The sequence below is a fragment of the Tsukamurella hominis genome, from assembly GCF_965137015.1.
Lineage (GTDB): Bacteria > Actinomycetota > Actinomycetes > Mycobacteriales > Mycobacteriaceae > Tsukamurella > Tsukamurella hominis.
This window is the reverse complement of sequence record NZ_CBCRZG010000001.1, coordinates 1-55626: the sequence shown is the minus strand read 5'-3', so window position 1 is coordinate 55626 and position 55626 is coordinate 1. Positions and strand designations below refer to the sequence as shown.

The window sequence follows — 55626 nt, the reverse complement described above, 5'->3', positions numbered from 1 at the left end:
CAGGCCGTCGCCGACGGTGCGCGGCTGTTCAAGATGCACGTCCAGGTGGGCGTCTTCGCCCCCGACGATCCGCTCCTCGATCCGGCCTGGGAGGTCCTGTCGGCCGCGAGGATCCCCGTGGTGATCCACGCCGGTTCCGGCCCCGTGGAGGGGCCGTACACCGGCCCCGACCGGGTCGCCGAGGTGCTGCGCCGGCACCCCGAACTGACGCTGGTCATCGCGCACCTGGGCATGCCCGAGTACGACCGGTTCGCCGATCTCGCCGAACGCTTCCCCCACGTGTACCTCGACACCACGATGGCCGCGACCGACTTCACCGAGCGCACCGCGCCGATGCCGCCCGGCTACGTCGACCGGCTGGGCGCGCTCGCCGACAAGGTGGTGCTGGGCAGCGACTTCCCCAACATCCCGTACGACTACGCGCACCAGCTCTTCGGACTCGCCCGGCTCGGCCTCGGCGACGAGTGGATGCGCAAGGTGCTGTGGCACAACGGCCGCGCCCTGCTGGAGCGCGCGGGCGCCTGAGCGCGGGCCGTACGATGGCCCTCATGCAGATCCGGCGCGCCGCGGTGGCGCTGTTCGTCGCGGGGACCCTCGCGGCGTGCGGCGGCGCACCGTCGGCGCCGCAGGCTCTCTCGCTCGAACGGTCCAAGACCGCGTTCGAGCAGGTGGGGATCGACGAGACGCGCGGCGACGTGACCGCGCTGGTCTCCACCGCCACCCGCCTCGGCGCGCGGCTCGCGGCCGGCGACCCCCGCGCCGGGAGCACCGCCGTCTCGCCCTGGTCCGTCCTGAGCCTGCTCGGGATGCTCCGGGCCGGCGCGCAGGGCGAGACCGCCGCGCAGCTCGACGGTGCCGGGCTCGGCGCCGCGAAGGACGTGCCGCGGGCGATGGCGGCGCTCACCGGCCAGACCGCGCAATGGGCGGGCGATCCCGGCACCGTGCCCGCGGATACGCCGCCCGCGACGCCGCTGTTCCAGTCGCAGGTCGCGCTCCTGACCGCGAAGCAGCCCGAGGACCGCCGGGTGCGGGCCGAATACCTGGACACGCTGTCGGCCTCCTACGACACCGGCGTCTACCCCGTCGATTTCGGCGCCGGCGTGGGCGAACCCCTGGGCGAGTGGGTGGCGGTGAACACCGGCAGCAGCTTCACCTCCGCGCCGCTGCGCACCGACGCCGGCACCCGGCTCGCCGCCGCGACCACGGCCTACCTCGCGGCCGCGTGGCGCTTCCCGTTCGACGCCGCCCGCACCCGGCCCGCGCCGTTCACCGCCGCCGACGGTGCGGTGCTCGACCCGCTCACCATGCGCGGCACGGTGCCCGCGCGCGTGGCCGCGGGCGAGGGCTTCACGGCGCTGCAGCTCGACTACGGCACCACGCTCGCGCTGCAGATCGTGCTGCCCGCGCCCGGGACTCCGCTCGCCGACGCGGCGAGCGAGGGCCGGTTCACCGCGGCCAGGATCGCGCTGGCGGGGGCACCGTCGGCCCCGCACGAGGTGAGCCTGCCGAAGTGGCGCACCACCACCTGGACCGGGCTCGCGGACCCGCTCCGGGACGCCGGCCTGACGGGGCTGTTCGCCGGCCCGGGCCTCGACGGCGTGGCCCCGGGAGCACCGTTCCTCGCCGACGCCCGCGCCGCCGCCGTGCTCACCGTGGGCGAGAAGGGCACCGCCGCCGGCACCGCGACGGCGGCGCCGGCCCCCGAGCCCACACCGGGCCCCGCGCCCTTCGTGGTGGACCGGGCCTTCGCATACTCGGTGGTCGACACGGCGACGGGGATGCCCCTGATGATGGGGACGGTCAACCGCCCGGGCGCATAGTCCTCACCCACCCACCTTGACATTGCAAATTCAAACTTCTTCCGGCGGTTATCTTTTCACCAAAGTCTCGACTTCACGTTAAGGTTGAGGCATGACCATGAAGCTGACCCGCCCGCTCCGCGCGGCGGCCCGCTCGGCGTGGGCCCTCACGGGCACCGCGCTGCTCGCCGTGCTGATCGCGCTCGTCGCGGGCGGCGCCACCTTCCTCATCGCCGCGGGGACCACTCCGCCCGCGCCGGCCCAGGAACGGGAGAACGCCGAGAACACGCGCGTCGCCCTCAAGGCCGCGGACGAGTCGCGCGCGCTCTTCGGCCTGCTGTCCAACGCCGTGGTCTCGGCGGGGAACGGGCTGAACACCTCGGCGAGCTCGGTTCCGCAGATCTTCGACAGCGTCGACACGGCCAAAACCGGTGCCGAGCAGCTGGTCTCGGGCCTCGACGAGGCCTCCTCCCTCTCCGCCGCCCTGAACCAGGTGAACCGGGCGACCGCCACGCTCGGCGGCGCGCTCGAGCGCACGCAGGGCCTGCAGCAGGTGGCGGCCGGTACCCGTGCCGCCCTCGTGGCGCTGCGGGGGCGGCTGATCGAGCACCCGTCGCCCGGCTCCGCCGAGGCCGTCGCGCAGCTCGACCGCGCGCTCGCCGGATCGAAGGGCGTGGGCGCGCTCGACGACGTGGCCGGCATGCGCAGCACGCTCTCGACCATGACGAGCAGCCTGAGCAGCGCCTCCGCCAACGCCGACGCCTCCCTGACCTCCGCGCGCAGCGCCGCCCGGCAGCTGCGGGACGGGCTGACCAAGCTGGCCTCGGCGCGCAAGGACGTCAACGCCTCCGTCACCAACCTGACCACCGGTGTGGGACAGCTGAAGACGGCGCTCGGCGCCATCGACGGCCAGCTCGCCCTCACGCAGACCCGGCTGCGGTCCGTGACCAGCGCACCCGCGCCGGCGCCGGACCCCGGCATCGCGCGGCCGCTCGCCTGGGCGCTCGTGGTGGGCGGCGCGGCCGGCACCGTCACCTACCTGGCCGCGCTCGCCGTCGCCCATCGCCTGCGCCGCCGGGAGGCGATCGCCCTGGTCCCGAACCAGGCGCCGGACGCCGCGGAGGCGAGCTCCGAGGCCGCGACCGAGGAAGCCGCCGAGGACACCGTCGCAGTCCCCGTGGACGAGCCCGCCCCCGTCGAGGACGTTCCCGCCACGGGTCACCACCGGGTTCTGCCGCCGGCCGACGAGACCCCCGACGAGGCGGACGACACCGTCGTGGACCCCGGTGACGAGCCCGGCCCCGAGGATTCCGAGGGCACGGCGCTCACGCCCGGGAAGCGGGCGAAGCACCGGCGCAACCGGTTCCGGGCCGCCCCGGCGCCGGACACCAACCCGTACCTCTCGGTAGCCTTCTCGGGCAGCGCGGGCTGACTCCGCGGGCGGCGCCCGCCTACTCGTACACGCCCTCCACCTCCCAGCTCCCGGCGTACTGCAGCAGCAGGGCCCGCCCGTCGTCGCGGCCGGGCGCGGGCTCGAGCAGCACCTGGGCGCGGGCCCTCGGCTCGGCGGCACCGTCGGACGCCCACCAGCGCTCGTCGACCAGCCACGGCCCCGCCCACCAGCTGAGCGACCAGTCGCGCGAGCCCCACACCAGGTGCGTGGGCTCGCCCGTGAAGACGCCGCGCTCGGTGACCCGCACAGCGGCGCCCGCGGCGTCGGTGATCGTGACCGCGGCGCCCGTGACCAGCACCGACGGCGCGGGCTCCGGCATCCGCCCCGGCCACGGCGCCGCCGGATCGCGCTCCGGGACCACCTCGTCGCCCAGCGGGACCCAGGTGACCCGCTCGGCCGGGCCGCGGCCGCCGCTGCGCACGCCCATCCGCACCGCCTCCCCGCCGAGCAGGCCCTGCACCCGGACCAGGGCGCGACGGAACCGGGCGGCACCGTCGGCATCGTCGCCCCACATGCCCGCCTGCAGCGCGCCGGCGTCGACCACCTCGACGGGCTCGAGCCGCAGCAGGGAGATCGGGGCGCCCGGGCCGCCCTCCCCGCCCCGCTTCGCGGACCGGCCTCCGGTGAGCCAGCCGTCGATCTGCCAGCGCACCCGGTCGGCGGTGCCGTCCGGGGTGAGCGGCTCGGCGCAGCGCCAGATGCGGCTGTGCCGCTCGCCGTTCTCCGCGATCGCGGAGACCTCCAGGCGCAGGCACGCCACGCCCGCCGCGGACAGCTTGCCGTGCAGCTCCGCGGCCAGGGCGCGGCCCGCGAAGGCCGCCGCGTCGACCCGGTCGATGGGCGGGTCGGGCAGCAGCTCCACCTCCAGCCCGGGCGGCAGGGCTGCGGTGGACGGCGGCCGGTCCGGCACCGCGCGGGCCTGCCGGTGCGCGGCGATCGCGTCCGCCCCGAAACGGGTGGCCACGTCGGTCGCGGAGAGCGCCGCGAAGGCGCCGACGGTGCGCAGCCCCAGCCGGCGCAGCAGGTCCAGCAGCTCGGTGCGGTCGCCGCCCGCGAGCGCCGGCTCCGCCCCCAGCTGGGCGATGGGCAGCGGGGCGAGGAAGGCCGCCGACTCCCCCGGCGGCACGACGACGCCGCGGCGCGCGGCCAGGGCCGCGGTGAAGACCTCGTCGGCGATGCCGGCGAGCGACTCCGCGCCCACCGAGGACGCCGCGTCCACCAGGCGCTCGGCCGCCTGCTCCTCGCCGCCGAAGAAGCGCGCCGCGCCCCGCGCCGGGATCACCACGAGCCCCGGGCGCAGCACCTCGATGAGCGGGATCAACGCCGCCACGGCGCCCGCCACGGGCTCGAAGAGCCGCGCGTCCCGACCCTCGTCGGCCTGGGCGATGTGCAGCCCCGGGCAGCGGGCCTGGGATTCGCGGCGCTTCATGCCGCGGCGCACCCCGTCGGCCCGGGCCGGCGCGTTGCAGGCGACGACCCGGTTGCCGTGCAGGACGGCGACGGGGCGGTCGGGCGGCAGGTCCGCGTCCGCCGCCGCGGCGGCCGCGGGCCAGTCCGGGCACCACAGGGCGAGGATGCGCTGCTCCTTCGCGGCGGGCACGGTCATCGGGCCACCGCCAGGCCTGCGGGCTCGCCCTGCGCCGCGCCCCGGTAGGGGTTGACGCAGCCGCGGCCGCGGGCGGAGAAGACCAGGTCGATCCCGCGGATCCGGCCGCGTCCGGGCCGGGCGCCGAGGCCGGTGTAGCCCCGCACGCGCGCGCCGAGGTGCAGCGCGGCGCCCTCCCACCGTCCGCCGGTGACCAGCAGGATCGAGCCCCTGGAACGGGCCCGGGCGGCGATGGCGCGGCCGCGGCTGGGCGGCACCGCGATGCCCCCGAGCTCGCACAGCACCACGTCGGCGCCGTCGAGCAGGATCGAGGCGACGGCCACCGGGTCCGCGAGCGGGCCGGCGATGAGCGCGATGCGCTCCGGATCGGCCCCCTGTTCGAGTGCGGCGGCCATGCCGAAGCCGGAGACGCCGCACAACGCGACGCTCGATCCCGCCCGCGAGACGCCGGCCACCAGCGAGACCGCGAGCGAGCCCGCGCCCGAGAGCTCCGCGACCGTGCCGCGGGGCAACCCGCCGCCCGGCAGCAGCCGGGCCAGCTCCTCGTGCACCGGCAGCACACCCATGCCGAACTGCGCTGATTCGTCCTGCAGCGGCGCCTCCACGGGCGCCTGCGCCTTCGCCGGACGATGCCTCTCCGGCAGCGCCGCGAGCCGCTTGCGCAGCTCCGCCAGCTTCTCCTCGCGATTGCCTGCCAACGCCTGAACACGTGCGGACATGTGTCACACCCCTCCCCTACCTTCGGATCCCGCGTCACCGATCAGTGCGGAAGCCGAGCCACGGGGAAGACATGACTAGAACTTCTGTTCGATCTGATCTCAGCGTAGATCCGCGATCCGAACGGCGTCAAGCGCCGAGGTAGGAGAGGTTCCAGCAGGGTGATGCACCCGGCGCATCGCGCGATCGTCGCAGTTCACGGCCGTTTTCCGTGGTGAGGCGATGCGTCGCGCGCATCACGTCACCGGCCGGCCGCACCGCGCCCGGACGAACGAAGGCGGACCGCCCCGTCGGGGCGATCCGCCTTCCTCGAGCGATCGGACTATCAGCCCACGCGGTTCGGATCGTGGTGCGCGGAGGCCGCGGCGACGGGCGACAGGTCCGCGGTCTTCGGGTCGACGGTGGGCGCCTTGGTGATGAGCTTGTGTCCCCACCACAGCCCGAGGAACAGGATCAGCGCGGCGTAGGTGGTGAGCAGCAGACTGACGCTGCCTCCCGTGTCGGAATCGTTGACCGCGACGTAGTACTGCCCCGCGACGACCGCGATGCACATGAGGAGCGCCACGATCGGCCCCGCGGGGTACAGCCACGCCTTGTAGGGCAGCTCGTCGAGCGAGCGCCCCTGCGCGTTCCACGCCTGCCGGAACTTGTAGTGCGCCCACGCGATCCCGATCCAGGTCACGAACCCGGCCACCGACGAGGCGGCGACCAGCACCGTGTACGCGGCACCATCGCCCTTCGGGCCGGCGAGGAAGCACAGGCAGCCGACCGCGGTGGTCGCCGCCGTGGCTGCGATGGGAACGCCCGCCTTGGTCACCTTGGCGAAGATCTTCGGTGCATTGCCCTCCACACCCAGGCCGTACAGCGCGCGGGTGGCGGCGAACAGGCTGGCGTTGCCGGCGGAGAGGATGGCGATGAGGATGACCGCGTTCATGATCGAGGCCGCGGCGTCGATGCCCGCGAGCTTGAAGACCAGCGTGAACGGCGCCACCGAGACGTTCTCCGCGGAGGCGTCCAGCAGTTCGGGACTGGTGTACGGGATGAGGAAGGCGATGATCGTCAGCGTGCCGATGTAGAAGACCAGGATCCGGAAGAAGACCGTGCGCACGGCCTTCGGGATGGCGCTCTTCGGCTCGATCGCCTCGCCCGCCGCGACCGCGATCATCTCCGTGCCCTGGAAGGCGAAGCCCGCGATGAGGAACACCGAGAGCATGCCCAGCGGCCAGTCCACGAAGGGCGCGTCGCCGATGGTCCAGTTGGAGAAGCCGGGGGCCGGGCCGTCGCCGACCACACCCAGCACCATGAGCACGCCGACGATCAGGAAGATCACCACGGCGATCACCTTGATCGAGGCGAACCAGAACTCGGCCTCGCCGAAGGCCTTCACCGCGAACAGGTTCAGAGCCAACAGGCCGGCGAGGAAGATCACCGACCAGATCCAGGTGGGCACGTCGGGCAGCCAGAACTTCATGATCAGGCCGGCCGCCACCACCTCCGCGGCCAGCGTGATCGACCAGTTGAACCAGTAGTTCCACCCGGCCGCGAAGCCGAAGGACTTGCTGACGAATCGGCTGCCGTACTCCTCGAACGGATTACTGCACGGCAGGTACGCCGACATCTCGCCGAGGCTCTGCATGAGGAAGAAGACCATGACGCCCATGAGCGCGTAGGCCAGGAGGGCGCCACCGGGGCCGGCCTGGCTGATCGTGGCACCGGACGCCACGAACAGGCCGGTGCCGATGGCACCGCCGAGCGCGAGCATGCTGATGTGGCGGCTCTGCAGTCCTTGGCGGAGGGAGTCGTCGGGGGTGATTCCAAGAGGGCTGGACACCCGATGAGAGTAGCGACCGCAACGCCCATCCGGTTAGCATTCGCAGCGTCATGTTCTCCTACGACACCCGATCCGCCCTCGCGAGCGCCGCCGATCTGGTGAACACCGCCCCCGACGCGCGCACCGAGCGCCCCGAGCGCCTGCCCGACGTCGCCGCGCTCCGCGCCTTCGTGGAGCGTTGGGGCTGGACCGGGCCCATCCCCCTGCGCGAGGACGAGCTGGACCGCGTCCACGCCGTGCGCCGCATCCTGCGCGGACTGTGGGACCTCGCGGGCGACGAGGCCGGCACCGTCGACCTGGTGAACCGGATGCTGCGCGACGCGGCGGTCCTCCCCCAGCTCGTCCGGCACGACGACTGGCCGTACCACCTGCACGGCTGGAACGACGCGACGCCGATCGCGGAGCGCTTCCTCGCCGAGCCCGCGATGGGCATGGTCGACGTGGTCCGCGCCGACGCCCTCGACCGGCTGCGGCGCTGCGCCGCGCCGGACTGCGCCGGGGTGCTCGTGGACTTCAGCCGCAACAGCTCCCGCCGCTTCTGCGACGACGGCTGCAACAACCGCTTGAACGTGGCCGCGTACCGCGCGCGCCGGGCCTGACCCTTAGGATCAACGACGTGGCGGAAACGACGGGTGCGAGCGGCGCGATCAGGGGCGTTCCCGGGCCCGATCACCTGGTCGCCGGGCGCTACCGCCTGACCTCCAAGATCGGCGGCGGCGGCATGGGCGCCGTGTGGCTGGCCCGCGACGAGCGCCTCGAGCGCGACGTCGCCGCCAAGCAGGTCATCTCCACCGAGGGACTCACCCAGGAGGAGGCCGACGAGCTGCGCCGGCGCGCCCTGCACGAGGGCCGGCTCGCGGCCCGGCTGCAGCACCGCAACGCCGTCGCCATGTACGACGTGGCCCTCGACCGCGGCGAGCCCTGGCTGGTGATGGAGTACCTGCCCTCGCGCTCGCTGGCCCAGGTGCTGCACATGACCGGCTCGATGCCCGAGCGGCAGGTGGCGCAGATCGGCGCGCAGATGGCCGACGCCCTCGTCGAGGCGCACGAGGCCGGGATCATCCACCGGGACATCAAGCCGGGCAACATCCTCATCGCGAACCGGGGCCGCGCGTCCGGCACCGTCAAGCTCTCCGACTTCGGCATCGCGCGGGCCAAGGGCGACGATGCCGGCCCCGCCGGGATCATCACCGGCACGCCCGCCTACTTCGCCCCCGAGGTGGCCCGCGGCACCGAGCCCTCCGAGGCCTCCGACCTGTACTCGCTGGGCGCGACGCTGTACACCGCGCTCGAGGGCGCGCCGCCCTTCGGCGTCGACGAGGACTCGATCGCCCTGCTGCACAAAGTCGCGTTGGGACAGATCAATCCGCCCAAGAACGACGGGCCGCTGGTCCGCGTCATCCTGGACATGCTGCAGCCGAGCCCGAAGCGGCGGCCCTCGCTGATCGAGGCGCGGGACCGGCTCGCCGCGGTCGCGGCCGGCGGCGGCAACCCCGCCGCGATCCTCGCCGCCCCGCTGCAGGCGACCGAGGGCGCGCCCGCGGTGTGGCTCCGGCGCACCGCCGGTGAGCGCACCCCCGGCGACCGGACCTCGTCGGCGCGCACGGCGGCGTCGGGCCCGATCGAGCGGAAGCGGCCGATCCCGCCCGCCCCGCGGCCCAGCACCTACGTGCCGCCGCCGGTGGCACCGCCGTCGAAGATGTCGAACGCCGTTCTCGCGGCGTGGATCATCGGCGGCTTCATCGTGCTCGCCGCGATCATCGCGGGCGTCATCATCGCGCTGGGCTGAGTCCCGGCGCGGTCAGTCCGCGAGGTGGCGGGTGTGCGCCCACCGGGTGAGGGCGTTGCGGTTGCTCTGCTGGGTCTTGCGGAGCACGTTCGAGGCGTGCGTCTCGACGGTCTTGACCGAGATGAACAGGTCCTCGGCGATCTCCCGGTAGGTGTAGCCGCGCGCCAGCAGGCGCAGCACCTCCAGCTCGCGCGGGGTGAGGGAATCCAGCTCCGGGTCCAGCGCGGGCTCCGGCACGGGCGAGCGGCCGGTGAAGGAGTCGAGCACGAAGCCGGCGAGCCGCGGCGAGAAGACCGCGTCGCCCTCGGCGACGCGGCGCACCGCATCCGCCAGCTCCTCCCCCGAGATCGTCTTGGTGACGTAGCCGCGCGCGCCGGCGCGGATCGTGGCGATCACGTCCTCCGCCGCGTCGGAGACGCTGAGCGCGAGGAAGACCGGCGCCTTCTCCAGCTTCGCGCGCGGGGCGCCGTCGGTCACGCCGCGCAGCACGGCGACGCCGCCGCCGTCGGGCATGTGCACGTCCAGCAGCACCACGTCGGGGCCGGCGGCGAGGATCCCCGCCACCGCCTCGCCGACGGTGCCGGCCTCACCCACCACCTCGATGGAATCCTCACGGGCCAGTTCGGCGCGCACGCCGGACCGGAACACGCCGTGATCGTCGACCAGGAACACCCGGTAGCTCACGCACTCTCCTCCGCTGTCTCCGGCGCGACCGTCTCGTCGCCCTCGGCGAGCCTCGCCATCGACAGCCGCACCTCGGTACCCCGGCCCGGGGCGGTGCGGACCGCGACGCTGCCGCCGCGGCGCTCCATCCGGGACCGGATCGACTTGGCCAGGCCCTGCCGGTCCGACGGTACCCCGTCGAGGTCGAATCCGACGCCGCGGTCGCGCACGAAGACGGACACCGACGCCTCGTCGACCTCCGCGTAGGTGTCGATGCTCTCGCAGCCGGAGTGCTTGGCGGCGTTCACCATCGCCTCCTTGGCGGCGCCGAGCAGGGCCGTGAACCGGTCGTCGACGCCGAGCTCGGCGCCCTCGACGTCGCCGACGGTGATGACGTCGACCGCGACCGAGTGCGCGTCCTCGACGTCGGCCGCGGCGGCCTTGAGCGCCGCGGCCAGGGACTGCGCCGGCGCCTCGGAGCCGCCGAACAGCCACTCCCGGAGCTCGCGCTCCTGGCTGCGGGCGAGCCGCTTGACGGCGGCACCGTCGGCGGACTGCTTCTGGATGAGGGCGAGCGTCTGCAGCACGGAATCGTGCAGGTGCGAGGCGATCTCCTCGCGCTCGATGGTGCGCACCCGGGCGGCGCGCTCGGCGCCGAGATCGCGCCACATGCGCACCCAGATCGGCACGGTGAGCAGCGCGACGCCGACCAGCGTGAGCACGACGGCGGCCAGCGCCGTGGGGATGGCGGCCACGTCGACCCGCCCCAGGAAGACCACGGCGAGGCCGACGATCACCAGCGTGACCCCGCCCAGCATCCGCAGCCCGGTGATGAGCCGGGAGCCGCCCGCATGTGTGGACGCCGGTGTCCGCGAGGCGGAGTCGGCCTCCCGCCAGACGAGGGCCGCGCCGATCCCGATCACCAGGACGGGGACCACGAAGCCCGCGCTGGTATTGCTCGCGACGGAGGCGAGGGTCGCGGCGCCGACGACGCCGAGGACCGCCAGCGCGAGGCCCTGGCGGCGCTCGGCCGGGTCGGGATGCTCGGTGTCGGTGCCCGGGCGGCACATGAACCACAGCAGTGCGTACATCACCACGCCCGCGCCCAGCAGCGCGAGCAGGGTGAAGGCGATGCGGACCTTGGTGGCGTCGACGCCGACGTGATCGGCGATGCCGCCGCACACGCCGCCGATCACCGCGCCGCCGTTGCGCCGGTACAGGCGGGGGTACGACGGTGCCGGGGCCGGCTGGGCCGGCAGCGGGACGACGGCCGGCCGCGCGACGGCGGGCGCGGGCGCGCGGAACGGGGCGGCCGACGCCTGCTCGGCACCCTGCTGCCACCCCTGCTGCCAGTTCTGCCAGCCCTGCTGCCACGCCTGCTGGCGAGCCTGGTTCCGCGCCCACCGGCGCTGTGCTCGTCTGCTCATGATCCCTCGATGGTGGCACGGATCCTCGCCCGCGGGTATCGGGGAAGCCCCTGAAAGATCACCCCTCACCCCGAGGCGCGCCGCCGCGATTTCAGGGTAGATCCCGATGGACCGGGGCGGCCGCGGCCCGCAGGATCGAAGGCATGGATACGACAACCCTCTCCAGCCAGCTCCGGCAGATGTGGGAGACCAGGCCGCTCCGGGCCCGCAACGCGCCGATCGCCGGCGTGTGCACGGGCTTCGCGCGCCGCTACCAGGTGGACGTCGCGCTGGTCCGCGCGGCGTTCATCGGGGCGACGGTGCTCGGCGGACTCGGTTTCGTCGCCTACATCGTCGGCGTCTTCGTGCTCCCCAAGGAGTCCGAGTACGCGTACGGCACGCCCGTGCAGCGTTCGGGCCCGCCGACCTTCGTCCTCATCATCGCGGCCGTGATCGCGGTGACCTTCGGCAGCGGTATGAGCTCCTCGTGGCCCGGTGCCGGACTCATCAGCCTCGCCCTGCTGGCGGCCGGGTGGTACGCGCTGCACCAGCGCCTGCCCGTGCCGCCGCCCGGCACCGCGGTCTCCACCCGGCTCGCGCCGGCGGCCCCCGTCGGGGCGTGGCAGCCGCCCGCGGCCCAGTTCGCCTGGCAGCCCGTGTGGACGCCGCCCGCCGATCCCCGGGCCACGGCGACACCCGCCCCCGAGGCGCCGAGGGCCGACGCACCGGCTCCGGAGCAGGCGCCGGAAGCGAGCCCCGCGGACGCGACCTCGCAGACCCCTCCGGCCCCGGCACCGTCGGAGCCCCTGAACCTGCGGAAGGCGCCGGCTCCCGAGGCCCCGCGCGTGCAGACGCAGGTGACCGAGGAGATCCATCCGCCGCGCTGGGATCCGCTGGGCGCCGCGCCCTTCGCGTGGGACCTGCCCGAACCGGCCGCGGCGCACGCCCCGGTCCCGGTGGAGCCCAAGCGCCGCACCCGGATCACGCCCGTCACGCTCGGCATCGCGCTACTCACCGCGGCGGCGATCGCGACCGTCGACCTCGTTCTCGGCGTGTCGATCTCGCCCGTCGTCGCCGCGGCGATCGTGCTCGGCGTGGTGGGCACCGGGCTCGTCGCGGGCGCCTTCCGGCGCAGCGGCTACGGTCTGCTCGCCGTCGCGATCCCCCTGGCGGGCTTCGTGATCGTGGGCACGATGGCGCAGAACGTGATGAGCGGTTTCGCCGACGCCCCGCGCGGCGACAAGCAGTTCGTGGTGCCCTCGCCCACCGACCTCCAGGAGCAGTACGTCCTGCAGGTGGGCTCGCTCCAGCTCGACCTGCGGCAGCTCACCCTCGACCACGACCGCACCGTGACCACCCGCGTGGGCGTGGGCGACACGCAGATCCAGATCCCCGCCGCGATGAACGTCAAGGTGCAGTGCCAGGTGTCGGTCGGGGACTCCGACTGCCCGACGGCCCTGAACAGCGTCGTGACCCCCGGCGCCCCCACCCTGACCATCGACGCCCAGGGCAACGTGGGCAATGTGGAGGTGAATCGTGTCCGCTGACAACAGCTCCGGCCGCGAGCGCGGAACGTCGCCCGCTCTCCTGGTCGCCGGGATCGCGGCCCTCGCGATCGCCGCCTGGGGAATCGTGGGCGGCCCCCGCCTCATCGACGCCGGCACCCTGCTCGGGATCCTCGCGATCGGCGCCGTCGTCGTGGCGGGGGTGACCCTGATCAGGCCGCGAAGAGGCTCCGATTCCGCGCCGCCCACTGCGCCAGGCTCATCGCCGGACGCCCACTGAGTTCCTCCACCAGCGAGTTCGCCTCCTGCCGGTACCGGCGGGAGGCGTCTTGCAGGTCCAGGTACCAGCCGGCCATGTCACCCATCTCCGAGCGGAGCGCCTCCTCGGCCGCCTCGCGACTGATCTGCTCGAAGCCGACCTCGCGGCCGATGCCCTCCCCGATCTGCGCGGCCATCTCGACGCGGGTGAGGAAGCTCGGGCCGGTCAGCTCGTAGACCTTCCCGACGTGCGCGGCGTGATCGTCGGCCGCGAGCAGCGCGGCGGCGACCGCCGCGATGTCGTCCATGGAGATCGGCGCGCTCCCCGCGTCCGGGTAGGGCTCGCGGACCACGCCCGCGGCGACCTGCCCCGCCCAGCCGGCGAAGTTCTCCATGAACTCGCCCGGGCCCAGCACCGTCACGTCGATGCCGCTCGCCAGGATCGTGTCGGTGAGCGCCTGCCAGTGCGCACTCCCGGAGGTGGCGACCACGTACCCGACGCCCGCGTCCCTCGCCCGGCGCAGCACCTCGGCGGCGGTGGGCTCGTACGGCGCGAGGTACATCCCGGTCACGCCCTCGAACGCGCCGTCGAGCGTCTCCGGCTTGCCGATGAAGCCACTGAAGGCCTCCACCCCGCTCGGCAGCGCCGCCTTCGCGGGGTTGGTGGTCAGCGCCCGGATGTCCGTGACACCCCTCGCCACCAGCTCGTCGACCACTTTCCGTCCGATGTTGCCCGTTGCACCCGTCACCAGAATCGTCATGGCATCGACGGTACCGGCGGCACCGGTCAGAACGCGTCCGCTATTCCCACTCGATGGTCCCCGGCGGCTTGCTCGTCACGTCGAGCACCACGCGGTTGACCTCTTCGACCTCGTTCGTGATGCGGGTCGAGATGATCTCGAGCGTCTCGTAGGGCACCCGCGTCCAGTCCGCGGTCATCGCATCCTCGGAGCTGACCGGGCGCAGCACGATCGGGTGGCCGTACGTGCGGCCGTCGCCCTGCACGCCCACGCTGCGGACATCGGCGAGCAGCACGACCGGGCACTGCCAGATGGTGCCGTCGAGGCCCGCGGCGGTGAGCTCCTCGCGCGCGATCGCGTCGGCCTTGCGCAGCAGGTCGAGGCGGTCCTTGGTGACCTCGCCGACGATGCGGATCGCCAGGCCCGGCCCGGGGAACGGCTGCCGGCCGACGATCTCCTCCGGCAGGCCCAGCTCACGGCCGACCGCGCGGACCTCGTCCTTGAACAGCAGGCGCAGCGGCTCGACGAGCGTGAACTCCAGGTCCTCCGGCAGCCCGCCCACGTTGTGGTGGCTCTTGATGTTCGCCGTGCCCGCGCCGCCGCCCGACTCCACGACGTCGGGGTACAGGGTGCCCTGAACGAGGAACTCCACCTTGGCGTCCGCCGTGCCGACGACCTCGGACACCGCGCCCTCGAAGGAGCGGATGAACAACTCGCCGATCGTCTTGCGCTTCGTCTCCGGGTCGGAGACACCCGCCAGGCGGGACAGGAAGGTCTCCTCGGCGTCCACCGTGACGAGGCGGGCGCCGGTCGCGGCGACGAAATCTGTCTGCACCTGCTCGCGCTCCCCCTGGCGCAGCAGGCCGTGATCGACGAAGACGCAGGTCAGTCGATCGCCGATGGCGCGCTGCACCAGCGCGGCAGCGACCGCCGAGTCGACGCCGCCGGACAGGCCGCAGATCGCGAGGCCGTTCTCGCCGACCTGGGCGCGCACGTCCTCGATCAGCTGCTCGGCGATGTTCGCCGCGGTCCAGGTGGGCTTCAGCCCGGCGATCTCGTACAGGAAGCGCGTGAGCACCTCCTGCCCGTGCGGGCTGTGGAGGACCTCCGGGTGGTACTGGACGCCCGCCATCCGCTTGCCGACGTTCTCGAACGCGGCCACCGGGGCGCCGGGCGTCGACGCCACCGTCGAGAAGCCCTCGGGCGCGACCTGCACGGCGTCGTTGTGGCTCATCCACACCGGCTGCTCGGCCGGGAGCCCCACGTGGAGGACACCGTCGCCCTGGGGGGTGAGGGTGGTGCGCCCGAACTCGCGCCCGCCCGTGTTGGCGACGGTGCCGCCGAGGGCCCGGGCCATCATCTGGAAGCCGTAACAGATACCGAAGACCGGGACGCCGAGGTCGAAGACCGCGGGATCGAGGTTGGGCGCGTCCTCCGCGTACACCGACGCGGGGCCGCCCGACAGCACGATGGCGGCGGGGTTCTTGGCGCGCACCTCCTCGGCGGTGATGGTGTGCGGCACCACCTCCGAGTAGATCCGCGCCTCGCGGACGCGGCGCGCGATCAGCTGCGCGTACTGCGCGCCGAAGTCGACGACCAGAACGGGGTTGGGTGAGGAGTCCGTCACCCGGCTCAGTCTAGTCGCGGGCGGGGCCGCGCTCCGACAGCGGGCGGGACATCAGGGCACGTCGACGAGCTCCCAGAGCGGCACGTGGGCGTACCAGGGGAACTCGTCGGGCGTGACGCGGACCCGGCGCCCGGCGAGGATCGCCTCGTTCTCGCCCCGCGCGTGCGGGGAGAGGACGTCGATCGCCGCCTCGGCGACCCGGTGGACGTCGGCCTCGTCGAACCGGGCCCAGAGCACCCGGCACCGTCGGTCGGCGGACGGGGTCCCGGGGTGCTCGATCGCCCACTGCCGCAGCAGCGACGGGTCCTCCGGGGAGCTCGCGAACTCGAACCGGGCCGAACCCGCGCCCAGCCGGTCGGCGATGGACGCGGTGACGCGCGGCTCGTCGTCGGGCCGGATGAGGACGGTGACGAGGGGGAATCCTGCGGACATGCGGTCACGCTACGGCGGAGGCACGACCGCCGTCATCAGGGTTTCTCCGGGTTCCGCCCCGGATAACGCGGGGTCTAGGCCTCCCGGCGGCGGACGATCTCGGCGATCCAGATCGGCGCGAAGGGCGAGGTGCAGCCCTTCGACACCGGGTAGTCCGCGAGCACCTGCAGGTCCTCGCCGATGGCGACGGCGCGGGCGCGGCGGGACTCGTCCTCGATGCCGATCGTCGCGAGCGTCTCGTTCATGGCCCACTGCAGCTTCGGCTCCGCGTCGCGCATCTCGCGGGCGATGGTGTCGAGGAGGGCGTCGCGATCGAGGTCCGCGGTGGTCACCGCGTGCGTCGTGAGCGCCCAGCCGGCCGCCCGGACGCGCGGATCGTCGGCTCCCCACCACCGCTCGCGCAGGGCGGGGGCGTGCGGCGACTTCTTCACCAGATAGTTCAGCAGCCAGTCGTGCGCCTTGTCGCTGCGCGCAGTACGCAGCATCGCGTCCAGCTCGTCCGCGGTGAACTGCTTCGGCTTCGCGATGAGCAGGGCCACCAGCTGCGCCGCGACGTCGCCGGAGTCCCACAGCTCGCCCGCCAGCTCGCGGTCGGTACCGAGCGACTTCGCCAGCGCCCGCAGCTTCGTCAGGTTCACCCCGTGCGGGTCGCCGTGCCGCTCGTTGACGGCCCGAGCCTTCGGGTCCTCCAGCGCCGCCAGCTCGGCCACGATCTCATCGACTCGCGTCATGTCCCGAGGTTAGCGCTGACGAAAGTCGAGTCCTGCGGGCAGGCGAGGCGAATACTGCCTCGGTGCGCCGTTGAACTCGACTTTCGGAAACCGTGACCGGCTCAGGCCTGCGACTCCTGCGCCGGCCGCACCTTCGGCAGGGGCAGCAACAGCTGGCCGGGCGCGCCCGCGGGCACGGCGGGCGACTTCGGCGCGGTCGGGGCGATGCGCTGGTAGCCGGTGCCCTGCGCGGGACGCGGGTCCTGCTCGCCCTTGTTCGGCCACAGCGCCGCGGCGCGCTCGGCCTGCGCGGCGATCGACAGCGACGGGTTGACGCCGAGGTTCGCGGAGATGGCGGCACCGTCGACGACGAACAGCGACGGGTAGTTGTGGATGCGGTGGTACGGGTCGATGACGCCGGTCTCGGGCGTCTCCGAAATCGCTGCACCGCCGAGGAAGTGGGCGGTCATCGGGACGTTGAAGATGTCGCCCCAGGTGCCGCCGGCCACGCCGTTCAGCTTCTCCGCACCGATCCGTGCGGCCTCGTTGCCCGCGGGGATCCACGTCGGGTTCGGCGCGCCGTGGCCCTGTTTGGAGACCATCCGCCGCTTCTTCGAGCCGGGGATCTTCTTGGTGTAGGTCGTGATCGAGTTGTCGAGGCTCTGCATCACTAGCAGGATCAGCACGCGCTGGCCCCAGTCCTTCTGCGTGAGCAGCAGTTTGAGGTCGGTCGGCTTCTTGGCGAGCCCCTTGAGGAAGCCGCCGAGGCGGGTGCGCTTCTCGCCGCCGTCGACGAGGAGGGTCTGCAGCAGGCCCATGGCGTTGCGGCCCGGGCCGTAGCGGACGGGCTCGATGTGGGTGTCGGGCGTCGGGTAGAAGGAGCTGGTGATCGCGACGCCCTGCGAGAGGTCCTGCGAGGGGTCGGCGACCGTACGCGCCGAACCCAGGATCGACTCCGAGTTGGTGCGGGTGAGCACTCCGAGCCGGTCCGACAGCTTCGGCAGCGCGCCGGTGTCCTTGAGCGAGTGCAGCAGCGTCTGCGTGCCCCAGGTGCCGGCGGCGAAGACCACGTTGTCGGCGGTGTAGACGGTGCGGTTCTTGCGCGCGACGGCACCGGTGCGCACCGTCGACACCTCCCAGACGCCCTTGCGGCCCTCCCGCAGCGCGGTCACCGTCGTCATCGGGATGAACCGCGCGCCGCCCGCCTCCGCGAGGTGGATGTAGTTCTTCATCAGCGTGTTCTTGGCGCCCACGCGGCAGCCCGACATGCACTGGCCGCACTCGGTGCAGCCCGTGCGGGCGGGGCCGGCGCCGCCGAAGAACGGGTCGGCGTCGGTGCGGCCCGGCTGGTTGAAGTACACGCCGACCGGGGTCTCAGTGAACGTGTCCGCGACACCCATCTCCTCCGCGATCTGCTTGATCACGCGGTCCGACGGGGTCTCGTGCGGGTTCTTCACCACACCCAGCATGCGGCGGGCCTGGTCGTAGTACGGACTCAGCTCGTCGTCCCAGTCGGTGATGTGCTTCCACTGCGGGTCGTTGAAGAACGGCGCCGGCGGCTTGTACAGCGTGTTCGCGTAGTTCAGCGAGCCGCCGCCCACGCCGGCGCCGGCGAGGACCACGGCGTCGTTGAGCAGGTGGATCCGCTGGATGCCGTACAGGCCCAGCTTCGGCGCCCAGACGAACTTCTTGAGGTTCCAGGTGCTCTCGGCGAAGTCCTCGTCCTCGAAGCGCTGACCGGCCTCGAGCACGCCGACGCGGTAGCCCTTCTCCGTCAGGCGCAGCGCCGTGACGCTGCCACCGAACCCGGACCCGATCACGAGCACGTCGAAATGGTCGCCCGACTTCTGCCCGACTGCCTTGGCCATCTGGAACCCCTCACCCGTCCGTGGCGGACATGTGTCACCGGACCGCGGCTGAAACGGCCCTACTGACGGGTAACGGTACTACTAAACCCCACTCAATAACAGGGCTTCGCGTTCAGTACGCGACGTTGAGGCCCACCTTCTGGAACTCCTTGAGCTCGCTGTAGCCGGCCTTGGCCATCGACCGGCGCAGGCCGCCGACCAGGTTCAACTGGCCGTTCGGCTCCGTCGACGGGCCGGTGAGGATGGTCGAGAGCGACGGGGCGGTGCCGGCGGCGGCGCCCTCCCCCGCATCGAGCCCACCGAGCTGCGCGGGCGCGACCGCGCCGCGCGGCATCGACGGGTGCGCGGCCACCGACGGCCAGTACCAGCCCTTGCCCGGCGCCTCGGCGGCGATCGCCAGCGGCGCGCCCAGCATCGTGGCGTCGGCGCCGCACGCGATCGCGCGGGCGACGTCGCCGGAGCTGTAGATGTCGCCGTCGGCGATCACGTGCACGTACCGGCCGCCGGTCTCGTCGAGGTAGTCCCGGCGGGCCGCCGCCGCGTCCGCGATGGCGGTCGCCATCGGGACGCCGATACCGAGCACCTCGCGGGTGGTGGTGGCGCCCTCGGCGGAGCCGTAGCCCACGATGACGCCGGCGGCGCCCGTGCGCATCAGGTGCAGCGCGGTGCGGTGATCGCTCACGCCGCCCGCCACGACGGGGACGTCGAGGTCACCGATGAAGGTCTTCAGGTTGAGCGGCTCTCCCGCCGACTCCTCGTTGGAGACGTGCTCGGCGGAGATGATCGTGCCGTGGATGACCAGCAGGTCGATGCCCGCCTTGACCAGCACCGGCGTCAGCTCGCGGGCCCGCTGCGGCGAGACCCGCACGGCCACCGTCACCCCGGCGTCGCGGACCCGGCCGACGGCCGCGGCCAGCAGCTCGGGATCGAGCGGCGCGGCGTGCAGCTCCTGCAGGCGGCGGATCGCCGCGATGCCGGTGATGTCGGACGCGGCGAGCTCGACGACCCGCTCCAGCTGGGCCTCGGCGTCGCGGTGCCGGGAGAACAGGCCCTCCGCGTTGAGCACGCCCAGGCCGCCCAGCTTGCCGAGCTCGATCGCGAACTCCGGCGAGCCGATCGCGTCCGTCGGGTGCGAGAGGATCGGGGTGTCGAAGCGGTACGCGTCGAGCTGCCAGGAGGTGGACACCTCCTTCGAGGAACGGGTGCGCCGCGAGGGGACGATGTTCACGTCCTGCAGCTCGTAGGTGCGCCGGGCCGTGCGGCCCATGCCGATCTCAACCATGTCGCGCAACGCGCTCAGTCCTTCCGGTTCCGGAGCGACCGCTCCGAATGTGCCTGTTCAGCAGGGTTCTAGCGCGTGTAGTTCGGCGCCTCGACCGTCATCGTGATGTCGTGCGGGTGCGATTCTTTCAGACCCGCCGCCGTGATCTGCACGAACTGGGCGCGGTTGAGGTCCTCGATGGTCTGGCTGCCGGTGTAGCCCATGGCCGCGCGGAGGCCGCCGGTGAGCTGGTGGATCACGGAGCCGAGCGGGCCGCGGAAGGGCACGCGGCCCTCGATGCCCTCGGGGACCAGCTTGTCCTCCGAGAGCACGTCGTCCTGGAAGTAGCGGTCCTTGGAGTAGGACTTGCCCTGGCCGCGCCCCTGCATGGCGCCGAGGCTGCCCATGCCGCGGTAGCTCTTGAACTGCTTCCCGCCGACGAGGATGAGCTCGCCGGGCGACTCCGCGGTGCCCGCGAGCAGCGAGCCGAGCATCGCCGTCGACGCACCGGCCGCGAGGGCCTTCGCCACGTCGCCCGAGAACTGCAGGCCGCCGTCCGCGATGACGGGCACGCCCGCCGGCGCACACGCCGCGGTGGCCTCGAGGATCGCCGTGATCTGCGGGGCGCCGACGCCGGCGACCACGCGGGTGGTGCAGATGGAGCCGGGGCCCACGCCCACCTTGACCCCGTCGACGCCGGCCGCGACCAACGCCGCCGCTCCGCCACGGGTGGCGACGTTGCCGCCGATGAGCTGCACGTCGTCGCCCAACTCGTGCTTGAGCTTCTCGATCATGTTGAGCACGCCGCTCGAGTGGCCGTGCGCGGAGTCCACCACCAGCACGTCGACGCCGGCGTCACGCAGCGCCATCGCGCGCTCCCACGCCTCGTCGCCCGCGCCGACCGCGGCGCCGACCAGTAGGCGGCCGTCGGAGTCCTTCGTCGCGTTCGGGTGCTGCTCGGTCTTGACGAAGTCCTTGACGGTGATGAGGCCGGTCAGCTTGCCGCTGCCGTCCACGATGGGCAGCTTCTCGATCTTGTGCCGGCGCAGCAGGCCCAGCGCGGCCTCGGCCGTGACGCCCTCCTGCGCGGTAATCAGCGGCGTCTTCGTCATCACCTCGGCGACGGGGCGGTCGAAGTCGACCTCGAAGCGCATGTCGCGGTTGGTGATGATGCCGACCAGCGTGCCCTTCTCGTCCGTGACGGGCAGGCCGGAGATGCGGAACCGGGCGCACATCTCGTCGACCTCGCGGAGCGTGTTCGACGGGCTGCACGTCACCGGATCGGTGACCATGCCGGCCTCGGAGCGCTTGACCGTCTCGACCTGCTGCGCCTGCGCCTCGATGGACAGGTTGCGGTGCAGCACGCCCATGCCTCCGTTGCGGGCCATCGCGATGGCCATGCGGGCCTCGGTGACGGTGTCCATGGCGGAGCTGATGAGCGGCACCTTGAGCGTGATCTCGCGGGTGAGCTTGGTGGAGATGTCGACCCCCGACGGGATCACGTCGGAGGCGGCGGGGACGAGCAGGACGTCGTCGAAGGTGAGGCCGAGCATCGCGACCTTCGCGGGGTCGTCGCCCCCGATGAAAACGTTGCCGGATGTGGGCGCGGGAGAGGCGGAGCGCGTCATGTATCCATGGTACGCGGCGGATTCCTGCACTCGTACAGCGCGTGTGACTGGCCTTCCCCGGGCATTTCTGCGTACCGTGGGGACGTGCGCAACAATCTTCCCCCCGGCCTCCCGCCGGATCCGTTCGCCGACGACCCGAGCGATCCGACGGCCGCGCTGGACTCGCTCGACCCAGGTCAGCCCCTCGATCCCGCCGAACGACTCGCCGTCGAGGAGGACCTGGCGGACCTCTCCGTCTACGAGGCTCTGCTCGCGCACCGCGGCGTCCGCGGCCTGGTGATCTGTTGCGACGACTGTCAGGAAGATCACTACCACGACTGGGACATGCTGCGCGCGAACCTGCTGCAGCTGCTGGTCGACGGCACCGTCCGGCCCCATGAGCCCGCCTACGATCCGGCGCCCGACGCCTACGTCACCTGGGACTACTGCCGCGGCTACGCCGATGCGGCGATGAACCTCGCGAACGAGGAATGATCCGGCGATAGCGCACTGAAGCACATGACGAAGGCCCCCACCGCTGCGGTGGGGGCCTTCGTCGTCCTGCGCTGCGACGCCCGTCAGCGGGGGAACCACTCCTCGGGCACGATCGTCAGCACCGAGGTGGACGCGGCCGTCGTCGTCGTGGCGGTCGGCCGGGGACGCGGGGTCGTCGTCGTGGTCGTCGGTGCAGTCGTCGTGGTCGTCGGCGCGTCACTCGTCGGCGTGGTGGTCGTCGGCTCCGTCGATGTGGGCTCCGGCGTCGTCGTCGGCACGGTCGTCGTGGGCGTGGTCGGCCGAGTCGGGTACGTCGGCCGGGTCGGGTACGTCGGGACCGTCACCGTCGGCTCCGTCGTCGACATCGGCGGGACCGACGGCGAGGACGTCGGTGACGGCGGTCGCGTCGACGTGGGCAGGTCGGTGGACCCGACCGGCAACCCGGCACGCGCCTCCGCGGCACGGATCCGCTCCTCGAGCGCGGCGCGATCCTTGTCGTTCTTCACCTTCGCAGCCTGCTGTCGGGCACTGACCAGCGCGGCCTGCGCCTCCGCCTGGTTGCTGGAGTCGATCGCGTTGTCCGCGCTCTCGAGCTGCGCCTTCGCCTCCGAGGTGGCGATCGTCTGCGAGGCGGCGTCGGAGAAGACGACCTCCTTGACGCTCCACAGCGCGCCGTCGCCCGGGCTCGCGGAGTTCACGAGCACCGTGCCGCCGCCGAGGAGCGCGACCGCGGCGGCGGCCGCACCCGCCACCAGGCCGAAGCGCTTGCGCCGCGAAGGGGCGTCGCCGATCGGCGTGACGTCACCGTCACCGTCGCCCGACGGTGCGCCGTCGCCCGACGGTGCGAGGGGCGGGGGCGCAGGACGAGCGGGCCGCGCCGGCCGGAAGCCCCGCGTGCGGCGCCCCGCCCCAGTGGCGGCGACCAGCTCGTCCACCGACGGGCCGGCCGGGACCGGCGTGGTGACGATCTCGTCGCGCCAGTCCGCGAGGAGAGACGCGAGCGCGAACTCGGTCTGGTCCGCGGTGGTGACGGCCCCGCCGGCGGCGAGCGCCTCGATCAGATCGTCGTCGCGGCGGACCGCGGCCACGTCGACGGGTGCCCCGTCGTCGGTGACGCGGTCGATGAAGCCGGTGTCGTCGGCTCCCAGATCGCGGGGCGCACCGGGCCGCATCGGGCGCATCGGCGGACCCAGACGGTGAGCGGCCGTGCGCTCGGGGTCATGCGGGTCGAAGCGCCCGTGGTTCTCGCCCCGCTTGTCGTTGTCGTCGGCCATGTCAGTTCTCACCTTCTTTCGCGATCTGGTTCTTCAGCTTGGTCAGCGCGCGATGCTGGGCCACGCGGACGGCACCGGCGGTGCCGCCCACCGCCTCCGCGGTCTCCTCGGCCGACAGGCCGACGACCACGCGGAGGATCAGGATCTCGCGCTGCTTCTCGGGGAGCGTGCTCAGCAGTCGGGCCATGTCCCGGCTCGCCTCGGTGGCGAGCGCGTGGTTCTCGGGCCCGCCTTCCAGCGACGCTCTCTCTGGAATCTCGCCGACGGGGTCGGATTTGTTACGCGAGGCGTTCCGGAAGCCGTCCGCGACCTTGTGCGCGGCGATGCCGTACACGAACGCCATGAAGGGACGCCCCTGGTCCTGATAACGGGGCAGCGCCGTCATCACAGCCATGCACACCTCCTGCGCGAGATCCTCAGCCGACAGCGAGTGACGCTCGCCGCCCCCGACCCGGGCGCGGCAGTACCGCACGACGAGAGGTCGGATGGTGTCGAGAACATCTGCGAGCGCGGACCTGTCGCCCTGCGCTGCTTCGCGCACGGCCCGGTCGAGCTCCTCACCTGTCAGATTCATCGCCAGCCTGCATTCCGCCGTTACACCCCTGCCAGATCCGCGCCATCACGAATCCATTCCTCCTCGACAGCAGCGACGATCCGCGCCGCCTCCGCCCCCGGCTCCTCTCCTGACGTGCCACTCATCATTTTCGCACCGGCCCACCTTAGAGGATTCAACACCGACTCGGTGGCGACCCGGTACGCGTTCTCGACGAGTTCCGCGGCCCGGTCGGCCTCCCCCGAGGCCATTGCCGCGGCACCCGCGATGAGGAGCGTCTTCGCGTGATGACGCGGTCGCCCCACCCCGGGATCGGCCGCGAGCAGGGCGTCGACGGCGCCGGCCGCCCCCGCGGTGTCCCCCGAGTACACGGCCAGCTCAGCGGCGACCCAGTCCCTGCGCAGCCGGGCGCGGGGCACCGTCCACCACGGATTCGACGACGGCGCCGCAGCACCTTCCCCGGCACTCCCCGCCGCACCGGTGTCGTGCGCCGCGAGATGCTCGTCGGCACGCGCCAGGAGGCGAGCGCTGAGCGCGTACCGCCCGGTCCCCAGCGCATCCGCAGCGAGGCCCACCGTCGCATCGATCGTCAATGCCACGCTCATGCCGTACACAGGTTGTTCACACCCTGTGTATGCAATCGCCAATGCGGCGCCGTCGGGAACCGTGGCGGCGCGGTGCCGGCCGGACTGTCGCAGCATCGACGCCTCGAGGCAGCGGGCGGCGGAGCCGAAGGGACCGTCGGACACCCGGGCGGCGAGGACCCGCGCGGCGGCGAACCTCCCCGCGCCCGCGAGCGCCACGGCCCGCAGCCACGCCCGGCCCTGGGGACCGTCGAGCGGGCCGACGGGACCGCAGTCCGCTCCGAAAGCCGCCCCGAGGAGCGCCTCCGTGGAGGCGCCCGAGTGTCCAGTTTCCAAAGATTTAACCTTCCAGAATTTGCAGGCGTGACAATGGATCACCGGCACCGTTCAGGGACGCTGACGTTACCGGCGTGTAAGACGATTCCGGCTCCAGATCCGCCGCCCAACGCACCATCGTTACGGTGTACGACAATTCAAAACATAGCACTACCAGCACGAACACACAGCAGGACACTCGGTTCACAGTCGCAATTCCTCAGGTGCACACCGATGTAATGAATGAACACGACGTTAATTCTCACGCTGATCGAATCACCCCCCGGATATCCCGGAACGGGTTGACCTTCGTCTGGCGAACTGCCTACGGTGAGCACGCGAGAGGAACAACGACGTTTCCACGCCCGCGAGAACGCCGAGTGTCTGGAGAATGCGCATGCCTCAACCCAACGAGCTCCCCGGTCCCAACTCGGACTTCTGGGACTGGCAGATGCATGGCGTGTGTCGCGGGGTCGACAGCTCGGTGTTCTTCCATCCCGACGGCGAACGCGGCCGCGCCCGTGCGCAGCGCGAGCGGCGCGCCAAGGAGCTGTGCCGCACCTGCCCCGTTCTCGCCCAGTGCCGCGCCCACGCGATCACCGTCGCCGAGCCCTACGGCATCTGGGGCGGCCTGTCGGAGTCGGAGCGCGCCGCACTCGCCGCGAAGTCGCGGGTGAAGACCAGCCGCATCGCCGGCTGACGCCGAACGCAGGGAGCGCCCCCGACCTCGCGGTCGGGGGCGCTCCCGTTGCTCGAGCGGCGCTCGGGCTACGCGCTAGTGCGCGTGGCCCGCGTGCGCGTCCTCCGGCTCGTCCGCCGGCTTGTCGACGACGGTGGCCTCGGTGGTGAGGATCATCCGCGCCACGGACGCGGCGTTCACCACGGCGCTGCGGGTGACCTTCACCGGGTCGATGACGCCGTCGGCGATGAGGTCGCCGAAGACCAGCGTGGCGGCGTTGAAGCCCTTGCCGGTCTCGGTCACCTGGTTGACGATGACCGCACCGTCCTCGCCGGCGTTGGTGGCGATCCAGTACAGCGGGGCGGTCAGCGCGCGCCGGAAGGCACGCACACCCAGCTTGACGTCGCCCTCGGCGCCGTCCTCGAGGTCGGCCAGCTGCGCGCTGACCTTCACCAGCGCGGTGCCGCCGCCGGAGACGATGCCCTCCTCGACCGCGGCGCGCGCGGCGGAGACGGCGTCCTCGACGCGGTGCTTGCGCTCCTTGAGTTCGGTCTCGGTGTGCGCGCCCACGCGGATCACAGCCACGCCGCCGGCCAGCTTCGCGAGGCGCTCGGAGAGCTTCTCGCGGTCCCAGTCGGAGTCGCTGTTCTCGATCTCGGCCTTGATCTGCGCCGCGCGCTGCTTGACGTCCTCCGAGGAGCCGGCACCGTCGACGATGGTGGTGGCGTCCTTGGTCACCTCGACGCGCCGGGCGCTGCCCAGCAGATCGATGCCGGCCGTGGCCAGGCTCAGGCCCAGGTCGGTGTTGATGACGGTGCCGCCGGTGACGATGGCGAGATCCTCGAGGAAGGCCTTGCGGCGATCACCGAAGAACGGCGCCTTCACGGCGACGGCGCGGATGGTCTTGCGCAGGGTGTTGAGCACCAGGGTCGACAGGGGCTCGCCCTCGACGTCCTCGGCGACGATCAGCACCGGCTTGCCGGTCTCGAGGATCTTCTCGAGCAGCGGCAGGAAGTCGGGCAGCGACGTGATCTTGTCGCGGACCAGCAGCACCAGGGCGTCGTCGAAGACGACCTTGCGCTCCTCGAGGTCCGTGACGAAGTTCGGGGAGATGTAGCCCTTGTCGAACTGCACGCCCTCGGTCACGACGACGTCGGTCTCGACGCCCGAGCTCTCCTCGATCGTGACGACGCCGTCGGCGCCGACCTTGGTCATCGCGGAGCCGATCATCGCGCCCAGCTCCGCATCGCGCGAGCTGACGGTCGCGACCTGCGCGATCGCCTTCTCGCCGTCGACCGGGGTCGCCTGCGAGACCAGGATCTCGGCGGCCTTGTCCGCCGCCGCGCCGATGCCCTTGCCGAACTCGATCGGGTTGGCGCCGGCCGCGACGTTGCGCAGGCCCTCCTTGACGATCGCCTGTGCGAGCACGGTGGCGGTCGTGGTGCCGTCGCCGGCGATGTCGTTGGTCTTGGTCGCCACGGACTTCACCAGCTGGGCGCCCAGGTTCTCGACCGGGTCCTCCAGCTCGATCTCCTTGGCGATGGTCACGCCGTCGTTGGTGACGACGGGGCCGCCGAAGGCCTTCGCCAGCACCACGTGGCGGCCACGGGGGCCGAGGGTGACCTTGACCGCGTCGGCGAGCTCGTCGACACCGGCCTCCAGGCTGCGGCGCGCCGACTCGTCGAATGCGATTTGCTTAGCCATGTTTCAAAGCTCCTCAAGCTCTGCGGAAACGGCCGGACCGCCCCCTCCCCGGCGGTTTCCCAGGGGCGGGGCGGTCCGGAATTCGCACGTGTGCGCCGTTACTTGCCGATGACGGCCAGGACGTCGCGCGCGGAGAGCACGAGGTACTCCTCGCCGTCGTAGTTGAACTCGGTGCCGCCGTACTTGCTGAACAGCACGGTGTCGCCCTCGTTGATGCCGGTGGGAACCCGGTTGCCCTGCTCGGTCACGCGGCCCTCGCCCACGGCGACGACGGTGCCGGTCTGCGGCTTCTCCTTGGCGGTGTCCGGGATGACCAGGCCCGACGCGGTGGTGGTCTCGGCCTCAGTGGCCTTCACCAGGATCTTGTCGTCAAGCGGCTTGATGTTCACGCTCGCCACAGTTCGCCTCCATGTGTGGAAAATCTTCTGTCATGTTGGGTGGCCCGAAAGTCACAGCCGTCGTCGCGGGTGCCGGCGTCACCTTGTGCGCGCGGAGTTCCCCGCACACACGAACCACTTAGCACTCTACCGATGGGAGTGCTAGCACTCAAGGGCGGCGTTCGGACAATTCAGTGGGTGAGATGCTCCACCATCAGAACCTGCAGTTCACCGACGAGGAAGCCGAGGATCGCGCCCACCATGATGAGCGTCTTCTCGTCCGCCTGGAAGGCGGGGCGGAGCACGCCCTCGAACTCGTCGGGGGTCATCGCCGCCATCTTCTGCACCATCGTCGTGCGGATGTCGAGCTTCGCATCGAGGTAGTCGTTGGCGTCGGCGAGCATCACCGGCATGGACCCGACGAAGTCGTCCGCGCCCGCGCGCGACATCGGCCCGATCTGAGCCATGTCGAGGCCGCCCGCGACCCTGCCCACCTGCCCGCCGACGGCGCCGCCCACCATCCCCACCGCGTCCGCGACCACGCCGACCAGATTCCCCGCCGTGAGCGGGCCGACTCCGACCTTGTCGAGCCCGAGGTTCTGCGCGTTGCTCCGCAGCGCCTTCTCGACGCTGGGGATCTCGTCCTCCATCGCCTCGCGCAGCACGCCCGCCACGACGGTCACCAGCTGGTCGCGCTGCGGCCCCGTGAACAGCGAGCGGACCAGCCGCTCCGCGGTGAGCACGCGCGTGGCGATGAGCGCGCCGTACTCCTCGGAGACGGGGACGCGGTGCTTCTGGAACAGGCCCTGCCACGGGATGAAGCCGAGGTACTTCTTCGGCTCCTTCGGGTTGAAGATCAGCCGCAGCGCCGCCCAGTCGGTGAACCAGCCGGTGAAGAGGCCGAACAGCGGCATGATCCACGGATTGCGGAAGAGCGCCCAGCAGGCGGCCTGCAGCAGGCCGATGAAGAAGCCGAAGACGAGGCCGCTGTTGCGGATGAACGCGAACTCCCGCCGGCCCACGTCGAGGAACATCTTCTCCAGCACGTCGGGGTCGGCGAGCACCTCCCGCGTGACCATCTCCTTGAGGTCGAAGACCTCGTCGATGTTCTCCCGGATCGCCGCGACCAGCTTGGGCACGAGATCCCGCGCGATGACCTGGGCGCGCTGGATCACGAGGTCCTGGGCGGTCGTGGGCAGCAGGTTCCACAGCGCGGGCTGGTATTCGGCTGCCACCTCGGGCACGATCCGCGCGACCTCGCGACGCAACTGCCGCTCCATGCGATCACCCAGCTCGTCCGCGTCGACCTTCTCGAGGATGTCCGACGCCGAGACCAGCCGGTCGGTGAGGGTGTCGCACAGCACCTCGACCATCTGCGGCGCCCGCTTCGGGATGATGCCCTGCCACCCGAGCTTGCCGATGCCCTTGAACTGATGCGGCCGGAACATCATCCGGATCGCGACCACCTTGGTCCCGTAGCCGATGAGCGCCGCGATGATCGGCATGGACACGTAGACGAGCCAGTTCCGTTGAACGTCAGCAGTGATCTCGGCCCAGGTCTGCATGGCGGACACCCTACGCACGACAATCGGTGAACGTGATGTGAATCACATGAGGGCGTGCCACTCCGCCAGGCGCGTTCCCGTCATCCGACGGTGCGACGTGCCCGGTCCGACCGGGCCGCGTAGGCCGCGCCCACCCCCAGCAGGGTGATGCCGACCAGGAGGAAGGCGATCACGCGGACCGCGCCGTCGAGGGCGGCGAGGTCGAAGAGGAAGAGCTTGGCGACGGCGCCGCCGATGAGCGCGAGTCCGGCGACGTTCCCCGCCGTGCCCCCGTCGTGGCGCCGCTGCAGCAGCAGGTACGCGCCGGTCGCGATCCAGGCGACGGTGGCGACACCGTGGCCCCACCGCGCGCCCTCGACACCGCCGACCGCCCAGCCGACATTCGCGAGCAGCGCGGTCGCCGCGCCGAGGGCCGCGACGCCGCACGCCACGCCGACCGGATTCCGGGACTCCTCGGGCACCTGCGGAACGAGTCGCCACGCGGCGACGACGGCGAAGACCAGCGCGAGGACCGCGGCCGCGATCGCGGGGGCGGTGCCCGCGCCGCGGCGGACGGCGTCGTCGAGCAGGGTCACCGTCGCGCCGTACCGCTCGAGCGCGACGGCGAGGCCCAGGCCGCCGAGCGCCGTGCCGGCCCAGCAGGCCGACGGTTCGCGGCCGGCCGCGATCAGCGCGCCGGTCCCGAGGGCGAGCAGCACCGCGGGTAGCGAGGCGGCGGGCACGCAGAGCACGGCCCCGATGAGAGCGGCGCCGGCGGCGACGCCGAACCACACGCCGCGAACCGCGGGCGCCGTGCCAGGCATCAGGCCGAGCGTGATCGCCGCCGCGGCCAGGGCGAGAGCGGCGAAGGCCGCCGCCCAGACGGGGACGCCGACCATCGCGAGCAGCACGGGTGCCGCGGAGACGATCCCGGCGGTGACCAGCGGCCAGCACCTGCCGGCGCGGGCGTCGGGATCGGCGGCGGCGACCAGACCGACGACGGCGCCGAGCACCGTCGCGCCCAGGATCGGGAGGGCGTCGGCCGATCCGGCGCCGAGGGCGAGCGCCGCGAGGGTGAGCGAGCTGCCGGCCGAACGGACCACGTGCAGCCACGGCCACGCGGCCGGACGGGAGACGCCGATCGAGGCGATGGCGAGGATCAGGGTGAAGCCGCCGAGCAGGTAGGCGTTGTCGGCGAGCGGCGGCGCCAGCAGGTAGACGGGGGCGTAGAGCGCGATCCCGAGCCACTGGCTGCGCCACCGCTGGGCGAGCGCGAGCCCGCCGAGGGCGATGAGGCCCGAGAGGCTGAGACCGACGACCGGCGGGACCCACTCGTAGATCCCGGTGACGGCGACGGTGTCGAGATAGGCCGCGGCGATGCCCGTGGCGGCGAGCGCGGCGGACCCGATGCTGCCGCCGGGACGGCGGTGCAGCCAGAGCGCGGCGCCGAGGAGGCTCGCGGCGAGCGCGGTCCCGAGGCCGACGCGGACCGCCGGGCCGAGGAGCCCGGCCTGCGCGGCGAGGACGAGGAGCAGCGCGACACCGATCAGCGTCACGAGCACGCCCGCACCGGCGAGCACCCGCGCGACGGTGAAGACGGGCGGCCGCACCGGCCGCGCGGGTGCGGGAGCCGGGAAGGGCATCGGCGGAGGCGGCGGCACCGGGCGCGGCTGGGGCGCCGGCACGGGCGCCGGCGCCGGCCGCTGCGCCTGGCTGATGAGAACGGGGGCGGCGACGGGCCGCTGCAGCACGCCGAGCTCGGCCTGCATCCATTGCAGACGGCGGACGGTGATGTCGAGTTCGGTGGCGAGCCGGGCGATCCGGGCGTCTGATTGCGGGGCGTTCTGAGGCATGCCCTTACGCTGCCGCGCCGGACTGCGGCGCGGCAGCGTAGGACTACTCAGTCGAGGGCGGTACTTCCCACCTCGGCCCCCACCCCGGGAGCGGAGTCGGGACCGGGGACGGCGGCACCGTCGGGCCGGCCCGGGCGGGCGAGGGCGAGGACCGTCACCGTGCCCGCGAGGCCGACGAGGGTGAGCCCGACGACCACGGCGATCGCGGTGGTCATGCCGGGGAGCAGCTGCCCCGGCAGGGCCTGGGCGCCCGCGCTGGTGGTGATCGCGGTGACGACGGCCATCATCACGGCGCCGCCGACCTGGATGAAGGTGTTGAGCAGGCCGGAGGCGAGGCCCTGCTCGTCGTCGTCCACGCCCTCGGTGGCCTGCGAGTTCACGGCCGGGAAGGTGAGGGCGAAGCCCACGCCGAGCAGCAGGATCGTCGGGAACAGGAACAGCCAGTAACTGGCGCCCGCCTCCGCGCGGAGGAACCAGACGTACGCGCCGAGGAAGGCGGTGAGGCCGACGGCGACGAGCACGGTGCTGTTCACCCGGTCGAGGACGGCGTCGATCTTGGTCGCCGACGCCACCACCAGCAGGCCGGCGGGCAGGAAGGCCAGCGACATGGCGACGGGGCTCCAGCCCAGCGAGTCCTGCACGTACAGCGTGACCAGGAACTGGAAGGCCGCGTACCCGCCGAACATGACGAAGCCGGCGAGGTTGGCGTGCACCAGCCGGACGGAGCGCAGGATGCCCAGCCGGACCAGCGGGTGCCGGTGCTTGGCCTCGATCACCACGAAGGCCACCGCGAGCAGCGCGGACACGGCGAACAGGGTGAGCACCGTGGGCGAGGCCCAGCCGAGGTGGGGCGCCTGGACCACCGTGTAGACGAGGATCAGCAGGGCGCCGGTCGAGGTGAGGGCCCCGGCCACGTCGAAGCGCTTGAACGCGAAGGTCTCCGACGGTGCGGTGCGCGGGATGACCTTCCACCCCAGCACGACCAGCGCGAGGGCGACCGGGCCGGGGAAGAGCAGGGTGAGCCGGTAGGAGACCTCGGTGAGCAGGCCGCCGAAGACCAGGCCCATCGAGAAGCCGGAGGCTCCGGCGACCGTGTAGATGGAGAAGGCCTTGTTGCGGGCCGGCCCCTCGGCGAAGGTCGTGGTGATGATCGACAGGCCGGCGGGGACGGTGAAGGCCGCGGCGACGCCCTTGATGAAGCGCAGCGCGATCAGCGCGGTCGGCATGTCGACGAAGGCAGTGGCGACGGAGGCCACGCCGAAGACGAGGACGGCGCCGAGGAAGACGGGGCGCCGGCCGATCAGGTCGGCGGCGCGCCCGCCGAGGAGCAGCAGGCCGCCGTAGCCGAGGACGTAGCCGGAGACGATCCACTGCAGGGACGACGGATCCATGCCGAGGGCGGCCTTGATGGAGGGCAGTGCCACGCCCACCATCGAGATGTCGAGGGCGTCGAGGAACAGGGCGCCGCAGAGGACGAGCAGGAGCAGCCAGGTCCGGGAGGTCCAGCCGGAGGCGGTGGTGACGTGGAGTTCTTCCCTCCCGGGGGTCGGGTTCGACGGTGCTGTCGGGGGTTCGTGTGTCGTGGTCACTCCGGAGACTCTATGCGCACGCATTAAATGTGTCTACATTTAATGCGCAGGAATATTTTGCGCCGGTCCGGTGTAGACTGCGGGCATGAGCGTCAAAGGCGACGTCGCCCCGGTCGACACGATTCCCTGCACCCCCGCGGACGACGCGCTGGCCGAGCAGTGGCACCGGCTGATGCGCGACTACGCCCGCATGACCTGCGCGCTCGACCGCGCGCTCGCGGCGCACGAGCTGACCTCGTCGGAGTTCGAGGTCCTCGAACAACTGGAACTGGCCCGGGCGGGCGACCGCGCCAAGGTGCGCATGGCCGAACTGGCCGAGCACGTGCACCTCTCCCAGTCGGCGCTTTCGCGCCTCGTGGCGCGCCTCGAGAAGGACGGCCTCGCGACCCGCAGCATGTGCGAGAGCGACCGGCGGTCGGTGTTCACCGCCATCACCGACGACGGCCGCGCGCGCTACGACGCGGCTCGGCCGACCCAGCGCGCGGTGTTGCGCGCCGAGTCGGCCGAGTGCGAGATGCGGGAGTACCTCTGCGGCGAGGAGTGACCCTCGGCTCGGAGTGACCGGAACGGTCAGCCGTCGAGGCCGGCCACCGCGCGGTCGATGAGATCCGCGATCTCGCGGGGATGCGAGGCCAGCGAGGCGTGGCTCGCGTCCAGCTCGATCACCTCGCGCGCGCCGATGCGCTCCGCCATCCGGCGCTCGTTGTCCGGGTGGATCATCCGGTCCTGCGTGGACACCTGGTACCAGCTGGGCTTGTGCCGCCACGCCGGATCCGTCACGGTGTCACCGAAGGTCGAGCCGAGTGGGGCCTTCTGCGTGACGGCCATGACGAGCGCCGCGTCCTCGTCGAGGTCCTGGGCGAAGCTCTCCCGGAAGCGGTCCTGCGCGATCCACAGGTAGCCGTCCGAGTCGGGGGCGATCGCGTCGACGGCGGCCGGCGGGTGCTGCTCGGTGATCGCTCCGGGACTCTCGCCCGCATCGGGCGCGAAGGCCGCGACGTAGACCAGGCCCACGACGTTGGGCTGGTTGCCGGCCTCGGTGATCACGGCGCCGCCGTAGGAGTGGCCGACGAGGAGCACGGGGCCGTCGACCTGCGCGACCATCTTCCGCGTGCGCTCGGCGTCGTCGGCGAGGGACGTGAGCGGGTTCTCGACGGCCCGCAGCTCGGGGTAGCCGCGGCGACGCAGCTCGACGATGAGATCTCCCCAGTGGGCGGCCCCGCCCCAGAATCCGTGGACCAGGACGATCGTGGGCTTCGTCATCGGTAGTGACCTTTCGTGTGCAGTGGCTTATCCTTGCCCTGTCCACGCTAGAAGGATGCGAAGTCAAATACCATGCCTGATTCACCCTCTTTCTTTGCCGATCGTCCAGACGACGCACCGGACGCGCTCAGCGCCCTCTTGCGGGCGGTGCATCTGCGGGGCGATCGCGTCCGCCGCGGATCCTCGGCGCGGCCCGTCAGCCTGCGCATCACGGGGCGGCGCGTCGTCCACCTCGCGGTCTCCGAGGGGATGACGGTGCGCGTCGGCGGCACGACGGTGGCGCTGGGCCCCTCCGACATGGCGCTGCTCCCCCGGGGCGACGAGCACCAGCTGTCCGGTCCCGCGGGCGCGGACTGGGTCACCGGGGAGTTCACCGCCGACCACGCCGTCGCGGACCCCGTGCTCGCGGTGCTGCCACCGGTGATCCACTGCTCGGGGGCGGCGCCCGACGCGCAGTGGCTGCGCGCGAGCCTGGAACTGCTCCTCGCCGAGACGGATTCGCCGAGCCCGGGCAGCCACGTCATGGCCGCACGGATCCTCGACCTGCTCTTCATCCACGCGCTGCGCCAGTGGGCCGCGCAGGCCGATTCCGGCCCCGGTTGGCTCACCGCAGCGATGGACCCACGGCTCGGACCGGTGCTCACCGCCGTGCACGCGCACCCCGAACACCCGTGGAGCATCGACGAACTCGCACGCGTGGCCAGCCTGTCCCGATCGGCCTTGGCTGCGAGGTTCAGCCGCTCACTGGGCGTGCCGCCCGCCGCGTACGTCGCCGCACAGCGCCTCGACCGCGCTGCGGAGCTGTTGCGCGACACCGATTCCTCGGTCGCCGAGGTGGGGCGCGCGGTGGGCTACGCGTCGGAGGCGGGCTTCAGCCGCGCCTTCCACCGCCGATTCGGCGCCCCTCCCCTGCGCTGGCGCGCGCACCAGTCGTCCCCCTGAACCGCCGGATCCCGCCGCGTTCCAGGAGGAACGGGGCGGGATCAGTCGCGCGGAGGGATACCGTCGCTGAGCGCTACTTCGCGGCGGCGGGAACCTCAGCGGGAGCCTGCGCCTCGGCCGGGGTCTCCACCTGCGGCTTGGGGATCAGCAGCGCGATGACGCCGGCGAGCAGCGCGGCGACGGCGGCGACCACGAAGATCGTCTCGAAGGCGCCCTGTGTGGGGATCACATGCCCGGCCATCGTCACCGACTTGGCGGAGATGATCGCGGCGGCGACGGCGGAGCAGATCGTGGTTCCCAGCGAGCGCATCAGGGCGTTGAGGCCGATGGCCGCGCCCGTCTCGCTCTGCGGCACCGACGACATGATGATCGTCGGCATCGCGGCGTAGGCGATCGCGACGCCGACCGTGCCGACGATCGACGCGAGCGAGAGCTTCCACGCGGCGTCCATGAGGAAGTACGCGAGCACGTAGCCGCCGGCCACGACGAAGGCGCCGATCGCGAGGGTCACGGCGGGGCCAACCTTCTTGATGAGGACGCTGGATACCGGGGCGAAGATCATCATCATGATGCCGCCGGGCATCATCCACAGGCCCGCTTCGAGCATGCTCTTGCCCAGGCCGAAGCCGGTGGCCGTGGGGTACTCCATGATCTGCGGGACGCAGAGCATCATCGCCATCATGCCGAAACCGATGGTCACGGTGGCGATGTTGGTGATGAGCACGCGGGGCCGCGCGGAGGTCCGCAGGTCGACGAGCGGATCGTCGTGCCGCAGTTCGTAGAAGCCCCAGGCGACGAGCACGATCAGGCCGCCGACGAGCAGACCGAGCGTGGTGCCGGAGGTCCAGCCCCAGTCGTTGCCCTTGGAGACGGCGACGAGGGTTGCGACCAGGCCGACGGCGAGGCCGATCGAGCCGATCACGTCGATCCGGCCGCCGACGCCGGGCGCACCGTCGGGCAGCACGAACAGGACGGCGGCCAGAATGAGCCCGGCGAGCACCGTCGACACCCAGAACAGCATGTGCCAGTCGTAGGTCTGCGCGATCCAGGCCGAGAGCGGCAGGCCGATGGCGCCGCCGACGCCGAGGGTCGCGCTCATGGCGGCGACGGCCGTCGCGGTCATGGCGGGCGGCGTGACCTCGCGCATCATCGAGATGCCGACGGGGATGAAGGCCATGGCCAGGCCCTGCAGCACGCGGCCGAGCAGCATCAGGAGCAGGCCGGTCGAGAGCGCCGCGGCGAGCGAGCCCGCGACGAGCAGCGCGGCGCTGAGGACGAGGACGCGGCGCTTGCCGATCATGTCGGCGAGGCGGCCGCCGATGGGCATGGCGACCGCGGCCGCGAGCAGCGTGGCGGTGATGACCCAGGAGGCGTTCGCCGTCGAGGTGTTCAGCAGCTGCGGCAGCTCGGGCTGGATCGGGATCACGAGCGACTGCATGAGCGCGGCGACCATGCCGCCGAAGCACAGGATGATCACGGTCACGAGTGGGTGGTTCCGGCGGGAGCCGCTCGGTGCGAGCGCGCCCTGCCCGGTAACGGTGCTGGTCACGAGGACCACCTCTCTACGCGGGGAAACGATCGAATGTGTGTAACATACATATCGTTGAACTGTGCAACCATATGCCTCGAGCGCGCACCGTGCAACACGGACATTCCGCCGGCCTGACAGAATCGGCGGATCGATCCTCGAGGAGGAAGCATGGACGACGCGGCGCGCCGCCTCGAGCGGGAGATCAACGCCCTCGGGCGGCACATGCGGGCGCGCCCGCGGTCGATGGAGCTGCACCTCGACCGATCGGCGTACCTGGTGCTGCTGCTCCTCGACTACGCCGGGCCGAGCACGCTCAAGGAGATCGCCACGGAGCTCGAGCTCGAGCAGTCCACCGTGAATCGGCAGGTCAACAAGGCCATCGAGCACGGCCTGCTCGAGGCCGACGGTGCCGTCTCCGGCCCGAAACGCATCCGCGCGACCGCCGCCGGACGGGCCGCGTTCCAGCGCGACCGCGACGTCAAGCTGCGCGGCATCGGGTCGATCATGGCCGACCTCGACGAGAAGGACCGCGAGGCGCTCATCTCCGGCCTCACCGCCCTCAACGCGGCACTCGCCGCGCGGGCCGGGGAGGCCTGAGTACTGAGAGCTGGGGGGCGCCCGACTACAGCTTCGTGAGCGTGACCGAGAGACCGGGGTCGGTCGCGGCGCCGAGGTCGGTGGGCGTCGGGTCGGCGTCGATGACGTGCGCGCCGAGCGCCGCGATCATCACGCCGTTGTCGGTGCACAGCCGCGGCTTGGGCACGCGCAGTTCGATGCCCGCGGCGTCGCAGCGTTCCTGCGCCAGCGAGCGGATGCGCGAGTTCGCGGTGGCGCCGCCGCCGAGCACCATCGTCTCCACGCCCACGTCCTGCGCGGCGCGGATCGCCTTGAAGGTCAGCACGTCCGCGACGGCCTCCTGGAAGGACGCGGCGATGTCGGGCACGTTCAGTGGCCGACCGGCGGCGTTCTCGGCCTCGACGTGCCGCGCGACCGCGGTCTTCAGCCCGCTGAACGAGAAGTCGTGCCGGGCGTCCTGCTGCCGGGTCATGGCGCGTGGGAACCGGATCGCCTTCGGATCGCCCTGGCGCGCGAGCTCGTCGATGACGGGGCCGCCGGGGTATCCGAGGCCGAGGAGGCGGGCGACCTTGTCGAAGGCCTCCCCCGCGGCGTCGTCGACGGTGGTGCCGAGCTCGGTGATCGGGGCGCCGAGGTCGGTCACGTGCAGTAGGTGCGTGTGCCCGCCGGAGACGAGCAGCGCGATGCAGGGCGGCATCGGGCCGTGCTCGAGGGTGTCGACGGCGACGTGTCCGCCCAGGTGGTTGAGGCCGTAGAAGGGCACGTCCCACGCCGCCGCATAGGCTTTCGCGGCCGCGACGCCCACGAGCAGGGCGCCCGCGAGGCCGGGTCCGATGGTGACGGCGAGCGCGTCCGGCCGGTCGACGCCGGCCGTAGCGAGGGCGCGCCGCATCGTCGGGACGATGGCCTCCAGGTGCGCGCGCGAGGCGACCTCGGGCACCACGCCGCCGTAGCGGGCATGCTCCTCCTGAGAGGAGGCGACCTCGTCGGCGAGCAGCCGCGCCGTCTTCGACTCCGGATCCCAGTCGACGATGCCGACGCCGGTCTCGTCGCACGAGCTCTCGACACCCATGACGATCATCGCTGTCCCTGCGCTTCCCGCTTCATCGTGTACGCGTCGGCCCCGGACGGCCGGTAGTAGTTCTTCCGCACCCCGACGACGTCGAATCCGTTGCGCTCGTACAGCGTCCGGGCGGTGTCGTTGTCGGTGCGCACCTCGAGGAAGACGGAGCCGCCGTGCCGGTCGGCCTCGTCGAGGAGGGTGCGCAGGAGCGCGTATCCCACTCCCCTGCCCTGATACTCGGGGTCGACGCCGATGGTGAGGACCTCGGACTCGGGGAAGAAGGTGTTGCCCAGCAGGCCGATTCCGGCGTAGCCGACGAGCCGGCCGTCCGCCGCACCGTCGCGGGCGGCGAAGAAGCGGGTGTGCCGCTCGGGCGTGAACGCCGAGGCGGGCCAGGGGTTGTCGCCGGCGAACAGGACGGTCTCCAGTTCGGCGCAGCGCTCGGCCTCGTCGGGACGCAGTGGTCCGATCGGGATCTCAGGCACGCGCGGCCGTTTCGACGGCGTCGGGGCGGCGCAGGTACAGCGGCACGAGCGGCTGCGGATCCGTGCCGAGAAGGCGCTTGCCGACCGCCACGAGGCCCGCCGGCGTGGGCGATCCCTCGACGGTCCGCGCGCCGGCGACGTCCAGCTCGGCGGGCTTGATGACGCCGGGCCCTTCCGTGCGGACACCGTCGGCGTAGCGGGCCCAGTAGACCTCCTTGCGGCGGGCGTCGGTCACGACGACCACGTCGCCGGTCTCGCCCCGCGTGAGCGCCTCGGCGGCGATGGCGTCGAGGCTGCACACGCCGTGCACCTCGATGCCGAGCGCGTCGCCGAAGGCGGCGGCGGTGGCCATGCCGACCCGCAGGCCGGTGAAGGGGCCGGGGCCGCAGCCGACGATGACGGCGCCCAGGTCGGCGCGCTGCAGCCCGGCCTCGGCGAGGCATTCGAGCAGGTAGGGCACGAGCACCTCGGCGTGACCGCGCGCGTGCGTGCGGTCACGGCGGGCGAGCACGGCGCCGGTCTCGGAGTCGACGATGCCCACCGTGAGCGCCGGCGTGGCGGTATCCAGGGCGAGCACGTACATACCTGCAGGTTACCGCCTCGGCTTCGTGCGCCCGAAATCCGCGAGGGCGCTCACTCCGGGCGCATCAGGCCGCGGACGAACTGGGCGATCACCGCCCGGACCTCGGCCAACGCCGTGTCCCGGTCGTCGGCGCGGGTGACGTACAGGGCGGATTCGTCGAGCATGCCGAGGATCACGTGCGCGAGCGGACGCACGGGCCGCGGGGCCATCCACCCCTTGTCGACGGCCTGCGCGATGAGCGCCTCGATGACGGCGAGCCCGTACTTCTCGCCGCGGGCGCGCCAGCCCTCCCAGCCGAGCACCGCGGGGGCGTCGATCATCGTGATCCGCGTGATGCCGGGGGCGGCGATCGCCTCCATGAAGGAATCGACCGCGAGCAACATGGTGTCGACGGGGTCGAGGTCGCCGGCGGCGAGCACCGCCTGCGCGGCGCCGCTGATCGTCTCCTCCTCGACCGCGTCGAAGACGGCCTCGAACAGTCCGCGCTTGTCCCCGAACTGGTGGTAGAGGGCGCCGCGGGTGACGCCCGCCGCCTCGACGATCGCCTGGGTGCCGACGCCGGCGTAGCCGTGCTCGGCGAACAGCCCGCGGGCCGCGGCGATCAGCGCGGTGCGGGTCGCGGCGGTGCGCTCCGCCTGGGTACGGCGGCCGCCCCGATCTTCACCATTGACTTCCATACAGGTTGCACGTAACTTTCATACCGAGTGTTCGTAACTTCGCTCCGACTCTAGCCCCCGACTCTTCGAAGGGTGTGCCATGCGGTGGTTCTACCTGGTCATGATGGCGATCGGCACCGTGGTGCCGTGGGTCTTCTTCGGCGGCTTCTTCGCCACCGAGGGACTCGACCTCCCCCTGTTCCTCACGAGCCTGTTCCCGAACGGAGCCACGTCGGGCTTCACCGCCGACGTGCTGCTGTCGATCGTCGTCTTCCTCGTCTGGTCGTCGACCGACGCCCAGCGGGTCGGCGTGCAGCGCTGGTGGCTCGTGATCCCGGCGACCTGCCTCGTCGGGCTGTCACTCTCCCTCCCCCTGTACCTCTACCTGCGCGAGACCCACTCCGCCCGGGAGTTTGACGGTGTCGCGCCCGCGACGTCAGGAGTGCCAGCATGAGCCTCGCGTCACTCCCCACTGGCACCGTCGACTTCCACGTCTACGGGCCGGAGACCTCCGACCACCCGCCCGTGCTGTTCGTGCACGGCGCGGTCGTCGACCTGCAGCTGTGGGACCGCGTCGCGGGCACACTCGGCGCGGCGGGCCACCGGTGCTGGTCGGTCACCTGGCCCCTCGGCTCGCACCGCATCGCGTGCCCGAAGGCCGTCGCCGACGGTCCGCGCGGCGTCGCCCGTATGGTCGCCGACTTCATCGAGGACCAGGGCCTGCAGGGCTGCACGCTCGTCGGCAACGACACCGGCGGCGCGGTCTGCCAGTACGTACTGCACGAGCGGCCCGAGCTGATCGGCCGTGTGGTGCTCACCAATTGCGATGCCTTCGAGACGTTTCCGCCCCAGCCCTTCGCGGCGCTCTTCGCGGTACTCCGGCACCGCGCGACGATCCGGCCGCTGATGACGACGATGCGCTCGGCAGCCCTGCGGCACTCGCCGCTCGGCTTCGGGCTGCTCGTCACCGATCCCGACCCGGACGTCACCGCGTCCTGGGTGCGGCCGACGCAGGTGGCCGCGAAGATCCGCGCCGACCTCGCGGCGCTGCTCGCCGGGATCGCCCCGTCCGATCTCGCCCGGGTCTCGCCGACGATGCGCGACTTCCCCGGGCCCGTGACCTTCGCGTGGGGCATGGCTGATCGATGCTTCACGCCCGCTCTGGGCCGCCGGCTCGCCGCCGCCTTCGGGGACGACCGGCCGGGCGGCACCCGGTTCGTCGAGGTCGACGGTGCCCGCACCTTCGTCTCCCTCGACGCGCCGCAGTCCGTCGTGCGGGCGATCACCGAGATCGCCGCCCTCCCCACCCGGTAGCCCGCCCGAGCACCGCCCCGGTCAGAAGGGCGGGGGTTCGTCCGGTGGTGGGTGGAGTGCGGGGTCGCGTCCGGCGAGGACGGTCCCGAGGTGGTGTTCGACGGCGCTGACGTTCTCGCATTCGTCGCGTTCGCGGGCGAGGGCGTCCAGGTGTGCGGCGCGCAGCCGTTCTCGTCGAACGTGTTCCTTCTGGAGTCGGGTGGGGCCGCCCGGTGAGGGTGTCGTCCGTCGCGCGGTGGCTTCGGGTGTGGTCCAGGCGATCCGGGCCAGGTCGGGGAACAGCGCCAGGATGGTGCGGGAGGGGTCGACGATGATCCGCTCGCCGGTGGGACCGATCCAGAGGATGCGGCCGTCGGGCAGACGGGCGTCGGTCCACAGGCCGGCGGTCTTGAGCTGGTGATGGGGCACGCAGAGGGGCTGGCCGTTGCCGGCCGCGGTGGCACCGCCGCGGGCGGGGTCGCGGTGGTCGTACTCGCGAGCGTGGTCGAGCTGGCAGCGCGAGGCCGGGCGGGTGCACAGCGGGAAGACGCAGCGCGGATAGAGCAGCGCGAGGTAGCGGATGAGGTCGGCGGAGAACCGGTAGCCGCCGCTGCCCTGCGCGATCACCAGCGCCCGCGGGCTCACTGCGGTCGTCGGGGTTGGTGTGGGCAGAGCTGTCCCCTGGTCTTCGGCGGCGGGTTCATCGACCCGCTGAGGCGAATCACACTCTGCGGGTGCCGCTTCGGTGACTACTGGGAGACCCGTGTGGCAACAGCGCGCGGCGAGCAGGACACTCGCCGGAGCGCGTCGCGAGAGGTCGAGCCCCGGCGTGCGGAACCACACCGACCGCGGCGGCCGCCGAGCCGAACCCCCGGAAGCCGGTGCGGAAGACTGTTCCTGGTCGTCCGCGTCGTCGACGGCCCCGGTGGCGCCCGCCTCGCCGACGGTCGGCTCAGCGTTGATCAGCTCAGGGTTGCTCGGCTCGGGGCTGCTCGGCTCCGGTTCACTCGGGGCCGCGACGTGTGCTGCGGCGCCCGCCGGTTCACACTCGGTCGTGTCGGGGAGTTCCTCTCCGAAGGGGCGCAGGACCGCGTCATCACGGGCCGCGAGATCACGGGCGTATTGTGCGGTGATCGGGCCGTGCCCGAGCAGGAACCCCGCATCGGTGTTCTGCGAATCGGCGAGGGTCTTCTCGTTCACCACCACATGGATCAACGTGCGGTACCGGGTCACCACCCGCACACCCTCGTCGTCCGAGCCGGTGTCCCCCACCGGGCGGGCCTCCTGCAACGGGCAGCCCGGCACCGCACACCAGCAGCCCAGCGTGACGTACCCGCGCACCAGCATCATCAACCCGTCCACCCGCCGCTGCGCCACCGTCCGCGGGTCCGATTCGCACACCGTGCCGGCGATCTCGTCCACCCGCACCCCGAGCTCGAGCCCCTCGTGCGCCGTCAGCAGCGCGTACGCCGCCGCCATCCCGTCCTCGGCGGGACGGAACGTGACCCGGCGGTCCTCCTCGGCCATCCGCCGCCGACGCTCCGCCGCCACCGGGTCGATCTCGTGCACCAGGTGATCCGCGGCCTCCCGCAACGCCGGAACCGACACCAGCTGCAGCGGATCCGCGGTCAACAGATCCGCGAGCCGCCCATCGAACTCCAGCGCCTGCGCCCCGGTCAGGGCCCGCGCGCGGCTCAGCGCCTCCATCCCGCCCCGCGGGGAGAGCACATGACGACCGATCAACGCGAACACCCGCGGCAGGCGTTCGACGAAACCCACCGCCTGTTCGATCGCCGTCTCCGCGGCCGCCGGCCCGATCCGCAGCGCCGCCGAGATCTCCGTCTTCACCGCCTCATAAGCCAGCGACAGCTCCCGCCGCACCGCGTAGAAATCCGCGCCACCGATCGGATCCGACGCCAGGAACGCCGACTCCCGCTCCCCGTATCGGTCCCGGAACAGCGCATACACCGCCGAGACCGTCCTGCAGAACGCCAGACACTCCGACCGCCGTTGCCGCTCCAACACCGACCCCAACACCCCGGAACCGACCGCGCCGTCGGCCAACCCCGAAGGCACCAAAGCCTTCGGGAGGCTCGCCAAGGCGCCGGATCCGTTCATATTTCAATCGTACTTCTGTTCGAGGTGATCGCAAGTGCCGAACATGGCGGATCGCTCGAACTTGTCGGTGCCGGGGAGCACCATGGAATCATGAGCGAGAACACCGATCCCCTCCCCGACTGGGCGCCGCTCGTCCGCGGCCTGCACACCCGGTTCCGCACCCGTGACTTCACCGCCGGGCTCGAGCTGGTGACCGCGTTCGCCGCCGCGGCCGAGGCTGCGAACCACCACCCCGACCTCACTCTGCGGTACGGCACCGTCGACGTCCTCCTCTACAGCCACGACGCCGGCGGCGTCACCGACCGGGACCGCCGGCTCGCCGCGCGGTTCTCGGAGATCGCGCGCGAGCGGGAGATCACCGCGAATCCCGGGGAGTCGTCGGTGGTCGAGCTGGGCCTCGACACGGCGGACGCCGCCGAGATCGCACCCTTCTGGTCGGCGGTGCTCGGCGCCGAAGTGCAGGACGACGACGGCGATCTGGAGATCCGCGCGCACGGCGCCGACGCGATCCTCTGGTTCCAGCGCACCGACGCGCACGAGCCCCCGCGCCAGCGCTTCCACCTGGACGTCTGGGTCGACCCGCGGGAGGCGCGGGGCCGCATCGACGCCGCGATCGCGGCCGGCGGCCGGCTGGTGTCCGGCACGCACGCCCCCAGCTTCTGGGTGCTCGCGGACGCCCAGGGCAATCACGCCTGCATCTGCACCGTGGCCGGCAGGGACTGACCGAGCCGGGTCAGGCCCCGTCGACCCACTCCCAGGTGACGGTGCGGACGTCGGTGCCCTCAGCCCGCCGCAGGCGGACCATGAGGTGCCGGTCGGCGAGGCGCTCGGCCACGCCCTCGCCCCACTCCACGACGACGACGCAGTCCTCGAGATCGGTGTCGAGGTCGAGCGCGTCCAACTCGTCGAGGCCGCCGAGGCGGTAGGCGTCCACGTGGACGAGGCCCGGGCCTCCCGACGCGCCCGGACGGTGCTCCCGGGCGATGATGAACGTCGGCGACGAGACCCGCCCGGTGACGCCGAGTCCGGCGGCGATCCCGCGGGTCAGCGCGGTCTTCCCAGCCCCGAGCGGACCGTCGAGGATGACGAGGTCGCCCGCGGTGAGCTCGGCCGCGAGCTCCCGGCCGAGGGCCTCGGTGTCCTCGACCTCGGGCAGCACCCGCTCGCCCCGCACCGGCCGGCTCACTCCGGCACCGCCCGTGCGACGAGGTCGGCGATCGCCCGCGCCACCCTGGGCGCGGACTCGAGGATCAGCATGTGCCCCGTCTCCGCGAGCACGATGAGCTCGGAGTCGAGTGCGTCGGCGAGCGCCTTCGACTTGCTCAGCGGCGTCATCCAGTCGTGGTCGCCGCACACCACGGAGGTTTCGATGCGGCGCAGCACCGGGAGCGCGCCGCGCTCGTCGTACTCCTCCAGCGCGGGCATGAAACCCGCGTAGGTGCCGAGCGGCGCCGACAGGCTCATGGTCGACGAGAAGTCCGTCATGGTCGCGCTCCGATCGCCGGGCGCGTAGGCCCCCGCCGTGACGAAGGGCGTCGCGATCGGCTTGATCACCTCGCGGCCCCGGCCGACGACCGAGGGCAGGAAACGAATCGCGACACTCATCACGTCGAGCACCGGATTGCGCAGCGCGGCAGCCAGTCCCACGTCGGTGAGCGCGTGCGACGCGGTGCCGAGCAGCGACGCGCCGACCACCCGCGAGCCGACCAGCTCGGGATGTCCGGTCGCGAACGCGCAGATCGCCATGCCGCCCATCGAGTGCCCGGCGAGCACGACCGGCCCCTCGGGCACGAGGGCCCGCAGGACGGTGGCGATGTCGTCGCCGAGGAGGGCGACGGTGCTCTGCTCCGGCGTGCAGGAGCCGGAGTCGCCGTGGCCGCGGCAGTCGGGGAAGACCATGCGCACGTCGTCGCCCCAGCGGGCCTGCAGCTCGTTCCGGACCAGCACCCAGGACGCGGTCCGCAGCGTGAAACCGTGCACGAACAGCACCGTCACCGGGGCCGTCCGGGGGCCGACCTCGCGGACGTGCAGCGGCACACCGTCGGGGCTCATGACGATCGACTCGCGGTCGGACCGGAACACCAGGTCGTCGGGCGAGACGGGATCGTCGCCCGCGCCGCGGACGCCGAGAACCCGTGCTGCGGCGGCGATCCCCGTCAGCGCGGCGACGGCGACGCCGGTGCCGAGGCCCGCGAGCAGGGCGGGCCCGGGCAGGCGCTCGGGGATGTGGATGCGGCCGCGGTCGTCGTTCACAGTTCCCCCGTGTAGGTCCGGACGGCGCGCCCGCGCACGCCGGTGAGGATCTCGTAGTCGATGGTGCCGACCTTCTCCGCCCAGTCGGCGGCGACGTCGGCGCCGGGCGCGTCGCCGAAGAGGACGGCGGTGTCGCCCTCGGACACCCCGCCGCCGTCGGGCCCGAGGTCGATCACGCTCTGGTCCATACAGACTCGGCCGACCTGCGGGAAGCGCCGCCCGCCGATCGCCACCTCGATGCGGCCGCTCAGCGGGCGCCACACCCCGTCCGCGTACCCGGCGGGGATCAGCCCGACGACGGTGTCGCGCGGCGCGATCCAGCTGTGCCCGTAGCTGACCCCGTCTCCCTGACGGATCCGCTTGATCAGGATCACGGGCGCGGCGAAGGTCATCGCCGGCCGGAGCCCGAAGTCCCTGCCGGGCACCGGGACTCCGCCGTAGAGGGCGATGCCGGGGCGGACCAGGTCGAAGTGCAGATCGGGGCGGGTCAGCGCGGCCGCGGAGTTCGCGGCGTGCACCTGCGTGGGCGTCAGGCCGTGCGCGCGGGCGTCGGCGACGGTGGCGGCGAGCGCATCGCGCTGGACGTCGAGGAACGGGTGCTCCGGGTCGTCACCGTGGGCGAGGTGGGTGAAGACGCCCTGCAACTCGACGGTGCCGGCCCGCTCCGCGTCGACGAGGGCGTCGCGGGTGGCGGCCCATTCGGCCGCGGAGACTCCGTTGCGGCTGAGCCCGGTATCGACCTTGACGTGCACCGTCGCGGGGCGGCCCACGTTCCTCGCCGCGGCCACGACGGCGGCCAGCTGACGCGGCGAGCTGACGCCGATCCGGACGTCGGCGTCGATGGCCCGCTCGAAGCAGGTCGTGCTGAGCCAGCTGAGCAGCGGCACGGTGACGCCGCCCTCGCGCAGCGCGACCGCCTCGTCGACGGTGGTCACGCCGATCTCCGTGGCGCCGCCCGCGAGCACCGCCCGCGCGACGGGCACGGCGCCGTGCCCGTAGGCGTCCGCCTTGAGCACCGCCATCACCGCGGCCCCCGGCGCGTGGTCGGCGACGATCCGCGTGTTGTGCGCGACCGCGCCCAGGTCGATCTGCGCTGTCAGCCGCTCCAGCCCGGTCGCGGGAATCGATGTCTTCATGGCGCTGCTCAGCCTAGTCGCGCAGCACCGTGCGCAGGACGTCCGGCACCGCCGCGCTGATCGCCCCGGCGTGCGTCGGGGCACCGTCGGCGGCGCGGGCAGCGGCGAGACCGTGCACCCGCGCGGCGCAGGCGGCCGCGTCGAGCGGGCCGAGGCCGGAGGCGAGGAGCTTGCCGACGAGACCGGTCAGCACGTCGCCCGACCCGGGCGTCGCGGCCCAGGACGAGCCCGCGGTGTCGGCCACGACGGTGCCGTCGGGGGCCGCGATGACGGTGACGTGCCCCTTGAGCAGCACCGTCGCGTCGAGTTCGCGGGCCGCCTCGCGCGCGGCCGCGACCCGGTCGTTGCCGACGGGGCCCACGAGCCGCGCGAACTCCCCCGCGTGCGGCGTCAGGACCGTCGGGGCGGTCCGGCCGGACAGCAGGCCCGGATGCTCGGCGAGCAGCGTGAGAGCGTCCGCGTCGAGCACCGTCGGGAGGTCCTGGTCGAGGACCCGGGCCAGACGATCCGCGGCCGCACCGTCGACTCCCATGCCAGGGCCCGCGGCCCACGCCTGCACGCGGCCGCTGTCCGTGACGTCGTCGCTCGCGACCACCTCGGGCCAGGCGGCGAGGACCGCGGCGCGGGCGGCGCCGGCGTAGCGGACCATGCCCGATGTCGCGCGGATCGCCGCGCCCGTCGCCAGCACGGCGGCGCCCGGGTACGTCGCGCCGCCGGCGACGACGCCGAGCACGCCGAGGCTGTACTTGTCGTCGGCGGGGCCGGGGACGGGCCAGAGCGCGGCCAGGTCGGCGTCGTCGTAGGCGAGCAGCTCGCCCGCGCTCCGGTCGGAGGGGAACGCGAGGCCGATGTCGATCAGCTCGATCCGGCCGCAGCGGGCGGGGGCGAGCGCGTGCACGGGCTTGAGGGCACCGAAGGCGACGGTGACGGCGGCGGCGACGGCCGGGCCGTGCACGACGCCAGTGCGGACGTCGACGCCCGACGGGGTGTCCGCCGCGACGATCGGCGCGGTGATCCCGGCGACGAGGTCCGCCGCCTCCGTCCGGAGCGCACCGCGCGCACTGATCCCGACGATGCCGTCGACCACCAGGTCCGGACGGCGCGGCACCGCGACGACCCGCCCGCCCGCGCGCTCGAGGGCGCGGAGCCCGGCGGCGTGCGCACGGTCGGGCGCGAGCAGCACCGCCTCCACGGCGACGCCGCGGCGCCGCAGGAACGCGCCGGCGAACAGCGCGTCGCCGCCGTTGTCGCCGGAGCCGACGAGCAGCGTCACCCTGCGGCCCGCGGCGCCGCCCGTGCGATCGATCAGTTCCTGCGCGCAGACGTCCGCGAGGCCGTACGCGGCGCGCCGCATGAGGGCACCGTCGGGCAGGGCGGCGAGGAGGGGCGCCTCGGCCGCGCGTACGGAGTCGGGGTGGTGAAAGTGCCGCACGCCGCCACGGTACGGCAGATCGGCTAACGTGAGCGGCGTGACTGACGCGGGCAAGCTGGTGAAGAAGCTGCAGAAGCGCGGGCCGCACCGCGTGCTCAAGGGCGACCTGGGCGTCGCGGGCCTGCCCGGTGTGATCTACACGCCCGAGAACGGCTCGAACCTGCCCGCGGTGGCGTTCGCGCACGACTGGCTGACCCCGTCGAAGCGGTACACCAAGACTCTGCAGCACCTGGCCTCGTGGGGCCTGGTCGTGGCGGCACCGGACACCGAGGGCGGCGTGCTGGCCTCCGACGGGCGCCTCGCGATCGACCTGGGCACCGCGCTCGACGTGATCACCGAGGTCCGCCTGGGCGACGGCGCGATCACCGTCAACAAGGCCAAGCGCGCGGTCGTCGGCCACGGATGGGGCACCGGGGCGGCGCTCATCGCCGCCGCGGCGGACTCCCGCGTCGAGTGGCTCGCCGCGCTGTTCCCGGCGCCCACCTCGCCGCAGGCGGAGAAGGCGTCGACCGGCACCCACGCGAACGCACTGATCCTGGGCGCGCCCGGCGACGAGCAGTCGATGACCTCGAACGCCGGCGTCCTCTCGCTGCGGTATTCGGGCCCGACAGAGCTGCGGATCGTGCCCGGCGCCGAGCCCGGCGGCCTGGCGGAGGGCATCTCGCTGCGTGGCGCCCTCGGCGCGGGCGGCTCCGACAAGTCGACGCAGAAGATGGTCCGCGCGCTGCTGACCGGTTACCTGCTCGGCGGGCTCGCCGACGACAAGGAGTACAAGGTCTTCACCGAGGTCGGCGCCGATCTCGGCGACAGCTCCTACGTCTGGGACCCGAACGCCGAGCCCGAGCAGCCCAGCGCCCTGCAGCGCCTGCGTAGCCTGGCGTGAGTCCCCGCGCTCGGCCCGCGCCCGTGTTCAGCCCGCGCTGAGCCAGGAGTCCGGCTGCTCCGTGCGCGCGATCACCGGGATCGGCTGCGTGATCGCGGCCGGCTCCGGCGTGACGCCCGCGACGCGCAGCAACTCGTCGAACAGGTCCTGTCGCTCCGCGATGCGGATCGCGCGGGCGTGGTCGTCGGGATGGGGGTCGGTGCTGCTCATCGCATCTCCTCGGCGGCGCTGATCACGTGCCGCTGACGGCGAACTCGGCGCCCGTGCCCTGGTCCGCGGGCTCGCCGGGCGGGCACGGTTCCGCTGCGGGCGCGGGGTTCTGATCGCCGGTGTTCGACGGTTTCGCCGGGGCCGCCGGAGTGGACGGGACGTTCGGCACGACGGGGCTCGGGGCGGCCGACGGGGTCGCACCGCCGCCTGTTCCGCCGCCGCTTCCGGACGGGGACGCCGCCCCGGGCGTTGGGCCGCCACCAGTTCCGGCGCCGTTCTGCGTACTGGGCTTCGCGTCGCCGGGCTTTGCCTCGGCCGGCTTCGCGTCGCCCGCCTTGCCGGCGCCGTCCTCGCCCTTGCCGCCGGCACCGGTGCCGTCCTTGCCCGCTCCGTCCTTGCCCACTCCGTCCGTGCCGTCGACGGGGGTGAGCTTGCCGTCCTCGCCGATCGTGAGTGCGGCCTTCTCGGCGACCGTGCCGTCCGGCTTCTTCGCGGTGACCTCGACGGTCTTGCCGTCCGGGCTGAGGGTCGCGGTGACGGTGCGTCCGAGGGCGTCGACGCCGAGCACCTTCTCGCCCTTGGCGTCCTTGTCGCCGGTCTTGTCGGCGGACTTGTCGCCGGTCTTGTCGGTGTCCTTGCCGTCGCCGGTGGACTTGTCGCCCAGGCCGAGCTGTTCGGCGATCTTCGGGAGCAGCTGCGAGAGCCACGAGGGCGTGCCGCTACCCGTGCCGGCACCGGTACCCGTGCCGGTGCTGGGCGTCGCGGCCGACGGGGTGGTGCTCGCGCCGGTCGTCGTCGGCGAGGTCGTCGTGCCGGTGGTCGTGGGGCTGGTGGTGGTCGTCGGGCTCGTGGACGTGCCGGTCGCGGTGGGGCTGGTGCTGGTCGGGCTCGTGGACGTCGGGGACGTGCTGGACGGCGACGACGTCGTGGGTGACCCGCTGCCGCCGCCTCCTCCGCCACCGCTGGTGACCGGCGACGCCGTGGTCGGGCTGGTCGGGGTCTCGGTGCTGGTCGCCGTGATCGTGCCGAACGACGGTGCCGGGAACGCCGACGCGTCGATGCCCTTGGCCGCAGCCGGCACGGTCGCGTAGGCGGCCTGGACGGCCGAGACCGCGGTCGCGTTGATCTGGTCAAAGCGGGCGAGGTCCTGCGCAAGTTGCGCTTCGAATCGCTCGCGGGAGCCCGCGTTGAGTTCGACCAACGATGCGACTCCCGGTACCACCAGACCCGCGACCCGCATCACGCCTACCCACACGCCGGCGTCCGCTTCCTTCGAAGCGAACTCGCTGAGCGCGTCCGTCTTCGTCTTCACCGCGGACAGGACCGCGCCCGGTACCGATTCCGCCGCGGTCGCGGTTCTCTCGAGGACCGTGGCAACCGGCTCGCTCCGCCTCTGCTGTGCGTCCAGGGTCGTCACGGCGGCGCGTCCGGCATTGTCGGGCCAGGCCGTCTGTACGCTCGTACGCGCCGCGGACTGGTCCGTGACGGCCTGGCGCGCGGCCGTGGCCTGCTGCCGCAGCATGACCGCATCGCCCCGAAGTGATGCGAGATCGATGCCCCGCTCGTTGTCGTAATCACGGCACACGTGATCACGCCAATCGGGCCACGTCTTCTGCGACAACCACTTCGCGATATCGAGCATCGCCTTGAAGTACTGCAAGCAATCCGCACCCGCGTCGAGCATCTGGTCGACGGTCTGCTCCGCCACGGATCAGGCCCCGGTGACCGCGGCGGCGCCGCTGTCGTCGGTGGACTTGTGCGCCGACGCCGAGGTGGTCAGCCCCGCACCGCAGGCACGGGAGCCCACCTGCCACGCGTCGACACTCTTCGCCAGGCTCTCCATCGTGGCGGCGTAGGCGGCACCGTCGGACTGGTACTTCCGCCCGAAGTCACCGGCCTCCGCGGTGAAGCCACGGACGCGGCCGGCGACGGTGCCGAGGTTGTCGGCCACCGTCGAATAGCTGCCGCCGGCCTTCGACACCGCGGCCGGATCGATCTTCGTGCCCATGCGATCCCCCTCGCTCACACGTCCCCTTACTCATTGGACGCACCAGCGGGCGGATCGGTTCCCGAGTCTTCCTCAGATCGCGCCGGCGGCCCGGACCGCGTCCAGCAGTCCGGCGGGGCGGTCGTCGACGGGGAGCGGCTCGACCTGCGCGAAGCCGCAGCCGATGGCGCGGGAGGCACCGTCGGCCTCCTCGCTGTCGCCGACCATGAGCACCTTCTCCGGCGGCAGGCCGAGGGCGGCGGTGGCGGCGTGGAAGACCGCGAGGTCGGGCTTGGCGTGGCCCACCTCGAAGGAGAGGACGAACTCGTCGACGAGGCCGTCGATGCCCTCGCGCTCGAACGCGGGGCGGATGTCGTAGCCGATGTTGGAGAGCACGCCCACCTTCAGGCCCGCCTCGCGCGCGGCGCGGAGGACGGCGGCGGTGTCGGGGTAGATCGACCAGTTGAGCGGGTTGGAGAATTCGCCGTACAGCCGCTCCCGCTCGCCCGTGTCGGCGACGCCGGAGTGCTCGAGGACGTGCAGGTAGGCGCCGCGGTGGTCCGCGGAGGAGAGGTCGCGGGCGTGCCAGGTGCGCAGCGCCTCGCCCTCCATCGGCACCGGAACGCCGACGGGCACCGTCATCCGGTGCAGGAGCTCGCGCTGGGCGGCGTCGTCGAGCTCGCGTCCGTCCGCGTCGTTGAGCCCCGCGAACCACGCCGGGTCCGGCTCCAGCCGGAACAGCGTCCCCGAGAAGTCGAACAGCACACCGGCGTAGCCGGTCCCACCCGATGTCATAGCCACACGCTACCGGTTATGAAAACGTTTCGACAAGCGGTCCCGGAAACAGTGCGGTCAGGAGATGAGACCCGCGAGGCGCTCCGCGGTGCCGCGCGCGACGTCCTCGGTCGGCGCCTCCACCATGACCCGGACCAGCGGCTCCGTGCCCGACGGGCGCAGCAGGATCCGGCCGGCCTCGCCGAGCGCGGCCTCCTCCGCGGCCAGCGCCGCGACCAGCTCCGACGACGCCATCGCCGCGGCCTTGTCGATGACGCGCACGTTCACCAGCACCTGCGGCAGCACCGTGAGCACCGACGCGAGCTCGGCCAGCGAGGAGCCCGTCTGCGCCATCCGCTCCATGATCTTGAGCCCGGTGAGCACGCCGTCGCCCGTGGTGCCGAGCGCCGGGAGCACGATGTGCCCCGACTGCTCGCCGCCCAGGGCGTAGCCGCCGGTGCGCAGCTCCTCGAGCACGTAGCGGTCGCCCACCGCGGCGGTCCGCAGCGTGATGCCCGCGGCCTTCATCGCGAGGTGCAGGCCCAGGTTGCTCATCACCGTCGCGACCAGCGTGTGGTCGGTGAGCTCACCGGCCTCGTCCATCGCGATCGCGAGGATCGCCATGATGGCGTCGCCGTCCACGGTCCGCCCGTTCGCGTCGATGGCGAGGCAGCGGTCGGCGTCGCCGTCGTGTCCGAGCCCCAGATCGGCCTCGTGCGCGAGCACCGCCGCGCGCAGGCCTTCGAGGTGGGTGGAGCCGCAGTCGCGGTTGATGTTCAGGCCGTCGGGCTCGTCATGGATCGCGATCACCTCGGCGCCCGCGTCGCGGTAGGCCTTGGCGGCCACCGTCGAGGCGGCGCCGTTGGCGGCGTCGACGACCACCTTCAGCCCCGCGAGCGGGACGTGCACCGCCGATTCGAGGTGCGCGACGTACCGGTCGACCGCGTCGAAGGCGCGCTTCACGCGGCCGATCGCGGCGCCCGTGGGGCGGGGCGGGGCGGGGTCGTCGAGGGCCGCCTCGATGGCGTCCTCCTGCGCATCCTCCAGCTTGTGCCCGCCGCGGGCGAAGAACTTGATGCCGTTGTCCGGCATGGGATTGTGCGAGGCGGAGATCATCACGCCGAGCGCCGCGTCGTACTCGGCCACCAGGTGGGCGACGGCGGGCGTGGGCATGACGCCCACGAGCAGCACGTCGACGCCGGCGCTGGTCAGGCCCGCGGAGACCGCGGCCGACAGCATTTCCGACGATGCCCTCGGGTCCCAGCCGACGACCGCGAAGGGCCGGTCGCGACCTTCGAGATCGTGTGCACCGAGCACCGCCGCAGCAGCGGCGGACAGCCGCAGCGCCAGGTCGGCGGTCAGATCCTTGTTGGCCAGGCCGCGCACACCGTCGGTCCCGAACAGACGCCCCATGGGTCAGTACCTCACACGTAGAGATGGGTGGAAACGAGACCAGGGCAGGCGCCCGCACGGATGCGGGTGCCTGCCCTGGTGAAAGCCTGCAATCAGCGCTTGCTGTACTGCGAAGCCTTGCGGGCCTTCTTCAGGCCGTACTTCTTGCGCTCGACGGCACGCGGGTCACGCGTGAGGAAGCCGGCGCGCTTCAGCGCGGGGCGATCCTCGGGCGAGACCTCGATCAGCGCGCGGGCGATGGCGAGGCGCAGGGCGCCCGCCTGGCCCGACGGGCCGCCACCGGTGAGGTTCGCGGCGATGTCGAAGGACTCGAGGCGCTCGACGGTGACCAGCGGGGACTTCACCAGCTGCTGGTGCAGCTTGTTGGGGAAGTAGTCCTCGATGGTGCGGCCGTTCAGCACGAAGTTGCCGGTGCCGGCGGTCAGACGCACGCGGACCACGGCCTCCTTGCGGCGGCCGACGGTCTGGATGGGGCGCTCGACGACGACGGGGCCACGGGGGGCGCGGGTCTCGGCCGAGGCCTCGGGGGTCTCCGAGGTGTACTCGTTGGGAACGACCTCGGCGTCGGTCTCGTTGTTCTCGATCGTGTCGCTCACTGCTGCGCCACCTGCTTGATCTCGTAGGGAACCGGCTGCTGCGCGGCGTGGGGGTGGTTCGGGCCGGCGTAGACCTTCAGCTTGCCGCCGATGGCGCTGCCCAGCTTGTTCTTCGGGATCATGCCGAGAACAGCCTTCTGCACCACGCGCTCCGGGTTCTTGGAGCCGAGGACCTCGCCGATGGTGCGCGAGCTCAGGCCGCCCGGGAAGCCCGAGTGGCGGTAGTGCCGCTTGTCGGTGAGCTTGGCGCCCGACAGGGCCACCTTCTCCGCGTTGATGATGATGACGTAGTCGCCGCTGTCCACGTTGGGGGCGTAGGTCGGCTTGTGCTTGCCGCGCAGCAGGTTGGCAGCTGCGACGGCGAGGCGGCCGAGCACCACGTCGGATGCGTCGATGACGTGCCACTGCCGGGTCACGTCACCCGCCTTCGGGGTGTAAGTAGGCACAGGAGATCCTCTGCTCGATGGTTCGGTGCCGGTCCATGCGTGACGAGAGCACTCCCGGCGACCAACGGAGACCCGGGACCCGACTCCGCGTCACCCTCGAGAGGGCAGCGCGGCGCCACACACCAGCGGACCAGAGTACGCGGGTGCCCCGCCGCAGGTCAAAACGGGCGGGTCAGGGTGCTCCACCCCGGTGCTCGTGCCCCGACGGTGCCGCACCTCAGGGTCCGGTAGGGGGCTTTCCCGGATGTGGCCGCGCACCGTCGGGAAATAGCGTCGAGGACATGACCACCCCGACCGTGGAGGCGCCCGCCGCGCCCGCGACCGACGCCCCGCCCCCGCGCTGGACCACCGCTCAGCTCATCGGTTTCCGCCTGCTCTTCACCCTGGGCGGCGGCCTGACCATCCTCTCCGTCTTCGGCAGCCTGCAGTTCGCGCCCGTGATGTCCGTGGTGCAGGGCCCGTTCGCCCGGCTCGGCGCGCTCGTCACCGGCACGGAGCTGCAGCTCCCCGAGCTGACCAGCTCGGGCGATTCGATGGGCATCTGGCAGTACCACATCGGCTGGGCAGTGGTCGCGGTCGCGATCACCGTCGTCTGGACGCTCCTCGACCGGGGCCGCGGCGACTACCGCAGCCTCGGCGGGCTGCTCTGGCAGGTCGGCCGGATCGCGCTGGCCAGCGGCATGATCTTCTACGGCCTGGGCAAGGCTATTCCCACGCAGATGGGGTTCATGCAGCTGCCGACCTACGCGCTGCAGCCCGCCGGCGACATCAGCCGGATGAACATGCTGTGGGGCTTCATGGGCGCCTCGGACGGCTACTCGATCGTCACGGGCCTCGTCGAGCTGATCTCCGGCCTCCTCCTGCTCTCGCGCCGCACCTGGATCCTGGGCGCGCTGGGCTCCATCGTCTCCATGGTGCAGGTGCTGCTCATGGACAGCTTCTACAACGTGCCGGTGAAGTTCCTCTGCTTCGAGTTCCTGGTGATCGCGATCGCCCTGCTCGCGCCGCAGTGGCTGAACCTGATCCGCGCGGGCTTCGGCCGTGCGACGGGGCCGATGCCCGCGATCTGGCCCGCCGCGGGTTCCGACCGGACGTGGCTGCGCCGCACGGGCAAGACGGCGGCCGCGCTCGCCCTCATCGCGATCACCGGGGTCGGCCTCGCCGCCGGGGTCATGATGAAGTCCGCGCTCGCGGAGACGCGCGGCGACGTCGACGGCACGTGGCACGCGACGTCGTTCCGGGTGGACGGCCGCGAGGCGGCCCTCGCCACCGATCCGGCGTGGATCAACGTGGCGATCACCTACCGCGGACGCGGGATGTGGGAGGCCGCGGGCGAGTCGTACAACGCCTTCGTCACCCAGGACTCCGCGGCGCGGGTCACGCCCTGGCTCCTCGACGTCAGCGACTCCGCGCTCACGATCAAGCCGAGCAAGTCCGGCCCCGAGACGGTGCTGCAGTACACGCAGCCGGACCGCGACCGCCTGACGATCGCCGGGCGGGTCGACGGCCGCGAGATCGTCGCCGCCTACGAGCGGCGCCCGATGAAGCGGGACTCCGAGCCGCTGCGGTTCACGCACCCCGTCCCCGACGAGGACGCACCGACCCTCGACTTCCCCTGAGCCCCGTTACATCTGTCACTAGGAGTGGTCGTGAGCCGGACTTACGATGACGGCATGAGCGCACCCCAGAGCCCCCTGGGCCAGTCCGCACCGTCGAACGCCCCCGGGCCGGGNNTGCCGCCCCTGCC

Annotated in this window: 54 protein-coding genes (1 of these 54 only partly in view); 16 read left to right on the top strand and 38 right to left on the bottom strand. The window is 72.4% G+C overall.

From position 1 onward, the window contains the following. The 3 genes from ACM9LD_RS00270 to ACM9LD_RS00260 form a co-directional block, all read left to right on the top strand. Positions 1-525, top strand: the 3' portion of a protein-coding gene (locus tag ACM9LD_RS00270) for an amidohydrolase family protein (RefSeq protein WP_415674823.1). 384 nt of this gene lie to the left of the window's left edge; the window shows 525 of its 909 coding nt (coding positions 385-909); its start codon lies off the left edge, out of view; the stop codon is at positions 523-525. A 23-nt stretch (positions 526-548) separates the two neighbouring features. After that, the gene (locus ACM9LD_RS00265; RefSeq protein ID WP_415674822.1) at positions 549-1820 is read left to right on the top strand and encodes a serpin family protein; all 1272 of its coding nucleotides are present in this window, start codon (positions 549-551) and stop codon (positions 1818-1820) included. A 91-nt stretch (positions 1821-1911) separates the two neighbouring features. Next, positions 1912-3231 (top strand): hypothetical protein, encoded by a 1320-nt coding sequence (locus ACM9LD_RS00260; protein ID WP_415674821.1) that lies wholly within the window; start codon positions 1912-1914, stop codon positions 3229-3231. A gap of 19 nt (positions 3232-3250) precedes the next feature. Here ACM9LD_RS00260 and ACM9LD_RS00255 read toward each other — a convergent pair whose 3' ends face one another. From ACM9LD_RS00255 to ACM9LD_RS00245, 3 genes are all read right to left on the bottom strand, one after another. Next, positions 3251-4858, bottom strand: coding sequence for a DNA polymerase Y family protein (locus tag ACM9LD_RS00255; protein WP_415674820.1), 1608 nt, complete (start codon positions 4856-4858; stop codon positions 3251-3253). Continuing rightward, positions 4855-5577, bottom strand: coding sequence for a hypothetical protein (locus tag ACM9LD_RS00250; RefSeq protein ID WP_415674819.1), 723 nt, complete (start codon positions 5575-5577; stop codon positions 4855-4857). The genes ACM9LD_RS00255 and ACM9LD_RS00250 overlap by 4 nt, the downstream gene beginning before the upstream one ends. Positions 5578-5900: 323 nt before the next feature. Beyond that, on the bottom strand, positions 5901-7406 hold the full coding sequence (locus ACM9LD_RS00245; protein WP_415674818.1) for an amino acid permease: 1506 nt from the start codon (positions 7404-7406) through the stop codon (positions 5901-5903). Between the two features lie 50 nt (positions 7407-7456). Here ACM9LD_RS00245 and ACM9LD_RS00240 point away from each other — a divergent pair, with 50 nt between their 5' ends. Together ACM9LD_RS00240 and ACM9LD_RS00235 are read left to right on the top strand one after the other, a co-directional pair. Then, entirely contained in the window at positions 7457-8005 is a 549-nt protein-coding gene (locus tag ACM9LD_RS00240) for a CGNR zinc finger domain-containing protein (protein ID WP_415674817.1), read from the top strand. A 17-nt stretch (positions 8006-8022) separates the two neighbouring features. After that, positions 8023-9195 (top strand): serine/threonine-protein kinase, encoded by a 1173-nt coding sequence (locus tag ACM9LD_RS00235; protein ID WP_415674816.1) that lies wholly within the window; start codon positions 8023-8025, stop codon positions 9193-9195. Positions 9196-9207: 12 nt separating this feature from the next. Here the strand turns inward: ACM9LD_RS00235 and ACM9LD_RS00230 are convergent, their stop codons facing one another. Continuing rightward, positions 9208-9879: a LuxR C-terminal-related transcriptional regulator gene (locus ACM9LD_RS00230; protein ID WP_415674815.1), complete on the bottom strand. Its 672-nt coding sequence runs from the start codon at positions 9877-9879 to the stop codon at positions 9208-9210. Next, positions 9876-11285, bottom strand: coding sequence for a PspC domain-containing protein (locus tag ACM9LD_RS00225; RefSeq protein ID WP_415674814.1), 1410 nt, complete (start codon positions 11283-11285; stop codon positions 9876-9878). Before ACM9LD_RS00225 ends, ACM9LD_RS00230 begins: the two co-directional genes overlap by 4 nt. A 143-nt stretch (positions 11286-11428) precedes the next feature. Here ACM9LD_RS00225 and ACM9LD_RS00220 point away from each other — a divergent pair, with 143 nt between their 5' ends. Continuing rightward, entirely contained in the window at positions 11429-12811 is a 1383-nt protein-coding gene (locus ACM9LD_RS00220; RefSeq protein ID WP_415674813.1) for a PspC domain-containing protein, read from the top strand. Between the two features lie 170 nt (positions 12812-12981). Here ACM9LD_RS00220 and ACM9LD_RS00215 read toward each other — a convergent pair whose 3' ends face one another. The 7 genes from ACM9LD_RS00215 to guaB form a co-directional block, all read right to left on the bottom strand. Then, on the bottom strand, positions 12982-13788 hold the full coding sequence (locus ACM9LD_RS00215) for an SDR family oxidoreductase (RefSeq protein WP_415674812.1): 807 nt from the start codon (positions 13786-13788) through the stop codon (positions 12982-12984). Positions 13789-13828: 40 nt separating this feature from the next. Beyond that, positions 13829-15394, bottom strand: a complete 1566-nt coding sequence (gene guaA / locus ACM9LD_RS00210; protein ID WP_415674811.1) for a glutamine-hydrolyzing GMP synthase — start codon at positions 15392-15394, stop codon at positions 13829-13831. 51 nt (positions 15395-15445) lie between these two features. Next, positions 15446-15826 (bottom strand): hypothetical protein, encoded by a 381-nt coding sequence (locus ACM9LD_RS00205; RefSeq protein WP_415674810.1) that lies wholly within the window; start codon positions 15824-15826, stop codon positions 15446-15448. A 74-nt stretch (positions 15827-15900) separates the two neighbouring features. Next, positions 15901-16557 (bottom strand): DNA alkylation repair protein, encoded by a 657-nt coding sequence (locus ACM9LD_RS00200; protein WP_415674809.1) that lies wholly within the window; start codon positions 16555-16557, stop codon positions 15901-15903. 101 nt (positions 16558-16658) lie between these two features. After that, positions 16659-18404, bottom strand: coding sequence for a GMC family oxidoreductase N-terminal domain-containing protein (locus tag ACM9LD_RS00195; RefSeq protein WP_415674808.1), 1746 nt, complete (start codon positions 18402-18404; stop codon positions 16659-16661). Positions 18405-18516: 112 nt separating this feature from the next. After that, positions 18517-19695, bottom strand: a complete 1179-nt coding sequence (locus ACM9LD_RS00190) for a GuaB3 family IMP dehydrogenase-related protein (RefSeq protein WP_415674807.1) — start codon at positions 19693-19695, stop codon at positions 18517-18519. Between the two features lie 59 nt (positions 19696-19754). Further along, positions 19755-21293 carry an IMP dehydrogenase gene (gene guaB, locus ACM9LD_RS00185; RefSeq protein ID WP_415674806.1) on the bottom strand — a complete coding sequence of 513 codons (1539 nt, stop codon included), beginning with the start codon at positions 21291-21293 and terminating at the stop codon, positions 19755-19757. 84 nt (positions 21294-21377) lie between these two features. Here guaB and ACM9LD_RS00180 point away from each other — a divergent pair, with 84 nt between their 5' ends. Further along, positions 21378-21767, top strand: a complete 390-nt coding sequence (locus ACM9LD_RS00180; protein WP_068522523.1) for a DUF5319 domain-containing protein — start codon at positions 21378-21380, stop codon at positions 21765-21767. 83 nt (positions 21768-21850) lie between these two features. On the opposite strand, the gene ACM9LD_RS00175 is transcribed toward ACM9LD_RS00180, so the two are convergent. The 3 genes from ACM9LD_RS00175 to ACM9LD_RS00165 are packed head-to-tail and all read right to left on the bottom strand — an operon-like array spanning position 21851 to position 24514. After that, complete coding sequence (locus ACM9LD_RS00175; protein ID WP_415674805.1) at positions 21851-23041, bottom strand: anti-sigma-D factor RsdA; 1191 nt, start codon at positions 23039-23041, stop codon at positions 21851-21853. Position 23042: 1 nt separating this feature from the next. Beyond that, on the bottom strand, positions 23043-23615 hold the full coding sequence (locus ACM9LD_RS00170) for a sigma-70 family RNA polymerase sigma factor (protein WP_415674804.1): 573 nt from the start codon (positions 23613-23615) through the stop codon (positions 23043-23045). Between the two features lie 20 nt (positions 23616-23635). Further along, positions 23636-24514: a hypothetical protein gene (locus tag ACM9LD_RS00165; protein WP_415674803.1), complete on the bottom strand. Its 879-nt coding sequence runs from the start codon at positions 24512-24514 to the stop codon at positions 23636-23638. A 376-nt stretch (positions 24515-24890) separates the two neighbouring features. Here ACM9LD_RS00165 and ACM9LD_RS00160 point away from each other — a divergent pair, with 376 nt between their 5' ends. Next, positions 24891-25193 carry a WhiB family transcriptional regulator gene (locus ACM9LD_RS00160; RefSeq protein ID WP_415674802.1) on the top strand — a complete coding sequence of 101 codons (303 nt, stop codon included), beginning with the start codon at positions 24891-24893 and terminating at the stop codon, positions 25191-25193. Between the two features lie 75 nt (positions 25194-25268). Here ACM9LD_RS00160 and groL read toward each other — a convergent pair whose 3' ends face one another. From groL to ACM9LD_RS00135, 5 genes are all read right to left on the bottom strand, one after another. After that, complete coding sequence (gene groL, locus ACM9LD_RS00155) at positions 25269-26876, bottom strand: chaperonin GroEL (RefSeq protein WP_415674801.1); 1608 nt, start codon at positions 26874-26876, stop codon at positions 25269-25271. 98 nt (positions 26877-26974) lie between these two features. Continuing rightward, complete coding sequence (gene groES / locus ACM9LD_RS00150; RefSeq protein ID WP_068528650.1) at positions 26975-27274, bottom strand: co-chaperone GroES; 300 nt, start codon at positions 27272-27274, stop codon at positions 26975-26977. A 170-nt stretch (positions 27275-27444) separates the two neighbouring features. Next, complete coding sequence (locus ACM9LD_RS00145) at positions 27445-28818, bottom strand: DUF445 domain-containing protein (RefSeq protein WP_415674800.1); 1374 nt, start codon at positions 28816-28818, stop codon at positions 27445-27447. Positions 28819-28898: 80 nt separating this feature from the next. Beyond that, the gene (locus ACM9LD_RS00140) at positions 28899-30650 is read right to left on the bottom strand and encodes a DUF2339 domain-containing protein (protein ID WP_415674799.1); all 1752 of its coding nucleotides are present in this window, start codon (positions 30648-30650) and stop codon (positions 28899-28901) included. 47 nt (positions 30651-30697) lie between these two features. After that, a complete protein-coding gene (locus tag ACM9LD_RS00135) occupies positions 30698-32263 on the bottom strand; it encodes an MFS transporter (protein WP_415674798.1) in 1566 nt (521 codons plus the stop codon). 61 nt (positions 32264-32324) lie between these two features. Here ACM9LD_RS00135 and ACM9LD_RS00130 point away from each other — a divergent pair, with 61 nt between their 5' ends. Then, positions 32325-32783 (top strand): MarR family winged helix-turn-helix transcriptional regulator, encoded by a 459-nt coding sequence (locus ACM9LD_RS00130; RefSeq protein WP_415674797.1) that lies wholly within the window; start codon positions 32325-32327, stop codon positions 32781-32783. Between the two features lie 26 nt (positions 32784-32809). Here the strand turns inward: ACM9LD_RS00130 and ACM9LD_RS00125 are convergent, their stop codons facing one another. Further along, positions 32810-33502, bottom strand: coding sequence for an alpha/beta hydrolase (locus tag ACM9LD_RS00125; protein ID WP_415674796.1), 693 nt, complete (start codon positions 33500-33502; stop codon positions 32810-32812). 72 nt (positions 33503-33574) lie between these two features. On the opposite strand from ACM9LD_RS00125, the gene ACM9LD_RS00120 reads away from it, so the two are divergent. Beyond that, positions 33575-34444: an AraC family transcriptional regulator gene (locus ACM9LD_RS00120; protein ID WP_415674795.1), complete on the top strand. Its 870-nt coding sequence runs from the start codon at positions 33575-33577 to the stop codon at positions 34442-34444. Between the two features lie 73 nt (positions 34445-34517). Here ACM9LD_RS00120 and ACM9LD_RS00115 read toward each other — a convergent pair whose 3' ends face one another. After that, positions 34518-35993, bottom strand: coding sequence for an MFS transporter (locus ACM9LD_RS00115; protein WP_415674794.1), 1476 nt, complete (start codon positions 35991-35993; stop codon positions 34518-34520). A 150-nt stretch (positions 35994-36143) separates the two neighbouring features. On the opposite strand from ACM9LD_RS00115, the gene ACM9LD_RS00110 reads away from it, so the two are divergent. Then, positions 36144-36572, top strand: coding sequence for a MarR family winged helix-turn-helix transcriptional regulator (locus tag ACM9LD_RS00110; RefSeq protein WP_415674793.1), 429 nt, complete (start codon positions 36144-36146; stop codon positions 36570-36572). Between the two features lie 25 nt (positions 36573-36597). On the opposite strand, the gene tsaD is transcribed toward ACM9LD_RS00110, so the two are convergent. Genes tsaD through ACM9LD_RS00090 form a run of 4 tightly spaced genes read right to left on the bottom strand, consistent with a single transcriptional unit; the run spans position 36598 to position 39359 of the window. Continuing rightward, positions 36598-37632, bottom strand: coding sequence for a tRNA (adenosine(37)-N6)-threonylcarbamoyltransferase complex transferase subunit TsaD (gene tsaD / locus ACM9LD_RS00105; protein WP_415674792.1), 1035 nt, complete (start codon positions 37630-37632; stop codon positions 36598-36600). After that, positions 37629-38099, bottom strand: coding sequence for a ribosomal protein S18-alanine N-acetyltransferase (rimI, locus tag ACM9LD_RS00100; RefSeq protein ID WP_415674791.1), 471 nt, complete (start codon positions 38097-38099; stop codon positions 37629-37631). The genes tsaD and rimI overlap by 4 nt, the downstream gene beginning before the upstream one ends. Then, a complete protein-coding gene (gene tsaB / locus ACM9LD_RS00095; RefSeq protein WP_415674790.1) occupies positions 38092-38682 on the bottom strand; it encodes a tRNA (adenosine(37)-N6)-threonylcarbamoyltransferase complex dimerization subunit type 1 TsaB in 591 nt (196 codons plus the stop codon). Before tsaB ends, rimI begins: the two co-directional genes overlap by 8 nt. 50 nt (positions 38683-38732) lie before the next feature. Then, the gene (locus ACM9LD_RS00090) at positions 38733-39359 is read right to left on the bottom strand and encodes a TetR/AcrR family transcriptional regulator (protein WP_415674789.1); all 627 of its coding nucleotides are present in this window, start codon (positions 39357-39359) and stop codon (positions 38733-38735) included. 79 nt (positions 39360-39438) lie between these two features. Between ACM9LD_RS00090 and ACM9LD_RS00085 the strand changes: the two genes are divergently transcribed. Continuing rightward, positions 39439-39792 carry a DUF2834 domain-containing protein gene (locus ACM9LD_RS00085; RefSeq protein ID WP_415674788.1) on the top strand — a complete coding sequence of 118 codons (354 nt, stop codon included), beginning with the start codon at positions 39439-39441 and terminating at the stop codon, positions 39790-39792. Next, positions 39789-40652, top strand: a complete 864-nt coding sequence (locus ACM9LD_RS00080; RefSeq protein ID WP_415674787.1) for an alpha/beta fold hydrolase — start codon at positions 39789-39791, stop codon at positions 40650-40652. The genes ACM9LD_RS00085 and ACM9LD_RS00080 overlap by 4 nt, the downstream gene beginning before the upstream one ends. Positions 40653-40673: 21 nt before the next feature. On the opposite strand, the gene ACM9LD_RS00075 is transcribed toward ACM9LD_RS00080, so the two are convergent. Beyond that, a complete protein-coding gene (locus tag ACM9LD_RS00075; RefSeq protein ID WP_415674786.1) occupies positions 40674-42599 on the bottom strand; it encodes an HNH endonuclease signature motif containing protein in 1926 nt (641 codons plus the stop codon). A 240-nt stretch (positions 42600-42839) separates the two neighbouring features. Between ACM9LD_RS00075 and ACM9LD_RS00070 the strand changes: the two genes are divergently transcribed. Continuing rightward, positions 42840-43472, top strand: coding sequence for a VOC family protein (locus ACM9LD_RS00070; protein WP_415674785.1), 633 nt, complete (start codon positions 42840-42842; stop codon positions 43470-43472). A 10-nt stretch (positions 43473-43482) separates the two neighbouring features. Here the strand turns inward: ACM9LD_RS00070 and tsaE are convergent, their stop codons facing one another. Genes tsaE through ACM9LD_RS00050 form a run of 4 tightly spaced genes read right to left on the bottom strand, consistent with a single transcriptional unit; the run spans position 43483 to position 47570 of the window. Further along, complete coding sequence (gene tsaE / locus ACM9LD_RS00065; RefSeq protein WP_415674784.1) at positions 43483-43935, bottom strand: tRNA (adenosine(37)-N6)-threonylcarbamoyltransferase complex ATPase subunit type 1 TsaE; 453 nt, start codon at positions 43933-43935, stop codon at positions 43483-43485. Continuing rightward, positions 43932-45002: an alpha/beta fold hydrolase gene (locus ACM9LD_RS00060; RefSeq protein WP_415674783.1), complete on the bottom strand. Its 1071-nt coding sequence runs from the start codon at positions 45000-45002 to the stop codon at positions 43932-43934. Before ACM9LD_RS00060 ends, tsaE begins: the two co-directional genes overlap by 4 nt. Next, positions 44999-46138: an alanine racemase gene (gene alr / locus ACM9LD_RS00055; RefSeq protein ID WP_415674782.1), complete on the bottom strand. Its 1140-nt coding sequence runs from the start codon at positions 46136-46138 to the stop codon at positions 44999-45001. The genes ACM9LD_RS00060 and alr overlap by 4 nt, the downstream gene beginning before the upstream one ends. Positions 46139-46151: 13 nt before the next feature. After that, positions 46152-47570 (bottom strand): NAD(P)H-hydrate dehydratase, encoded by a 1419-nt coding sequence (locus ACM9LD_RS00050; RefSeq protein ID WP_415674781.1) that lies wholly within the window; start codon positions 47568-47570, stop codon positions 46152-46154. A 37-nt stretch (positions 47571-47607) separates the two neighbouring features. Here ACM9LD_RS00050 and ACM9LD_RS00045 point away from each other — a divergent pair, with 37 nt between their 5' ends. Continuing rightward, entirely contained in the window at positions 47608-48453 is an 846-nt protein-coding gene (locus ACM9LD_RS00045; protein ID WP_462933944.1) for a dienelactone hydrolase family protein, read from the top strand. A 27-nt stretch (positions 48454-48480) separates the two neighbouring features. On the opposite strand, the gene ACM9LD_RS00040 is transcribed toward ACM9LD_RS00045, so the two are convergent. The 7 genes from ACM9LD_RS00040 to rplM form a co-directional block, all read right to left on the bottom strand. Continuing rightward, on the bottom strand, positions 48481-48663 hold the full coding sequence (locus tag ACM9LD_RS00040) for a hypothetical protein (protein WP_415674779.1): 183 nt from the start codon (positions 48661-48663) through the stop codon (positions 48481-48483). Positions 48664-48685: 22 nt separating this feature from the next. Further along, the gene (locus ACM9LD_RS00035; protein WP_415674778.1) at positions 48686-50371 is read right to left on the bottom strand and encodes a hypothetical protein; all 1686 of its coding nucleotides are present in this window, start codon (positions 50369-50371) and stop codon (positions 48686-48688) included. 3 nt (positions 50372-50374) lie between these two features. Next, a complete protein-coding gene (locus ACM9LD_RS00030) occupies positions 50375-50671 on the bottom strand; it encodes a hypothetical protein (protein ID WP_415674777.1) in 297 nt (98 codons plus the stop codon). Positions 50672-50743: 72 nt separating this feature from the next. Then, positions 50744-51445 carry an HAD family hydrolase gene (locus tag ACM9LD_RS00025; RefSeq protein ID WP_415674776.1) on the bottom strand — a complete coding sequence of 234 codons (702 nt, stop codon included), beginning with the start codon at positions 51443-51445 and terminating at the stop codon, positions 50744-50746. A 57-nt stretch (positions 51446-51502) separates the two neighbouring features. Continuing rightward, positions 51503-52837 (bottom strand): phosphoglucosamine mutase, encoded by a 1335-nt coding sequence (gene glmM, locus ACM9LD_RS00020; RefSeq protein ID WP_415674775.1) that lies wholly within the window; start codon positions 52835-52837, stop codon positions 51503-51505. Between the two features lie 92 nt (positions 52838-52929). Next, positions 52930-53433: a 30S ribosomal protein S9 gene (gene rpsI / locus ACM9LD_RS00015; RefSeq protein WP_224651186.1), complete on the bottom strand. Its 504-nt coding sequence runs from the start codon at positions 53431-53433 to the stop codon at positions 52930-52932. Then, positions 53430-53879, bottom strand: coding sequence for a 50S ribosomal protein L13 (gene rplM / locus ACM9LD_RS00010; RefSeq protein ID WP_415674774.1), 450 nt, complete (start codon positions 53877-53879; stop codon positions 53430-53432). Before rplM ends, rpsI begins: the two co-directional genes overlap by 4 nt. A gap of 281 nt (positions 53880-54160) precedes the next feature. Between rplM and ACM9LD_RS00005 the strand changes: the two genes are divergently transcribed. Further along, positions 54161-55498, top strand: coding sequence for a hypothetical protein (locus tag ACM9LD_RS00005; RefSeq protein ID WP_415674773.1), 1338 nt, complete (start codon positions 54161-54163; stop codon positions 55496-55498). Positions 55499-55626: the final 128 nt, after the last annotated feature.

Coding starts and splice junctions, on each gene's coding strand:
- alr (WP_415674782.1), bottom strand. CDS start 46,138: ATGAAGACATCGATTCCCGCGACCGGGCTGGAGCGGCTGACAGCGCAG.
- glmM (WP_415674775.1), bottom strand. CDS start 52,837: ATGGGGCGTCTGTTCGGGACCGACGGTGTGCGCGGCCTGGCCAACAAG.
- ACM9LD_RS00085 (WP_415674788.1), top strand. CDS start 39,439: ATGCGGTGGTTCTACCTGGTCATGATGGCGATCGGCACCGTGGTGCCG.
- ACM9LD_RS00250 (WP_415674819.1), bottom strand. CDS start 5,577: ATGTCCGCACGTGTTCAGGCGTTGGCAGGCAATCGCGAGGAGAAGCTG.
- ACM9LD_RS00255 (WP_415674820.1), bottom strand. CDS start 4,858: ATGACCGTGCCCGCCGCGAAGGAGCAGCGCATCCTCGCCCTGTGGTGC.
- ACM9LD_RS00160 (WP_415674802.1), top strand. CDS start 24,891: ATGCCTCAACCCAACGAGCTCCCCGGTCCCAACTCGGACTTCTGGGAC.
- ACM9LD_RS00070 (WP_415674785.1), top strand. CDS start 42,840: ATGAGCGAGAACACCGATCCCCTCCCCGACTGGGCGCCGCTCGTCCGC.
- ACM9LD_RS00120 (WP_415674795.1), top strand. CDS start 33,575: ATGCCTGATTCACCCTCTTTCTTTGCCGATCGTCCAGACGACGCACCG.
- tsaD (WP_415674792.1), bottom strand. CDS start 37,632: ATGATCGTCATGGGTGTCGAGAGCTCGTGCGACGAGACCGGCGTCGGC.
- groL (WP_415674801.1), bottom strand. CDS start 26,876: ATGGCTAAGCAAATCGCATTCGACGAGTCGGCGCGCCGCAGCCTGGAG.
- ACM9LD_RS00135 (WP_415674798.1), bottom strand. CDS start 32,263: ATGCGTGCGCATAGAGTCTCCGGAGTGACCACGACACACGAACCCCCG.
- tsaB (WP_415674790.1), bottom strand. CDS start 38,682: ATGTACGTGCTCGCCCTGGATACCGCCACGCCGGCGCTCACGGTGGGC.
- ACM9LD_RS00145 (WP_415674800.1), bottom strand. CDS start 28,818: ATGCAGACCTGGGCCGAGATCACTGCTGACGTTCAACGGAACTGGCTC.
- ACM9LD_RS00110 (WP_415674793.1), top strand. CDS start 36,144: ATGGACGACGCGGCGCGCCGCCTCGAGCGGGAGATCAACGCCCTCGGG.
- ACM9LD_RS00025 (WP_415674776.1), bottom strand. CDS start 51,445: ATGACATCGGGTGGGACCGGCTACGCCGGTGTGCTGTTCGACTTCTCG.
- ACM9LD_RS00125 (WP_415674796.1), bottom strand. CDS start 33,502: ATGACGAAGCCCACGATCGTCCTGGTCCACGGATTCTGGGGCGGGGCC.
- guaB (WP_415674806.1), bottom strand. CDS start 21,293: ATGACGCGCTCCGCCTCTCCCGCGCCCACATCCGGCAACGTTTTCATC.
- ACM9LD_RS00005 (WP_415674773.1), top strand. CDS start 54,161: ATGACCACCCCGACCGTGGAGGCGCCCGCCGCGCCCGCGACCGACGCC.
- ACM9LD_RS00175 (WP_415674805.1), bottom strand. CDS start 23,041: ATGGCCGACGACAACGACAAGCGGGGCGAGAACCACGGGCGCTTCGAC.
- ACM9LD_RS00260 (WP_415674821.1), top strand. CDS start 1,912: ATGACCATGAAGCTGACCCGCCCGCTCCGCGCGGCGGCCCGCTCGGCG.
- ACM9LD_RS00170 (WP_415674804.1), bottom strand. CDS start 23,615: ATGAATCTGACAGGTGAGGAGCTCGACCGGGCCGTGCGCGAAGCAGCG.
- ACM9LD_RS00090 (WP_415674789.1), bottom strand. CDS start 39,359: ATGGAAGTCAATGGTGAAGATCGGGGCGGCCGCCGTACCCAGGCGGAG.
- ACM9LD_RS00130 (WP_415674797.1), top strand. CDS start 32,325: ATGAGCGTCAAAGGCGACGTCGCCCCGGTCGACACGATTCCCTGCACC.
- ACM9LD_RS00215 (WP_415674812.1), bottom strand. CDS start 13,788: ATGACGATTCTGGTGACGGGTGCAACGGGCAACATCGGACGGAAAGTG.
- ACM9LD_RS00040 (WP_415674779.1), bottom strand. CDS start 48,663: ATGAGCAGCACCGACCCCCATCCCGACGACCACGCCCGCGCGATCCGC.
- ACM9LD_RS00240 (WP_415674817.1), top strand. CDS start 7,457: ATGTTCTCCTACGACACCCGATCCGCCCTCGCGAGCGCCGCCGATCTG.
- ACM9LD_RS00205 (WP_415674810.1), bottom strand. CDS start 15,826: ATGTCCGCAGGATTCCCCCTCGTCACCGTCCTCATCCGGCCCGACGAC.
- ACM9LD_RS00195 (WP_415674808.1), bottom strand. CDS start 18,404: ATGGCCAAGGCAGTCGGGCAGAAGTCGGGCGACCATTTCGACGTGCTC.
- ACM9LD_RS00200 (WP_415674809.1), bottom strand. CDS start 16,557: ATGACGCGAGTCGATGAGATCGTGGCCGAGCTGGCGGCGCTGGAGGAC.
- ACM9LD_RS00080 (WP_415674787.1), top strand. CDS start 39,789: ATGAGCCTCGCGTCACTCCCCACTGGCACCGTCGACTTCCACGTCTAC.
- ACM9LD_RS00140 (WP_415674799.1), bottom strand. CDS start 30,650: ATGCCTCAGAACGCCCCGCAATCAGACGCCCGGATCGCCCGGCTCGCC.
- ACM9LD_RS00225 (WP_415674814.1), bottom strand. CDS start 11,285: ATGAGCAGACGAGCACAGCGCCGGTGGGCGCGGAACCAGGCTCGCCAG.
- ACM9LD_RS00030 (WP_415674777.1), bottom strand. CDS start 50,671: ATGGGCACGAAGATCGATCCGGCCGCGGTGTCGAAGGCCGGCGGCAGC.
- ACM9LD_RS00265 (WP_415674822.1), top strand. CDS start 549: ATGCAGATCCGGCGCGCCGCGGTGGCGCTGTTCGTCGCGGGGACCCTC.
- ACM9LD_RS00220 (WP_415674813.1), top strand. CDS start 11,429: ATGGATACGACAACCCTCTCCAGCCAGCTCCGGCAGATGTGGGAGACC.